At 59.6% G+C, this 57671-nt stretch carries 52 protein-coding genes (1 of these 52 running past the window's edge); 35 read left to right on the top strand and 17 right to left on the bottom strand.

Going from position 1 to position 57671, the window contains the following annotated elements; genetic code table 11:
* From Q674_RS29315 to pilG, 6 genes are all read right to left on the bottom strand, one after another.
* Positions 1-4033: the 5' portion of an Hpt domain-containing protein gene (locus Q674_RS29315; protein WP_023008700.1), read on the bottom strand. 3587 nt of this gene lie to the left of the window's left edge; 4033 of the gene's 7620 nt are visible here — the first part of the coding sequence; it begins with the start codon at positions 4031-4033; its stop codon lies beyond the left edge, outside the window.
* 11 nt (positions 4034-4044) lie between these two features.
* On the bottom strand, positions 4045-4944 hold the full coding sequence (locus Q674_RS29310) for a CheR family methyltransferase (protein ID WP_011787174.1): 900 nt from the start codon (positions 4942-4944) through the stop codon (positions 4045-4047).
* A 27-nt stretch (positions 4945-4971) separates the two neighbouring features.
* Positions 4972-7047, bottom strand: coding sequence for a methyl-accepting chemotaxis protein (locus tag Q674_RS29305; protein WP_011787173.1), 2076 nt, complete (start codon positions 7045-7047; stop codon positions 4972-4974).
* A gap of 93 nt (positions 7048-7140) precedes the next feature.
* The gene (locus Q674_RS29300) at positions 7141-7686 is read right to left on the bottom strand and encodes a chemotaxis protein CheW (protein ID WP_011787172.1); all 546 of its coding nucleotides are present in this window, start codon (positions 7684-7686) and stop codon (positions 7141-7143) included.
* Positions 7687-7706: 20 nt separating this feature from the next.
* Positions 7707-8069 carry a twitching motility response regulator PilH gene (gene pilH, locus Q674_RS29295; RefSeq protein ID WP_011787171.1) on the bottom strand — a complete coding sequence of 121 codons (363 nt, stop codon included), beginning with the start codon at positions 8067-8069 and terminating at the stop codon, positions 7707-7709.
* 33 nt (positions 8070-8102) lie between these two features.
* Positions 8103-8495: a twitching motility response regulator PilG gene (pilG, locus tag Q674_RS29290; protein WP_011787170.1), complete on the bottom strand. Its 393-nt coding sequence runs from the start codon at positions 8493-8495 to the stop codon at positions 8103-8105.
* Between the two features lie 297 nt (positions 8496-8792).
* Between pilG and gshB the strand changes: the two genes are divergently transcribed.
* From gshB to Q674_RS29250, 8 genes are all read left to right on the top strand, one after another.
* Entirely contained in the window at positions 8793-9746 is a 954-nt protein-coding gene (gshB, locus tag Q674_RS29285) for a glutathione synthase (protein ID WP_014422995.1), read from the top strand.
* Between the two features lie 46 nt (positions 9747-9792).
* Positions 9793-10659, top strand: a complete 867-nt coding sequence (locus Q674_RS29280; protein WP_023008698.1) for an energy transducer TonB — start codon at positions 9793-9795, stop codon at positions 10657-10659.
* Positions 10656-11222 (top strand): YqgE/AlgH family protein, encoded by a 567-nt coding sequence (locus Q674_RS29275; protein WP_011787167.1) that lies wholly within the window; start codon positions 10656-10658, stop codon positions 11220-11222. The genes Q674_RS29280 and Q674_RS29275 overlap by 4 nt, the downstream gene beginning before the upstream one ends.
* On the top strand, positions 11215-11646 hold the full coding sequence (gene ruvX, locus Q674_RS29270) for a Holliday junction resolvase RuvX (protein WP_031210066.1): 432 nt from the start codon (positions 11215-11217) through the stop codon (positions 11644-11646). The genes Q674_RS29275 and ruvX overlap by 8 nt, the downstream gene beginning before the upstream one ends.
* A gap of 19 nt (positions 11647-11665) precedes the next feature.
* Entirely contained in the window at positions 11666-12175 is a 510-nt protein-coding gene (pyrR, locus tag Q674_RS29265) for a bifunctional pyr operon transcriptional regulator/uracil phosphoribosyltransferase PyrR (protein WP_011787165.1), read from the top strand.
* A 27-nt stretch (positions 12176-12202) separates the two neighbouring features.
* Positions 12203-13222 (top strand): aspartate carbamoyltransferase catalytic subunit, encoded by a 1020-nt coding sequence (locus Q674_RS29260; RefSeq protein ID WP_022991331.1) that lies wholly within the window; start codon positions 12203-12205, stop codon positions 13220-13222.
* On the top strand, positions 13219-14532 hold the full coding sequence (locus Q674_RS29255; protein WP_014422990.1) for a dihydroorotase: 1314 nt from the start codon (positions 13219-13221) through the stop codon (positions 14530-14532). The genes Q674_RS29260 and Q674_RS29255 overlap by 4 nt, the downstream gene beginning before the upstream one ends.
* Positions 14533-14724: 192 nt before the next feature.
* The gene (locus Q674_RS29250) at positions 14725-15744 is read left to right on the top strand and encodes a putative solute-binding protein (RefSeq protein ID WP_014422989.1); all 1020 of its coding nucleotides are present in this window, start codon (positions 14725-14727) and stop codon (positions 15742-15744) included.
* Positions 15745-15781: 37 nt separating this feature from the next.
* On the opposite strand, the gene Q674_RS29245 is transcribed toward Q674_RS29250, so the two are convergent.
* Positions 15782-16054, bottom strand: coding sequence for an HU family DNA-binding protein (locus tag Q674_RS29245; protein WP_014422988.1), 273 nt, complete (start codon positions 16052-16054; stop codon positions 15782-15784).
* 309 nt (positions 16055-16363) lie between these two features.
* On the opposite strand from Q674_RS29245, the gene Q674_RS29240 reads away from it, so the two are divergent.
* Both Q674_RS29240 and Q674_RS29235 read left to right on the top strand, forming a co-directional pair.
* Complete coding sequence (locus Q674_RS29240; RefSeq protein ID WP_023008696.1) at positions 16364-17368, top strand: hypothetical protein; 1005 nt, start codon at positions 16364-16366, stop codon at positions 17366-17368.
* A gap of 25 nt (positions 17369-17393) precedes the next feature.
* Positions 17394-19460 (top strand): TRAP transporter large permease subunit, encoded by a 2067-nt coding sequence (locus Q674_RS29235; RefSeq protein ID WP_014422985.1) that lies wholly within the window; start codon positions 17394-17396, stop codon positions 19458-19460.
* Positions 19461-19564: 104 nt separating this feature from the next.
* Here Q674_RS29235 and Q674_RS29230 read toward each other — a convergent pair whose 3' ends face one another.
* The 6 genes from Q674_RS29230 to mutM all read right to left on the bottom strand — a co-directional run bounded on the left by Q674_RS29230 (position 19565) and on the right by mutM (position 24770).
* Positions 19565-21100 carry a phosphoenolpyruvate carboxykinase gene (locus tag Q674_RS29230; RefSeq protein WP_011787158.1) on the bottom strand — a complete coding sequence of 512 codons (1536 nt, stop codon included), beginning with the start codon at positions 21098-21100 and terminating at the stop codon, positions 19565-19567.
* Positions 21101-21274: 174 nt separating this feature from the next.
* Positions 21275-22129 carry an Hsp33 family molecular chaperone HslO gene (hslO, locus tag Q674_RS29225; RefSeq protein WP_023008695.1) on the bottom strand — a complete coding sequence of 285 codons (855 nt, stop codon included), beginning with the start codon at positions 22127-22129 and terminating at the stop codon, positions 21275-21277.
* Between the two features lie 87 nt (positions 22130-22216).
* Complete coding sequence (hslR, locus tag Q674_RS29220) at positions 22217-22624, bottom strand: ribosome-associated heat shock protein Hsp15 (RefSeq protein WP_011787156.1); 408 nt, start codon at positions 22622-22624, stop codon at positions 22217-22219.
* 48 nt (positions 22625-22672) lie between these two features.
* Positions 22673-23362, bottom strand: coding sequence for a GMP/IMP nucleotidase (gene yrfG / locus Q674_RS29215; protein ID WP_023008694.1), 690 nt, complete (start codon positions 23360-23362; stop codon positions 22673-22675).
* Positions 23363-23448: 86 nt separating this feature from the next.
* Entirely contained in the window at positions 23449-23781 is a 333-nt protein-coding gene (locus Q674_RS29210; protein WP_011787154.1) for a hypothetical protein, read from the bottom strand.
* A 176-nt stretch (positions 23782-23957) separates the two neighbouring features.
* Positions 23958-24770: a bifunctional DNA-formamidopyrimidine glycosylase/DNA-(apurinic or apyrimidinic site) lyase gene (mutM, locus tag Q674_RS29205; protein ID WP_023008693.1), complete on the bottom strand. Its 813-nt coding sequence runs from the start codon at positions 24768-24770 to the stop codon at positions 23958-23960.
* A 187-nt stretch (positions 24771-24957) separates the two neighbouring features.
* Between mutM and Q674_RS29200 the strand changes: the two genes are divergently transcribed.
* Positions 24958-26136: an acyl-CoA desaturase gene (locus Q674_RS29200; protein ID WP_011787152.1), complete on the top strand. Its 1179-nt coding sequence runs from the start codon at positions 24958-24960 to the stop codon at positions 26134-26136.
* A gap of 37 nt (positions 26137-26173) precedes the next feature.
* Here Q674_RS29200 and rsmD read toward each other — a convergent pair whose 3' ends face one another.
* A complete protein-coding gene (gene rsmD / locus Q674_RS29195; RefSeq protein ID WP_014422982.1) occupies positions 26174-26809 on the bottom strand; it encodes a 16S rRNA (guanine(966)-N(2))-methyltransferase RsmD in 636 nt (211 codons plus the stop codon).
* Positions 26810-27013: 204 nt separating this feature from the next.
* On the opposite strand from rsmD, the gene ftsY reads away from it, so the two are divergent.
* From ftsY to Q674_RS29155, 8 genes are all read left to right on the top strand, one after another.
* Positions 27014-28231: a signal recognition particle-docking protein FtsY gene (ftsY, locus tag Q674_RS29190; RefSeq protein WP_014422981.1), complete on the top strand. Its 1218-nt coding sequence runs from the start codon at positions 27014-27016 to the stop codon at positions 28229-28231.
* 27 nt (positions 28232-28258) lie between these two features.
* Positions 28259-28933 (top strand): cell division ATP-binding protein FtsE, encoded by a 675-nt coding sequence (gene ftsE / locus Q674_RS29185; protein ID WP_014422980.1) that lies wholly within the window; start codon positions 28259-28261, stop codon positions 28931-28933.
* Positions 28923-29927, top strand: a complete 1005-nt coding sequence (gene ftsX, locus Q674_RS29180; protein ID WP_023008692.1) for a permease-like cell division protein FtsX — start codon at positions 28923-28925, stop codon at positions 29925-29927. Before ftsE ends, ftsX begins: the two co-directional genes overlap by 11 nt.
* Positions 29928-30119: 192 nt before the next feature.
* The gene (rpoH, locus tag Q674_RS29175) at positions 30120-30980 is read left to right on the top strand and encodes an RNA polymerase sigma factor RpoH (RefSeq protein WP_014422978.1); all 861 of its coding nucleotides are present in this window, start codon (positions 30120-30122) and stop codon (positions 30978-30980) included.
* Between the two features lie 250 nt (positions 30981-31230).
* Complete coding sequence (locus tag Q674_RS29170; RefSeq protein WP_023008691.1) at positions 31231-32142, top strand: NAD(P)-dependent oxidoreductase; 912 nt, start codon at positions 31231-31233, stop codon at positions 32140-32142.
* 20 nt (positions 32143-32162) lie between these two features.
* Positions 32163-32933, top strand: coding sequence for a hydroxypyruvate isomerase (hyi, locus tag Q674_RS29165; RefSeq protein WP_023008690.1), 771 nt, complete (start codon positions 32163-32165; stop codon positions 32931-32933).
* Between the two features lie 112 nt (positions 32934-33045).
* Positions 33046-33726, top strand: coding sequence for a response regulator transcription factor (locus tag Q674_RS29160; protein WP_011787144.1), 681 nt, complete (start codon positions 33046-33048; stop codon positions 33724-33726).
* Positions 33713-35191 (top strand): sensor histidine kinase, encoded by a 1479-nt coding sequence (locus Q674_RS29155; RefSeq protein WP_014422975.1) that lies wholly within the window; start codon positions 33713-33715, stop codon positions 35189-35191. The genes Q674_RS29160 and Q674_RS29155 overlap by 14 nt, the downstream gene beginning before the upstream one ends.
* Before the next feature lie 2 nt (positions 35192-35193).
* Here Q674_RS29155 and Q674_RS29150 read toward each other — a convergent pair whose 3' ends face one another.
* Complete coding sequence (locus tag Q674_RS29150) at positions 35194-35475, bottom strand: hypothetical protein (protein ID WP_011787142.1); 282 nt, start codon at positions 35473-35475, stop codon at positions 35194-35196.
* A 281-nt stretch (positions 35476-35756) separates the two neighbouring features.
* Between Q674_RS29150 and greB the strand changes: the two genes are divergently transcribed.
* Complete coding sequence (greB, locus tag Q674_RS29145; RefSeq protein WP_014422972.1) at positions 35757-36272, top strand: transcription elongation factor GreB; 516 nt, start codon at positions 35757-35759, stop codon at positions 36270-36272.
* A 116-nt stretch (positions 36273-36388) separates the two neighbouring features.
* Positions 36389-36835 carry a hypothetical protein gene (locus Q674_RS29140; protein WP_031210062.1) on the top strand — a complete coding sequence of 149 codons (447 nt, stop codon included), beginning with the start codon at positions 36389-36391 and terminating at the stop codon, positions 36833-36835.
* Positions 36836-36857: 22 nt separating this feature from the next.
* Here the strand turns inward: Q674_RS29140 and Q674_RS29135 are convergent, their stop codons facing one another.
* Both Q674_RS29135 and Q674_RS29130 read right to left on the bottom strand, forming a co-directional pair.
* A complete protein-coding gene (locus Q674_RS29135) occupies positions 36858-37172 on the bottom strand; it encodes a site-specific integrase (RefSeq protein ID WP_023008688.1) in 315 nt (104 codons plus the stop codon).
* A 124-nt stretch (positions 37173-37296) separates the two neighbouring features.
* Complete coding sequence (locus Q674_RS29130; protein WP_011787138.1) at positions 37297-37557, bottom strand: acyl-CoA-binding protein; 261 nt, start codon at positions 37555-37557, stop codon at positions 37297-37299.
* Positions 37558-37829: 272 nt separating this feature from the next.
* On the opposite strand from Q674_RS29130, the gene tssB reads away from it, so the two are divergent.
* The 14 genes from tssB to tssM all read left to right on the top strand — a co-directional run bounded on the left by tssB (position 37830) and on the right by tssM (position 57567).
* The gene (gene tssB, locus Q674_RS29125) at positions 37830-38327 is read left to right on the top strand and encodes a type VI secretion system contractile sheath small subunit (protein WP_011787137.1); all 498 of its coding nucleotides are present in this window, start codon (positions 37830-37832) and stop codon (positions 38325-38327) included.
* Positions 38328-38388: 61 nt separating this feature from the next.
* The gene (gene tssC, locus Q674_RS29120) at positions 38389-39870 is read left to right on the top strand and encodes a type VI secretion system contractile sheath large subunit (protein ID WP_011787136.1); all 1482 of its coding nucleotides are present in this window, start codon (positions 38389-38391) and stop codon (positions 39868-39870) included.
* A gap of 3 nt (positions 39871-39873) precedes the next feature.
* Complete coding sequence (tssE, locus tag Q674_RS29115; protein WP_011787135.1) at positions 39874-40311, top strand: type VI secretion system baseplate subunit TssE; 438 nt, start codon at positions 39874-39876, stop codon at positions 40309-40311.
* A gap of 298 nt (positions 40312-40609) precedes the next feature.
* The gene (gene tssF, locus Q674_RS29110; RefSeq protein WP_023008686.1) at positions 40610-42382 is read left to right on the top strand and encodes a type VI secretion system baseplate subunit TssF; all 1773 of its coding nucleotides are present in this window, start codon (positions 40610-40612) and stop codon (positions 42380-42382) included.
* Positions 42346-43362, top strand: coding sequence for a type VI secretion system baseplate subunit TssG (tssG, locus tag Q674_RS29105; protein WP_011787133.1), 1017 nt, complete (start codon positions 42346-42348; stop codon positions 43360-43362). The genes tssF and tssG overlap by 37 nt, the downstream gene beginning before the upstream one ends.
* Positions 43363-43379: 17 nt before the next feature.
* A complete protein-coding gene (tagH, locus tag Q674_RS29100) occupies positions 43380-44690 on the top strand; it encodes a type VI secretion system-associated FHA domain protein TagH (protein ID WP_031210061.1) in 1311 nt (436 codons plus the stop codon).
* Positions 44687-45220, top strand: coding sequence for a type VI secretion system lipoprotein TssJ (gene tssJ, locus Q674_RS29095; protein ID WP_011787131.1), 534 nt, complete (start codon positions 44687-44689; stop codon positions 45218-45220). Before tagH ends, tssJ begins: the two co-directional genes overlap by 4 nt.
* Positions 45220-46554 (top strand): type VI secretion system baseplate subunit TssK, encoded by a 1335-nt coding sequence (tssK, locus tag Q674_RS29090; protein ID WP_014422964.1) that lies wholly within the window; start codon positions 45220-45222, stop codon positions 46552-46554. Before tssJ ends, tssK begins: the two co-directional genes overlap by 1 nt.
* Before the next feature lie 3 nt (positions 46555-46557).
* Positions 46558-47379 (top strand): type IVB secretion system protein IcmH/DotU, encoded by an 822-nt coding sequence (gene icmH / locus Q674_RS29085; RefSeq protein WP_023008683.1) that lies wholly within the window; start codon positions 46558-46560, stop codon positions 47377-47379.
* Positions 47345-50032 carry a type VI secretion system ATPase TssH gene (gene tssH / locus Q674_RS29080; RefSeq protein ID WP_081698932.1) on the top strand — a complete coding sequence of 896 codons (2688 nt, stop codon included), beginning with the start codon at positions 47345-47347 and terminating at the stop codon, positions 50030-50032. Before icmH ends, tssH begins: the two co-directional genes overlap by 35 nt.
* A 256-nt stretch (positions 50033-50288) precedes the next feature.
* Entirely contained in the window at positions 50289-51854 is a 1566-nt protein-coding gene (locus tag Q674_RS29075) for a sigma-54 interaction domain-containing protein (protein WP_023008681.1), read from the top strand.
* Positions 51851-52486: a type VI secretion system-associated protein VasI gene (gene vasI / locus Q674_RS29070; RefSeq protein ID WP_022991308.1), complete on the top strand. Its 636-nt coding sequence runs from the start codon at positions 51851-51853 to the stop codon at positions 52484-52486. Before Q674_RS29075 ends, vasI begins: the two co-directional genes overlap by 4 nt.
* Before the next feature lie 11 nt (positions 52487-52497).
* Positions 52498-53946 (top strand): type VI secretion system protein TssA, encoded by a 1449-nt coding sequence (tssA, locus tag Q674_RS29065; protein ID WP_023008680.1) that lies wholly within the window; start codon positions 52498-52500, stop codon positions 53944-53946.
* A 27-nt stretch (positions 53947-53973) separates the two neighbouring features.
* Positions 53974-57567 carry a type VI secretion system membrane subunit TssM gene (gene tssM / locus Q674_RS29060; protein WP_031210059.1) on the top strand — a complete coding sequence of 1198 codons (3594 nt, stop codon included), beginning with the start codon at positions 53974-53976 and terminating at the stop codon, positions 57565-57567.
* Positions 57568-57671: the final 104 nt, after the last annotated feature.

The following is a 57671-nucleotide window of genomic DNA, read 5'->3' as shown; positions in this document are numbered from 1 at the left end:
CTTCAAACAGGTTTTCCAGTTCGTGGGACAGGTCACCCACGGCCGGAATGTCGGCCAGTCGGGCGCCACCCTTGAGGGTGTGCAGGTCACGCTGGAGCAACCGCAGGAGGTCCAGGTTTGAAGTGTCCTCGCTCCAGCTGTGCAGGGCTTCCGCGGTGCTGTCAATCAGGTCGCGGGCTTCCTCCAGGAAGATTGCTGCCAGCTCGTCGTCCATGGCCTGATCGTCTTCAGACGTTTCCGGCAGTGGCGGCGTTTCTGTCAGCTCAGGTTCTTCTGTTGCCTGCTCCAGTTCATCCATTTCCAGGCTGAGGTCGATCTCTTCCAGATCCTCGGTGAACTGCTGCTCGAACTCATCCGGTTCTGCGGGCTCGGCTGCGGTTGCCTGTGCCAGCGCCTCGAGTTCCTGAATCAGTTCCTGGCTGGGTTCAGTAGCCAGCCCGGCCGCCACCTGATCCATCATGTTAATCAACTGCTCATGGCCGGCGCGCAGGGTCTGGAATACATCATCGCCCGGCGGCAGGCCCTGCTCTGAAATCGCGGTGTAGGTGCGGGTCAAAGCGGCGGCCAGTTCGGCAACATCGGGCAGATTGGCGTCCGTCGCACCCTGGGTCAGTTGCTCCAGTTCGGCACGGAGGGTTGCCAGTGCCTCGTCCTGCTGCGGGTTTTCAGACCAGCGATCGAGAATGCTTTCGGCATCCAGAACGATATCCAGGCCTTCACCCAGGAACAGCTGTACCAGCTGTGACGACGATTTCCTGGCGGGTTGTTCGTCGTCTGCCTGGGCATGGCTGGTGAGTGTCTGCTCACACACCTGGTGCAGGCGCTCAAGGTACTCGTCGGTGCCTGCCAGCGGTGCCTGGGGATTCTCCCGAATCTGGGCAAGCCCTTGGGTCAGGAAGCCCGCCGCATCACTGATCAGCGCCAGTACGTCGCGGTCTGCCCGTTTGTTCTGAGCCCGGGATTCTTTAATAAAGCGCTCAAGCGGCGTAATGACTTCCGCAATCGGCGCGATACCGGCGGTGTTGGCACTGCCCTTCAGGGTATGCAACGCCCGAGAGAGATCGTCCGTGTAGGCGGCGGTAGCTTTGTCGCCCGCAGACTCCAGGTACTCCTTGATGGTCTGCAGATGGGTTTCGGTTTCGTTCTCGAAGATATCCAGCAGCACCGGATCCACTTCGTCTTCTCCGGGCAGGGCATCATACTCAATGCTGTCTTCCGGAGTGACGGTACCCGCCGTTGTTTCCTCTGCAGACTCTGTGTCGGTGTCCACCAGCGGCATGGCTGTGGCATCGGGAATTTCGCCATTGGCCAGGGCATTGGCCCGCGCCTCCATGGCAGAGGTGTTCAGGCTCGGCGCCTGGCGTTTCTCAAAATCGGTGACCAGCGCCGGCACCGAATCGGTGACATCCTGAAGCAGCTGGGCAATATCATCATTCATGAACACGCTGCCGTCGATCACCCGGTTCAGCATGTTCTCGACCGACCACGCCAGCTCCCCGATCACGGTAGCGCCAACCATCCGGCCACTGCCTTTCAGGGTATGAAAGGCCCGCCGAACTTCTGCCAGGGCACTGCGGTCATCGTGCTGACGTAGCAGCATGGGCAGGTATTCGCGAATGGTGTCGAGTACCTCGCCAGCTTCCTCAATAAAGATCTCGAGGATTTCGTCATCAATGAGATCGTCACTGTCGTCCGCTTCTTCAACTTCGCTCGTTGGCGCGGTAGCGGGCGTTTCGGGAATTTCGATTTCGTGCTCGGCGGCGCCCTCGTCTGCAGTTTCTGCTTCGCCTGTGGTCTCTTCGGCCGCCTGTCCGGTTTCTGCGCGTCGGGTCGTTGCCAGCGCTTCAGCCTGTTCAATCAGCTCGTTGACGTCGCCACTGGTCTCGCCGTTCCGGAAGTCCTCAATCAGGGAAGGAATACGGGCGTTGACCTGGTCCACCAGGGTGAACATGTCATCGGTCGGTTTGATGGTCTGGTCGATGACCCGATTGAGCAGATTTTCCACCGACCACGCCAGTTCGCCGATGCTGGTGGCGCCGACCAGGCGGCCACTGCCTTTGAGGGTATGGAAAGCCCGGCGAACTTCCGTCAGAGCTTCGCGATCGTCGTGATCCTGGCGCAACCTCGGATAGAACTCGTGGATGGTCTGCAGAACTTCTTCCGCTTCCTCAACAAAAATGCCGAGGATTTCATCATCCAGCAGCTCGGCATCAGAGGTTTTGGCCTCTGGTGCGGTGGTCTCTTCGGCGCTGGCCTCAGGTTCTTCAGCCACGGGTACTTCAGCCGGGGCCTCTTCGGTTTCTTCCGTCAGGCTCCAGGTGGGCTCCTGTCCGACCGGGAAGCCGAGACTGGCGAGGCTGTCTTCGGCCACGCGCAGGATAGCGTCGTTATCGCTGATGCCATCTGCCAGTCTCTCCAGGTAATACTCGATACTGGTGACGGCATCGGCCAGGGTGTCGAGCTGTTTCCAGTCCGGCACCTGTTTGTTGCTGAGCAATACGTCGGTGACATAACGCTCGGCTGAGGCGAGCATATCGGCAACGCGATCCAGTGGCACCAGGCTCAGACCGCCACGGATACTGTGCAGGAGTCCGGGTACGTGTTCGATTTCACGGGCATCCCACTGGGAGGCAATGAAATTGACGATGGCGGATTTAACCTGCTCCAGGGTATTCCGGGATTCGCGGATCAGCGCTTCGCTGGCCTCTCCGAGTTCACGGGAGCCCATGTTGATGGCGGAGGCTTCCTCGGCCGAGCCGGAAGACTGCTCCGGGCGTCGCTCACTGTCGAGACCAGCCAGACTGGCCTCCACGTAAAGCAGGGCACCGGCAATGTCCATCAGGGTGCCATCGTCGACCACTTCGGCCTGCTGGCAGAGTTTTTCTACCAGTTCAATCTGTTCGGTGACGACCTTCCGTGGAATGCCAAGACCAAGAACGGCCAGGGTGTTGGCAACCTGACGCAGGCCGGGCAGTAACTCGTCCAGTTCGCTGTTCTGACGAAATTCGGCCCGCACAAACAGGTCAAGCTGATCTTTCAGTCGAGCCAGTTCTTCGTTGAGGGCACTGACCACGGAGTGGATGGCGTCCCGGCCTGGACCGGATACCCGGTTGCGGGCGGCATCCACGTCGTCTTCCGAGGGCAGGGCGCTATCCAACTGATAGGCCTGACGCAGCGCCTGAACCTGAGGGCGATCGAGATCCCGGGCGCGGGCGACGTAATACAACAGGTGTTTGAACAGCGCTTCCGGAACCGGCTGCTGAAGGATATCCGCATGTTCGTCGGTGAGCCGGCGGATCTCGGAATCCAGTTCCCTGAGCAGGGATTTGACGGCGGTGTTCACCGGGTTGACCCGGGCTTGCAGAGTGTCGACAAAGGCACTGGCCGCTTTCCAGAGTTCGCCCCGGGGCGTTTTCTGGCACAGGCGCACCAACCGCTGGATTACCTTCTGCATGTAATCGAAATGGGCGTCGAGGTCCGCCTCGCGAACCACGCCAGCAAGGGCAAACTGGTACATCTGGCGCAGCTTGCGCAGGTGGCCCAGGACTTTTGGATCGTGCAGGCGTTCAGACACCTTGCCGCTGACCCTCATCTGTGAAGCAGAGAGATCCGGCTTGAACAGGGAGGTGTCGGACAACAGGGAGTCGCCCCGGGCGGCCCGGAGATCGTTGAGCAGCGGCAGCAGAACCATGGGAAAGTCATCGCTGCTGCTGCCAATGTGCTCCAGATACTGTGGCAGCTGCAGAATGGCCTGCATCAGCACGTTGACGGCATCGTCAACGCTGGTCACGGTTTCGTTGAGAATGGCCTGGGTCAGTTTTTCCATCTCTTCGGTGAGCAATGCTGCACCGTAGAGTTCCACCATTTGCAGGGTACCGTGTACCTGGTGAAGGTAATTCAGGCAGAAGCGCAGGCGCGCAGTGTCGTCGCGATTCTCGACATACGCTTCAAGTGCATGCTGGCCCTGGGTCAGCGTGTCCTGTATCTCTCCCCGAACCCAGTCGAGGGCGATGCTGTCATGGTGATTGCCCATAACCACTCCGGTTATTCTTCGTCGGACTGGCGCTTGATCCACGCCAGTACATGTTCCGAGGGAACCCTCTGCAGGCCCGGTGGCTGCCAGTCGGTCAGTTCACCCTGGCCAAGCACCAGTAACCCCCCCGGTGCCAGACGCTCTGCGAGCCGTTTGACGATCTCCCGTCGGCGCCAGCGACGGAAGTAGATCAGCAGGTTCTGGCAGAAGATAATGTTCATCCCGTGCATGGGTGCTTTATCCAGATCCAGAACATTGAGCCTGGTAAAGCACACCCGGTCACGGATGCTGTTCACAATTTCTACGGTATTCCGCTCCGAGGGCCGGAAATACCTGGCTTTCAGGTCTTCTTCCATTCCCAGCAACTTGCGGGCATTAAACCGGCCCTGGCGCGCTTTTTCGATGGCCGGCTGACTGATGTCCGAGCCGGTTACGCCGAAGAGCGGTTGCACGCCCAACTGAGCCATGCCCTCGTTCAGGATCATCGCGAGCGTGTAAGGCTCCTCGCCGGTGGAGCAGCCAACACTCCAGGCCTCCAGGGCCCGCTTCCTGAACTGTTCCCGGGGACGGGTAAGCACATAATCCGCCACCAGCCGGAAGGCGTCCGGGTCCCGGAAAAACCGGGTTTCCTGAACAGTGAGCCGGTCTACCAGTGTGGCCCACTCCCTGACAGCATCCGGGCCGGATACGATTTTCTCGTAATAGGCCTGGTAGCTGCTGCAACCGATTTCGCGCATCCGGATGCCAAGATTGGTTTCCAGAAACGAGCGCCGTTCGGTGGTCAGGGTTATGCCGGTGCGGTGCTCCAGCAAGGTCTGCCACTGGCTGAACTGCGCGTCGTCCATATCCGGAAGACGGCGCAGTGACCAGATGCCTTCGGCGGGTGACAGTTGGTTATGCGTATGCGCCATAGACCGTCATCTGCCCCGGGCCGGTGATCAGCTGACCACCGGTACGTCGCTGTTTTCCTCTTCTTCCTGATTGGCCATTTCCTCATCCGGCAGGGTGAAGCCGGCAACGGAGGACCGCAGCTCGGAGGCCATTTCTGCCAGGTTACCGATAGACTTCGCGGTAGCGTTGGTACCGGAGGAAGTCTGGGAGGTGATTTCCTGGATAACGTTCATGGTGTTGGAAATGTGCGCCGCAGAGGATGACTGCTGACGGGCGGCGTTGGAGATGTTCTGGATCAACTCCGCCAGGGACATGGATACGTTCTCGATTTCCTCGAGGGCGATACCCGCGTCCTGGGCCAGTCGGGCACCACGGACCACCTCGGCGGTGGTGTGTTCCATGGAGATAACGGCTTCGTTGGTATCAGACTGGATCGTCTTAACCAGGGCTTCAATCTGCTTGGTTGCTGCAGAGGAACGTTCCGCCAGGCGCTGAACTTCGTCCGCAACCACCGCGAAGCCCCGACCCGCGTCACCGGCCATGGAGGCCTGGATTGCCGCGTTCAGGGACAGGATGTTGGTCTGGTCGGCAATGTCGTTGATCAGGGATACGATATCGCCGATTTCCTGGGAGGATTCACCCAGACGCTTGATCCGCTTGGACGTTTCCTGGATCTGCTCCCGGATGTTATCCATGCCGCGAATGGTGTTCTGTACCACTTCTGCGCCTTTCTTCGCGATCGCAACCGACCGCTCCGCAACCGCGGAGGATTCGGCGGCGTTCGAGGATACCTGGTCGATGGACACGGCCATCTCGTTAACCGCAGCGGAGGCGCCGGCAATTTCCTGGGCCTGGTGCTCGGATGCATCGGCGAGGTGCATGGCCGTGGCCTGAGTTTCCTGGGCGGCGGAAGCTACTCGTACCGCAGTACCACGAATGGCCTGTACCAGGCCGCGCATCTGGTCGATCGCGTAGTTGATGGAGTCGGCGATGGCACCGGTGAAGTCCTCGGTTACCGTGGCCTCTGTGGTCAGGTCACCATCGGCCAGATCGGCCAGTTCGTCCAGCAGTCGCAGGATCGCGTTCTGGTTCTGTTCGTTCTGCTCCTGGGTGGTAGCCAGACGCTCCTGGGCGTCGCGGTACAGGGCAAGACCGATAAAGACAACAATCGCAACCATGGCGGCCAGGATGGCGAAGGCCAGGGTCGGGCTGATCAGACGGGAACTGGACTGGGTAGCGAAGTTGTCGGCCAGAGTCGACAGTTCGGCCAGCAGGTTCTCGGAGTTCTGGAAGATGTCACTTGCGGCGGTACGAACCTTGAAGAGGTCGGGAGAGGCTTCAAGGATCGCGTCTACGTTCTGGGAAACGAACTGGAACAGCTCGTCAACCGCTTCCAGACCATAGATGGCGTCTTCGTCCGCTACGCGGGAGATGCCCATGGCGGGATTGCCGTTGAGCTGGCCGTCAAGAACCCGGCCGAACAGGCTGGCGTCCCGGCCGAAACGGTCGGCCGCGATAACGGCGTCTTCGTCACCGGACAGTACGTTGTTAACGGAGCGGACAATACGCTCTGCCAGCAGCGACTGACGCTGGGCCAGAGAGATCTGTTCGGCAGGTGCACCGTTATCCAGCAGAATCTGAACGATGTCGTCGTATTCCACCTGCAGCTGGGGAATGGTTTCGTTCAGGGTCCGGGCTACTTCGTGCAGGCCGAGTACTGCATCACGGGTAGAGAGGATGCTGTCGGCGTTTTCACGAACGGTGTTCCAGTGTTCCTGTACGCCACTTTGCTGGGCCAGTTCACTGGGCGGGAGGCCGGTTTCCGGGTTGCCCTCGGTCACGTTGGTCCAGAGCTGCTGGAACTCATCCCGCGAACGACGGAGTTGGTCGAAGGCCTCGGCGGTACCACCTGCGGCCTCGGTCGCGTTCTTCGCGATCTCCTGGGAGAGTACCCGCATTTCCGCGGTGTTGGCGATGTACTGCTGGTCGTGCTGACTGTCCTGGTTAATGATGAACAGTACCACAACGAGCAGGACGGTAAGTGCAATCAGCGCTGCGATCAGGCCGGCAACCAGTTTGTTGCCTCCCTGTCCCATACTGAGTCTTCCGGCTCTGTTTTTCATTTTCTGGCTCCCGGCCTCTTTCTTCTGGAAATGGCAAGTATGTGTAGCGGGTTTCAGACGGTCAGGGTGATGTTCCTGCCAGTACCATCACCCTTACCACTGTGCAACATCAAGAAAACGTTCGTCTTCCACCAGATCGGTGGCTGAGAACACTTTCCAGACCTCCTCATTGCGCTCGTAACCGCCGCTCACAAACGGACGAACGCTGTCGGGCACCCCGTCGGGGGTGGCCCTGAAACTGTCTTTGGCGAAGTACTGCATGCCCAGTACGCTGTCGACGACCAGGCCACTGAATACGTCGCCCTGCTCAACCACCAGAACCCGCCGTTCACGCAGGCTGCGGGAAGAGCGGGGCACATCGAAAAAGGTGGCGAGATCGACCAGGGGTAGCAGGCGGCCGCGAACATTAGCCGCTCCCATCAGGAACGACCGAACCCCCGGAACATGGGTGAACCGGGGCACATGCAGGATTTCGGTAACTTCGCCCATGGGGGCAACATAGCGCTCGCCCGAGAGAATAAAACCGATGCCGTTCCAGAGTTCAACGGCTTCCTGTTGTTCCGGCAGACCGGCGGCCATGGACCGGCTGCGCTGGGCGATATCCGTCAGAACGGCAAAAGGGGCGGCCTGGGCGGACATGCGTACTCCAAGGTTGGGGATCAGGCAATCAGGCTGTTGATTGTTTTGATCAGGTCGTCTTCGTTAACTGGCTTGACCAGATAACCCTTGGCACCCTGGCGGGTTCCCCACACCCGGTCAGTTTCCTGATCCTTGGTGGTTACGATCACTACCGGGATGGAAGCGGTTTCCGGCGCACGGGTCAGCTGGCGGGTCGCCTGAAAGCCGTTCAGGCCGGGCATGACAACATCCATCAGCACCAGATCCGGAGTTTCCGCGCGGGCCTTGGCCACACCATCGGCGCCATTATCTGCGGTCAGCACTTCGTGCTTGTGTTTTTCCAGAATGGTGGAAATTTTCTTAACTTCAGTTGGCGAGTCGTCAACAATCAGAATGCGGGCCATGGTTTCCTCGATGGTTCTGTGTGTCAGCAGGGGTTACTGTTCCGCCTGAGGCATGTATTGGCGGATGGTGTTAAGCAGCTCATCCTTGCTGAACGGTTTGGTCAGATACTGGTCCGAGCCTACGATTCGGCCTTTTGCCTTGTCGAACAGGCCGTCCTTGCTCGAAAGCATGATAACCGGCGTCTTTTTAAAAGAGGAATTGTTCTTGATCAGTGCGCAGGTCTGGTAGCCGTCCAGGCGGGGCATCATGATATCGACAAAAATGATGTCCGGCTGGGAGTCGGCAATCTTGGCCAGAGCGTCAAAGCCGTCTGTGGCAGTGATAACCTCACAGCCAACCTTTTTAAGAAGGGTTTCCGCGGTGCGACGAATGGTCTTGCTGTCGTCAATCACCATGATCTTCAGGTTCTCGAAGTTGTCATCCATTGTCCAACTGCCTTGCGCTCTAGCGACTGTCGTTATTTTCGAACGGGGGTTTTAACACAAACGTTAAGGTTGTTCTATAAACCCCGCTCATTTATAGAGTATCCATGGCTGGATAAAAAGTATTAGTTTGTGACCAAATGTACTTCTGCCGCTGCCATCACGGATTTATCTGCGGATTTCTCCGGATGCATTCGCGGCTCGGGTACAATACCATCTGACCTCTCAGCATAGCACTTAATAACCGGTTCGCTCTGCTGACCGGTTCGTGTTTTCTTACCGACAGTTCCAGGAGACGCTATGACAATCCGGCTGGGGATCGTGATGGATCCCATTCAGGATATTCACTTCAAGAAAGACAGTTCTCTGGCCATGCTGCATGCCGCCCAGAAACGCGGCTGGGAAATCGAGTACATGGAACTGCCGGATCTTTATCTTGCGGGCGGCCAGGCTCGGGCTCACACCCGTGGGCTGACTGTGCACATGGATCCGGACAACTGGTACAGCTTCGGCGCCAGTCAGGATCGTGCGCTGGGTGACCTCGACGTCATTCTGATGCGGCAGGACCCACCGGTGGATCGGGAGTTCCTGATGGCCACCTATATACTGGAATCGGCGGAGCAGCAGGGCGCTCTGGTGGTCAATCCGGCGGCCACCCTGAGGGACTGCAACGAAAAACTGTTTGCCACCCAGTTTGAAGACCTGACACCTCCGCTGATCGTGACCCGCTCTGCCCAGCGTTTCCGGGAATTCTATGCCGAGCATGGTGACATCATCATGAAGCCGGTGGACGGCATGGGTGGCCGCTCGATATTCCGGGTCAAGCAAAACGACGCCAATCTCGGGGTCATCATCGAAACCCTCACCAATTACGGCAGCCATCAGGCCATGGCCCAGAAGTTCATCCCCGAAATCACCGAAGGTGACAAGCGTATTCTGCTGATTGAGGGCGAGCCGGTACCCTATGCCCTTGCACGCATTCCGTCACACGGTGAGAATCGCGGCAACCTGGCCGCCGGAGGTCGTGGTGAGGGCCGGGAGCTGACCGAGCGTGACCGTCAGATCTGTGCCCGGGTAGCGCCGGTGATCAAGGAAAAGGGCCTGATGTTCGTGGGGCTTGATGTCATTGGTGACTATCTCACGGAAATCAACGTCACCAGCCCCACCTGCATTCGTGAGCTGGATGCGGCGTTTGGCATCGACATTGCCGGCATGCTGATGGACGCCATCGAGCGACGTCTGGCCAGAGACTGAAGACCGATCACAGCTTTTGAGCGCACAAGGAGACTCAGGAACCGTCATGGCAACCCAGGTTAGCGATTTCGATCGGTTTTCCTTCACCCTGTTTATGGCATTGGCCGTTCATGCCATGTTGGTGTTGGGGATTACCTTTGCCCCGGAATCGCCCCGGTCTTCGGCTCAGACCATGGAAATTACCCTGTCCCAGTTCGACGATGAGCAGGCGCCGGAGAAAGCCGATTTTCTGGCCCAGACCAGTCAACAGGGCAGTGGCTCGGAAGAGCAGGCCATGGAAATGACCTCGCCCAATCCCTCCGAGATCAGTCAGCCGGAGCTGGCTCAGGTGCAACCCGAGCCACAGACCACCACCCGGCCTCAGCCGCAACAGGAGCGGGCGGTCGTCCAGACCGAGACTCACACCGAGCGCCAGGCGTCAAGGCCCGAGGAGCGAAGCGAGCCCCAGGAAGAGCCCTTGCCTCAGAGCGAGAAAAAGAGCCTGATGGAGCGCAGCCTGGAGATTGCCAGCCTGGAGGCGAGGTTTGACGCACAGCAGCGGGCCTATGCCCGCAAACCCCGGGTAATGCGGGTAACGGCAGCCTCGACCCTGAAGTCCAGCAACGCCTGGTATGTGCAGAACTGGGTGAGCAAGGTGACCCGGGTGGGTAACATCAACTATCCCACCGAAGCCAGGCAGGCAGGCATCTACGGCACCCTGCGCATGCTGGTTTCGCTGAAGAAAGATGGCACAATCAAGGAAGTGGCAATCCTCCAGTCCTCCGGCAGTACGGTGCTGGATGATGCCGCAATCCGAATTGTGCGTATGGCCGCTCCGTTTGCGCCTTTCCCGGAGGAAATGCGTCAGGACGTGGACGAACTGGAAATCATACGCACCTGGTCATTTCAGAGACGGGGGCTTACATCAGGATGACGGCCGAACACGACACCACAGGCAGTCTCAGGCACCACTTCCTGGTGGCTTCGCCCTGGTTGGCTGATCCCCGCTTTCACGGTGGGGTGATCTACCTTTGCGAACACTCGGAAGAGGGCGCGCTGGGGCTGATGATCAATCAGCCGCTGGATATCCACCTGGGTGAGATCCTCGAGCAGCTCGACATGCACGGCGGGGAGCTGGACTTGCCGGTATACACCGGCGGGCCGGTTCAGCCCGAGCGCGGCTTTGTTCTGCACTCGCCGGGCCGGCAGTGGCAGAATACCGCGCGAGTCACCGACGAAGTGTTGTTGACCACCTCCCGGGATATTCTGGAAAGCATTGGCCGGGATGAGGGGCCGGAGTCGTTTCTGGTGGCACTGGGTTACTCTGGCTGGGGCGAAGGTCAGCTGGAGGAAGAGCTGGGCAGCAATGCCTGGTTGACCTGCCCTGCCAGCACCGACATTCTGTTCCGCACGCCGGCAGACCAACGTTACCAGGCGGTACTCCGCCTGATGGGCATTGATCTGAACCAGCTCAGTGATTCGGTGGGTCATGCCTGATCCCGGTAACCGTCGACTACTGGCCTTTGATTTCGGCACCCGGCGTATCGGGGTGGCGTCAGGACAGGAAATGCTCGGAACCGGCCAGCCCCTGGCCATGCTTCCGGCCAGGGACGGGATTCCCGACTGGCAGCAGATCGAGGCGCTGCTGGCGGAATGGCAGCCGGATATTGTCCTGGTTGGCCTGCCTCTGAATATGGATGACACCGAAAATGACATGTGCGCGCGGGCCCGCAAGTTCGGCAAGCGTTTGCACGGCCGCTACCATGTCACGGTCGAAATGGTGGATGAACGACTCACCAGCTACGAAGCCAAGGGCGAGGTGATGGCCGGTGGTGGCAGTCGCGATTTCGGCCGCCACGGCGTCGATGACCGTGCCGCCGTGCTGATACTGGAAACCTGGTGCCGGGAGCAGGCCGGCTGATCTGATAAACGAGGCTGTAATGACCGCATTGCTTGATATAGACCAGCTGCTCGACACTTTGGAATCCGGCCTGCGTCAGATTCTCCAGGCGCGTGGCGTAGATGACCCGGTGCTGATCGGAATCCGGACCGGCGGTGTCTGGCTGGCGGATGTGTTGGGGAAGCGCCTGGGTATTGCCCAGCCTTTCGGAGAGCTGGACATCTCGTTCTACCGGGATGACTTCAGCCGCATTGGTCTGAACCCCCGGGTGATGCCGTCCAGTCTGCCGTTTGATACCGAAGGCCGGGACATCATCCTGATCGACGACGTGATCATGAGTGGCCGGACGATCCGGGCTGCCATGAACGAAATATTCGACTACGGCCGTCCGGCCAGTATCATACTGGCCACGCTGATCGATATGGGCGCCAGGGAACTACCAATCCAGCCGGATGTGGTGGGACGGGCCCTGACGCTGGAAGCCCATCAACGAGTGAAACTGCGTGGCCCCGAGCCACTGCGCATTGAAGTACAGGAATCCGGGCAGTAAACCTTCCCAACTGATAACAGGCGAGCCATGACCGCGAACGACCCTTCCCCGAACCACTTGCAGCTGACCCGGGATGGTCAGTTGCGGCATTTCCTGACGCTGGATGGCCTGGGCCAGCCACTGCTCACGGATATTCTCGACACCGCCGACTCCTTTATTGAGGTGGGAGAGAGAAGTATCAAGAAAGTGCCCCTTCTCAGAGGCCGCACCGTAGTCAACCTGTTCTTTGAATCCAGTACCCGGACCAGGAGTACGTTCGAACTCGCGGCCAAGCGCCTTTCTGCCGACGTCCTGAACCTGGATATTTCTACCTCAGCTACCTCCAAGGGTGAATCCCTGTCCGATACCCTGCTTAATCTGGAGGCCATGGCTTCGGATATGTTCGTAGTGCGTCATTCCCAGAGCGGCGCGCCGCATTTCATAGCCGAGAGTGTGACCCCGGGCGTTGCCATCATCAATGCCGGTGACGGCCGCCACGCCCATCCCACCCAGGCGATGCTGGACATGCTGACCATCCGTCAGCACAAGGGCCGATTCGAAGGCCTGAAAGTTGCCATTGTCGGGGATGTGCTGCACTCCCGGGTGGCGCGCTCGCAGATTCGTGCTTTGAATGTGCTGGGCGCGGAAGAGGTGCGGGTGATTGCTCCCGGCACGCTGCTGCCCAGAGATGTCGAGGATCTTGGCTGTACCGTGGAATACGATATGGCCCGGGGCATGAAAGACCTGGATGTGGTGATCATGCTGAGGCTTCAGAAGGAGCGCATGGAAGGTGCCCTGCTACCCAGTGAACGTGAGTTTTACCGTCTGTACGGGCTGAATCAGGAAAAGCTGGGGCTGGCAAAGCCCGATTGCATCGTTATGCATCCGGGCCCGATCAACCGCGGGGTCGAGATTGAGTCGGCAGTGGCCGATGGGCCCCAGTCGGTCATTCTTAACCAGGTCACCAATGGTATTGCTATCCGGATGGCGGTGATGTCCATGGCCATGGGTGGTCAGATGGCGGAGCGTCAGCAAAGACAGCAGGAACAGCAGGAGGGCCGGGCATGACAGCGTCAGCGAACTGGAATGAGGGCGGCCTGAAACTGACCGGCGGGCAGTTGTTTGAGCCGGGCAAGGGGTTGATCAGTAACCCGGGCTTGTTGGTGCGCAATGGTCGCATAGAGGCGGTTGGAGAGCAGGCCCAGGCAGCCGAGAGCGCCGCAACACTGGACGCCGCCGGGCAGGTGATCGCGCCCGGTTTTATCGACCTGTGCTGTAATCTCCGGGAGCCGGGCAATGGCCAGAAGGGCAATATTGCCTCGGAAACACGAGCCGCCGCCCATGGTGGTTTCACCACGGTCTGTGCCTCGCCGGAAACCTCGCCGGTCAATGATTCCGGTGCCGTGACCAATCTGATTCTCGACAGCGTGGCCTCCCGAGGTGTGGTTCGGGTGCTGCCGATCGGTGCCATCACCCGTGGCCTTGATGGCGATATGCTCAGTGATATGGCCGGCCTGAAAGCAGCCGGTTGCGTGGCGGTCGGCAATGGTTCCCGGGGCGTGCGCAATGCCCGCATTCTGCGCCGGTGTATGGCCTATGCCCAGACCTTCGGACTGACCGTGATGTTCAGTCCGGAAAATACGGCACTGGCGGCCGATGGCTACGCCCATGATGGCCAGGTCACCACGCGTCTGGGGCTACTGGGTATTCCCGAGGTGGCCGAAACGGCCGCGGTTATGGAAATGCTACTGCTGGCAGAAGAGACCGGGGTGCGCCTGCACCTGAGCCAGCTGTCCTGCGCCCGCAGCGTCGAGATGCTGGCCCAGGCCCGGGATCGCGGCGTGAAGGTTACCGCCGATGTTGCCATGCACCAGTTGGTCTTCACCGAGTCGGCCCTGGCCGGCTTCGACAGTCGTTTTCATGTCCGGCCTCCCCTGCGCGGGGAAGCCGACCGTCAGGCGCTGGTGGCCGGTGTGCGGGACGGCGTTATCGATGCAATTGTGAGTCAGCATCAGCCCCATGATTCCGCGGCCAAGCAGGCCCCGCTGCCCGCGACCGAGCCCGGGCTGTCAAGCATCGAGAGCGTGCTGTCCCTGGGTCTGGAGCTGGTACAGAATCATGAGTTGGAGCTGCCGGATTTGCTGCGGGCACTGACCGCCGGGCCGGCGGCTGTGCTGGGCCGGGAAGTGGCTCTGACGGCCGGCTCTGCCGCTGATCTTTGCCTGTTTGACCCGGATGGCCACTGGCAGCCTTCCGCAGCAACGCTGCTGTCGGCTGGGCGGCACGCTCCGGTTCTGGAACGAGCCCTGCCAGGGGAGGTGAAACTCACCCTGGTGGCAGGTCGCACCGCCTGGCAGGCTCCCGGTACCCCACTTTGAAAAATGAGGCAGAGGTGGCTCCGCCTCTGTCGACATCATCACAGAACTCGCCGGTTTTGCTGAAAAACCCTTGATGGCAGGCACCTGAGCCAACGTATTCTATGACCTGACCCTCTACGGTCAGGTCATAGAATACGAGAGCCAGTCACCCGGATGTGACCGGCCCGACAATAAAAACTCAGGAGTCATCCCGTGAAATCAATCCGCTTTTCCCGCCGGCTCGCCATGGCGGCCGTCCTGTGTGCCAGCGTGGTGGCACCCTCCCTGGTTCAGGCCCAGGATGAAATCCTTGAGCGCAGTTTCTGTGTGTTTGACCCGGTTGGTGCCAATGGCCCGCTGTTTGCCATTACCAAGGAGTTCCAGCCGGTGGCCCTCAAGCGAGGCATCAAGCTGGAACTGCGTGCCTACACCGATGAAAAAGTAGCGGCCGAAGACTTCAAGGCCGGTCAGTGCGATGCCGTGTTGCTGACCGGCACCCGTGCCCGGGAATTCAACAAGTTTACCGGCAGTCTCGAAGCCATGGGGGCCGTGCCGGGTGAAGAAGAAATGCGCCTGTTGTACAACACCCTGAGCCAGCCCAAGGCCCGGCCGTTCCTGGTTGACGGTCCCTATGAGGTTGCCGGTGTCTTTCCTGCCGGGGCCATTTACCTGTATACCCGCGACCGGGCCATTGATTCGGTCGAGAAACTCCAGGGCAAACGCATCGCAACGCTGGATTACGACTCGGCCTCCGTGCGCATGGTCCGTCATGTCGGAGCATCGGTGGTTGGCTCCAACTCCGCCAACTTTGCCGGCAAGTTCAATAATGGCAGTGTCGACCTGGCCTATGCACCAGCCGTGGCCTATCAGCCTCTGGAACTCTATAAGGGCGTTAATTCCAAGGGTGGGGTGTTCAAGTATGCCCTGGCGTACATGAACTTCCAGGTCATTATTCATCGGGATCGTTTCCCGGAAGACGCCGGCCAGATGGTTCGGGATGAGTCCATCAAGCGGATTGATCAGGCCTACGAGATCATTGCAGAAGCGGAGTCCGGGATTCCTGCCGACGTCTGGATGCACCCGCCCCGGGAAGACGTGGCCGAGTACGACAAGATGCTGCGCCAGGTTCGTCTCTCACTGTTGGAGGACGGGGTCTACGACGAGCGCGCCATCAAGTTGATGAAGGCGATTCGCTGTCGGGTGGATGGCTCCCGTTCGGAGTGCGCCTCCTGAGGCACTGAGCGGCCCGCATACAGCGGGCCGCAGGTGATCAGCGGATGGCGTCTTTCAGGGCCTTGCCGGCCTTGAAACCCACGGTCTTGCTGGCAGGGATCTGGATGCTTGCGCCGGTTTGCGGATTGCGTCCGCTGCGGGCTTCCCGGCTGCGGATGTTGAAGGTACCGAAACCGATCAGTGTCACGTCTTCTCCCCGCGCGGCAGCCGCCGATACCTGGTCGGTAAAGGCGTTGATTACCTCTCCGGCCTTTTCCCGGGTAAGCCCGGTTTTGTCGGCAATGGCAGCAGCAAGTTCAGGTTTGCGCATCGGATACTCCTGATTATTCGTTCTGATTGTTGTTGGTTATTGCCTCGGCCAGGCCGGAGGCTGAAGCAATCTATAGTGGCTTTGGGCTGAATCTGCAAACCTTCTTCGGTAACGATATGTTCCCGGAGGCGTCATTTGCGGGATCGGTCTCATAAACCCGGGGCGGAGTTCGTCATAATGAACGCCGGTTACAGACTGTAACAAACGGTGCAGTCCGCCCCCATCTTCTGGACAAAACACAAGAACAAAAGGTTGAAAGGTATGAAGGGTTTCCGGAGATCCCCGACAACATCATCTGGGCTTCGCGGCATGATGGCGACATTGACTGCCGGTCTCCTGCTGAGCGGCTGCGGGGCGGTCAATAACATGATCTACAAGACCACGGGGGATGTCATGAAGGGCTTCTCCCGCAACCATACCGTCCCCTACCTCATGGAGTCGGACGATCTGGCCATGGGCTGTTCCATGAGCGAGGCTACCGCGCCGCTGTTGATGTCGTTTGGTCGGGTAACCAGTGAGCCGGATCAACTGGCAGTCATGCTCTACCTGTCTTCGGGCAGCTGTGCGGAAGAGCAGGCCAGGGAGCATGAGCTGGCAGGGTTGGCCGCCATGTACGCCATGGACGCGACCGCCGCGGAAGACGCCTTTATTCGCCAGAAGCGTGCTCATACCCTGGCCGCTCGCCGCTATCTGAAAAGCTGGCAGCATCACAATAGCCACTATGGCAACCCGGATGAAACCGAGTGCCCGGATTTCGACGATGACATGGACGAGTTCATGTACATGGCCGGTTTGCTGTCCGGGCTGCAGGCGCTTAACGCCCAGATCCAGGCCACTTCCTCGGTGGGCGTTCCGTTCAATACCGGCTCCGTGGTGGGCCGTGCTACCCAGTGTCTGGATAACAAGAAATGGTGGGGCGCCCCCATGGGCCTGCGTGCCACGGTCTGGGCCATGATCCCGGGAACCCAGCCGCAGGGTGAAGATGCCTTCGAGCGCCTGGCCATTGCCGCGGAGCAGGGCGAGGAAGCTGGCGTCCGACTGGGCCATGTGTTCCAGGCCATTGCGGCTATGAACAAGAATGATGAAGCCCTGGTGAAGTCGGTTATCCGGGACCATGCTGAATCCCTTGAGGCCAATCCGGCCAGCGAAGAGTGGCGGTTTGTGGATGCCATGGCGACCAACATGCTGGTGGCGATTTCGGATCGGTTGTGGGTGGAAAACACCGGCCACCGAACCCCCATCGGGCAGTTCGGTGCCTTCTGGGACGACCAGCGTGAACCGGTCGAGACCATGGATCTGGATGACCTGTTGTAACCATCATTAAGCCGAGTAAGCCGTTATGCCCCAGGGTGGTTTTCGTCGTAGTGGTCTGGAGTGGTTTTCATCGCTGCCGGCCTGTCTGTTGTTGCTGGCTGTGGTTCTGTTCTCCACCAGCAGTGATATTCATAATCAGATGTTGCGCGCTGGTGAGCAGCTCTGGAGCGGTTATTACAAGCTGCGCATGGACCCGGTACAACCGGAGTGCGACCTCAACCGGGATATTGAGGCAGAGGTCGCTCGGGAGCTGGCTGAGCAAGCGCCGGCAGACGACCCGATGGCAGCACTGCTTGGCACCCATGAAAAAGACCCCCGGGAAGTCCGTCTTGCCATAGAGCGCTCGGTGGCGGATTGCCGGGCCGCTCACGCCAGTTACGAAGACCTGCAGGACAAACTGACTCCCGGTGTGAAAGCCTATCGGGCGGTAGAGCTTTTTGTAGCCGACCTGATCGCGTTCGGGCTCACAGCCCAACGCTATGTTCTGGTGATTCTGGTGATGCTGTGTGCGGTGACCGCCACACTCACCCGCCATCACATTGCCATGCGAGCCATGGAGACCCGGTTGGACTACACCGTCTCCTATACCCTGCAAACCATTGCCAACGCCATGTTGCTGGGCTCGTCGGTGATCTTCCGGCAATCCAGCCTGGCCAGCAGCACCACAGTATCTGGTGAGGAGCTGCTGCTGCACAATTTCTGGATTGTCGGCTTTGCCTGCCTGACACTGGCGAGCCTCTATCGCCTGTTCCGCGTGCCCGACAATCTGGCGCCGGGGGGCAATCTGAACCAGGCGTTTCTGTCGGTTCCGCTCTATACCGTGATGTGTCTGATTTCAGGTACTTACTTCGCGCTGATCGGTCATTCCTCCGGTATCGGGATCTATCTGGGCAAGATGATGGAGCTGGCCGACATGTTCCTGAATGTCGGGCTGTACGTGTGGGTGGGCATGATGCTGAAGCAGACGCGCCTGGCGACACTGGTTTTCAATATTTTCCGGCCCTGGCGTATGCCGCCGGAGATGCTGGCGGTGGTGGCTGTTCTGGTGGCGGCGGTGCCTACCGCCTATACCGGTGCTTCCGGTATTTTTGTGATTGCTGCCGGTGCTGTTATCTACAGTGAGCTCCGAGCGGCGGGCGCGCGCAGACATCTGGCCCTGGCGGCCACGGCCATGTCGGGCTCCCTGGGTGTGGTATTGCGGCCGTGTCTGCTGGTGGTGGTGATTGCCTACCTGAACCGCGAAGTGACGACCGATGAGTTGTTTGGCTGGGGCATCTGGGTATTCGTACTGACCGCCACCATGTTTGCGATGGTGGCTCTCACGGTGAACCGGCAGAGCCAGTTTGACCTTGCCCCGGCGGCCGATGCCTTTCCGGCGTCCATTCAGGCTTTGCGGCCATTGATTCCCTATGTGATCGTGATCGCTGCCGTAGTGCTGTTCTACCGGCTTGCCCTGGATGTGAAGATGGACGAATTTTCGGCGCCCCGGTTGCTGCCGGTGATCATGCTGGCCATTCTGGTATATGAGCATATCAGCCTGAAAAATGGCCGGGGCCGGGCGTCCGGTGAGATCAATCACCAGGGGCTGGAGCGCAGCGTTCGTGGCGCGACCAACGATACCACCGCTGAGATTGGCGCCCTTTTGTTGCTGCTGGGGCTGTCGGTGAGCATTGGTGGTGTGATCGAGCGCTCCCACATCATGGAAACTTTCCCTCAGGCGTTCGACAGTCCCTGGTCTGCCATGCTGCTGATGGTAGTGATCCTGGTGATCCTGGGGATGATCATGGACGCCTTCGGGGCGGTGATTCTGGTAACCGCAACCGTGGCAACCATAGCCTACTCCAGCGGTATTCACCCGGTGCATTTCTGGATGGTGACGCTGGTGGCCTTCGAGCTCGGCTACCTGAGCCCGCCTGTGGCCCTGAACCATCTGCTCACCCGCCAGGTGGTGGGCGAGGCTGAGGTGCTGGCGGCCCAGCAGGAAGGTGGAACCTTCTACCAGCGCCATGAACGCATCATCATGCCACTGATTGCCATGGGTATTTCCCTGGTACTGGTGGCCTTTGTGCCGTTGCTGTTCTACGCCAACTGATCGCTCTGCCGGCGGCCTGTCTGGTTTGTGTTCTCAAACCAAAGGCACAAAAAAAGCGCCGAGCTTTCGCAAGGCGCTTTTTTTATGGCAGTGGGAAAGCGGCTTTAGCCGGCTTTCGGGCCCGCCTCAACAATGGCGTCGGCCACGTCGAACTTCTTGAAGTTCTCCACGAACTGGGCAATCAGCTCCTGGGCCTTGCCATCGTAGTAGTCCGGGCTGACCCAGGTGGTGCGCGGGTTCAGCAGCTCGGTGTCTACGCCCGGAACATGCTTGGGCACGTCCAGGTTCAGGGCATCCAGGTGCTCAGTTTCGACGTCGTCCAGATCACCGTTCTGGATGGCGGCAATGATGGCGCGGGTGGTCGGAATGCTGAAGCGCTTGCCTTCACCGTAGGGGCCGCCGGTCCAGCCGGTGTTGACCAGAAATACCTTGCTGCCGAATTCGTCGATACGCTTCATCAGCAGCTCGGCATAGACGCCGGCCGGGCGCGGGAAGAACGGCGCACCAAAGCAGGTGGAGAAGGTGGACTTCAGCTTGGAGGATGAGCCCATTTCGGTGGAGCCCACCAGCGCGGTGTAGCCACTCAGGAAGTGGTAAGCGGCAGCTTCACGACTCAGGATGGATACCGGAGGCAGAACGCCGGTCATGTCGCAGGTCAGGAAGATGATGTGCGAGGGCTCACCGGCACGGTTCTCGATCACGCGCTTTTCGACGTGCTCGAGCGGATAGGCGCAGCGGGAGTTTTCGGTCAGTGAAACGTCGTTGTAGTCCGGCTCGCGGGTCTCCGGATCAATCATCACGTTCTCGACGATGGCGCCGAAACGGATGGCGTCCCAGATGATCGGTTCGTTCTTCTGGCTCAGGTCGATGCACTTGGCGTAGCAACCGCCTTCAATATTGAATACGGTGCCCGGGCCCCAGCCGTGCTCATCGTCACCGATCAGGAACCGGTGCGGGTCTGCAGACAGGGTGGTTTTGCCGGTGCCGGACAGGCCGAAGAACAGGCATGTCTCGCCGGTTTCACTGACGTTGGCTGAGCAGTGCATGGGCAACACGTCTTTCTCGGGCAGAAGGAAGTTCTGAACCGAGAACATGGCTTTTTTCATTTCGCCTGCGTAGTGCATGCCGGCCAGCAACACCTTGCGCTTGGCGAAGTTGATGATGACGCAGCCGTTGGAGTTGGTGCCATCACGCTCCGGTACACACTCGAAATTAGCGGCGTTGAGAATCTGCCATTCTTGCTTGTCGGCCGGATTGAAGCTATCCGGGCGAATGAACAGGTTGCGGCCGAACAGGTTCTGCCACGCGGTTTCCGTGGTCATTTTTACCGGCAGGTAGTGTTCCGGGTCGGAACCAACGTGAACGTGAGAGACGAAGCGGTCTTTTTCAGCGATGTAGGCTTCAACGCGATCCCACAGGGCATCGAACTTTTCAGCATCGAACGGGCGGTTGATCGGACCCCAGTGAATGTCGTCGGCGGTGCTGGGCTCCTCGACGATAAAGCGGTCCATAGGAGACCGGCCGGTACGCTCACCGGTGGTGACCACCAGAGAACCGTTGGATGCCAGCTGGCCTTCGTTCCTTGCTAATGCCAGCTCGACCAGTCGTGCTGTACTCAGATCATTATAAGTGTTGCTCACTTCGACCTCGCCCTCGGGATGTCTTCGTGATTGCCCAGGCCGTCCCCCCGAAAATTGACGGAAAACTGAACAATCGGGTCAATTCAGGCGCGCTATTATGCCAGAGACGCCTGCAAAAAACGACTGCCCTGAAAGCCGCGCCAGAGGCGGCTTCCGGGCAAGTTCAGTGACTGCTTAGTGTAACGTATGGCCGGTGAAAAGGTGATCAATGTCATTTCTATTAAAGCGATAGTTTGCGTGACAGAACTGGCAGTCCATGTTGATGCTGCCCTGTTCGTCGAGGATGCTGTAGCACTCGTCCTTGCCGATGGCCTCCAGAGCGGCCAGGGTGCGCTCCCGGGAGCAGCTGCATCGGAAGGCAACCGGATCCGGCTCGAACAGACGCACGGTTTCTTCGTGGAACAGCCGGTGCAGAAGAGTTTCACTGTCCAGAGTAAGTAGCTCCTCGGCTTCGATCGTCGCGGCAAGGTGGTTCACCCGGTTCCACAGGTCATCGTCGTCATCGGTATGGCCGGGCAGGCGCTGGAGTAACAGGCCTGCAGCGGTATCCTCGTTGGCAAACAGGAACAGGCTGGTGGCGATCTGCTCGGAGCGCTCGAAGTACTCTTCCAGGCAGCCGGCCAGGGTTTCTGATTCCCGTGGCACCACGCCTTGGTAGCGCTGGCCCTGCTCCGGGGTGATGGTGATGGCCATGCGGCTTTGTCCGAGCAACTCGTGCAGGGTTTCGCCGCTGACCGCATCGGCATCAAAGCGGGCCAGGCCGCGGATGTGGCGGTCATGGCTGCATTCGGCCATCAGCGTGCTCAGGGCACCTTCACCCGCTGCCTGCAGCGAGAGAGTGCCTTTGAACTTCAGGGTGCTGCTCATCAGCACGCTGGCTACCAGGGATTCTCCCAGTAGCTCGCGGACTGAATCAGGGTAGGGGGCCTGGCCGGTGATTTCCTTGAAACTCTCGCCCAGCTGTACCCAGGCACCCCGCACCTGGCTGTGTTCAAAGAGAAAGCGTTGGAACTGGTCGCGGGATGCCATGGTGTCTCCTGGAGCTGATGTATGGATTTACTGGGAGTTACTGAAACGGGGTTGTATACGGGTTGTCAGATACGTGGGATTAAATGATTAGAGACCATTCTGTTCCCGGAAGCGCTGGATATCCCGGCGATCTTTCTTGCTCGGCCTTCGAGCCGGGGGCAGCTGTGCAGCCTGCATGGTCTTGCGTTGCCAGGCCAGGTCTTCCCGCCGTTTCACGCTGTCGTCGGTTTCGTGATAGAGCTTCTGGGCTTCAGGGGCGCCCCGGCGTCGGTCGCTGATGTCGTCGACGATCACGATCTTTTCCTGCCAGCCCAGGCGCAGGGTCACTTTGGCGCCGGTCTCAACGATCTTACCGGGCTTGGTGCGCTGGCTGTTGTAGTGCACCTTGCCGCCTTCAATCGCCTCTTTGGCGAGCGAGCGGGTTTTATAGAATCGCGCTGCCCACAGCCATTTATCGAGCCGGACTTTCTGATCGTCTGCGTTCGCCGCCGTCATATCTCCTCACCTGTCGGGCACATGCCGCAATAACCCATTATAACCCCCTCATGGGGTGGATGGCACTGCTGTATGTGAGCGTAAGGCAGGCAGCACTTCATCGAAGTGATGAATGCCGGGAATGTCCGGGTGGTGGTCTTTGGCTGGCTGCTGGCTATCGGGGGCCAGAATCGCCAGGCACTGGCCAATACCGGCGGCCCGGGCACTCTCAAGCACCGGGAAACTGTCGTCGACCATCAGGGTAGATTGGTGGCGATAGGGGGAGCGGCTGGCAAGGTCCTGCCAGAACACCGGGTCCTCTTTGGGCTTGCCCAGTTCGTGGCTGGAGACGATGCCATCAACATGCTGATCCAGCCCGGTCCGTTGAAGTTTCAGGGCCAGAGGATCCGGATGGCAGTTGGTGACGATGACCGAGCGCAGTCCGGCCTGGCGCAGTGCGGCCAGGAAGTCGGTTACATGGGGGCGGTAGCCAATGCGGTCGCCAACTTCCGCCTTAAGGCCGGTTATGTCCAGGGCAAGGCGTTCGCTCCAGTAATCGGTGCAGTACCAGTTCAGTGAGCCCCGCTCGGCCATAATCATCGGAATCAGGTAGTCCCGGGCCTCGGTTGGGTGCAGGTCAAAGTGTTCGGCATAGCGCCTTGGCAGGTGCTCCAGCCAGAAGTGGTTGTCGAAATGCAGATCCAGCAGTGTCCCGTCCATATCGAGGAACACGGTATCGAGGGTTGACCAGTCCACCATAAACAAAACAGCCTGAAGAATTTTCTTCAGGCTGCCTCAGATCCCGGCCAGTGGCAAGCCGGGATTTTACGGATCGGTAAGCCAAATCAGTTGTCGGACTGCTCCACCGTTTCTGACTTGCGACCGGTGCGGGTGCAGCCCAGGCAGCGCACGAAGGTGGCCTTAGCCGGGCCAACCACCAGCACTTCACCGGCTTCACCGGCATTGCCGCCAAGCGCCGAGAATGGCAGGGATACCAGATACACAGCACTACCAATAATGGTTGTGGCCAGCAGCGCCGGGCGCAGCAACACCGCATCGGCGGTCATGGCCAGCGCAGACGGGCTTTCGTCCACGGCACGGGCATGGCCGAGCGATGAGAATGCCAGCAGGCAGGCTGCGACGGTGGCTACCAGGGTGCGGGAAATCTTGCGGGTCATGTCATTCTCTCCTGAACGTATCAGCCCGGTTGGTCAGGGCTCGCCTGTCTCTGTATTGCGAGCCAGCATGTTCGCGCTGCGTGCGGCGACCGGGTACTAGCACTCCATTAACTATGAATCATATTGCCTCAATTTCAAACGGTTTTTCGTTGAAAAGTGTGAGCCGTTGCGGAATCTCAGCGCTGGCATCGGGGGCAGTAAACCGTCGATCGGTTGTTCATGCGGATCTCTTTCAGCGGGGTGTTGCATTCGGTGCAGGGCGCTCCCGCCTTGCCATAAACCAGTAGCGACTGGGCGAAATACCCCGGTTTGCCGTCGCTGTTGACGAAGTCCCGCAGAGTGGTGCCGCCCATCAGTATGGCGGCGCTGAGGGTTTCCCGGATGGCCTCGGCCAGCTTGTGATAGCGGTCCAGGCTGATGCGGCCGGCTTTCCGTTTCGGGTGAATGCCGGCCTTGAACAGGGCTTCGTTGGCGTAGATATTGCCCACGCCCACCACCACATCATTGTCCATAATGAAGGATTTGACCGGCGTCTGTTTCTGCCGGGACAGGCGAAAAAGCCAGGCGCCGTTGAAATCTTCGGATAAGGGTTCCGGCCCGAGCGCGCTGATCAGTGGATGCCGGTTCCAGTCGGTAGTCCACAGCCAACAGCCGAAGCGTCGCGGGTCATTGAAGCGCAGGCGGCGATGATTGCCGAGGACAAGCTCGACGTGATCGTGAGTCATGGCGGGGCTGTCGTCGGTGATCACTCTGAGACTGCCCGACATGCCCAGATGGACAATCACGGAACCAGTCTCCAGGTGCAGGAACAGGTATTTCGCCCTGCGCTCCACGGCACGGATGGTCTTGCCCTCCAGGTGCTCGGCCAGATCCGCCGGCACCGGCCAGCGCAGGCTGGGGTTGCGGACAATTACCCGCTGGATGGTCTGGCCTTCGCAGTGAGGCGCGATGCCCTGACGGGTGGTTTCAACTTCAGGTAATTCCGGCACAGAGCCTCCACCAACAGACAGATTTTGAGACGAAACAGTGTAATCGGTAACAAAAAAGCCGCCAAACCTGGTTGTCCAGGCTTACACCTGTACGCTAGAGTGGGCCTAACGATCACCCCCTTCGAGTGCCAGCGACATCCCTCAGCAGTATCGCCTTTCGAAGTTAATCGAGTTTCGAGGATTATCTATGTGGTTTAACGGTCTTCTGGACCTTTCTGTGTGGCAGCTGATCGCGGTCACTCTGGTGATGACACACATCACCATCGTCAGCGTTACCCTTTATCTGCATCGTCATTCGGCCCATAACGCGCTGGATCTGCATCCCGTCCTCAAGCACTTTTTCCGCTTCTGGCTCTGGCTGACCACGGCCCAGAACACCAAAGAGTGGACGGCCATCCACCGTAAACACCATGCCAAGTGCGAAACCGAGGAAGATCCTCACAGCCCGGTGGTGCTGGGTATTCGCAAGGTGCTGTTTGAGGGCGCTGAGTTATACGCAGCTTCTGCCACCCCTGAAACCCTTGAGCGCTATGGCCAGCGCACCCCGGAAGACTGGGTCGAGCGCAACCTCTACAGCCGGTACAAGACCCTGGGTATTGCCTTGATGGCAGTGATCAACCTGGCGCTGTTCGGGGTGCACGGTATCTGGATCTGGGCGGTCCAGATGATGTGGATTCCGGTATGGGCTGCCGGCGTGGTCAATGGTATCGGCCATTACCTGGGCTATCGGAATTTCGAATGCGCCGATAACGCCCGCAACATCTCGCCGCTGGGTATCCTGATTGGTGGTGAGGAGCTGCACAATAATCACCACACCTATCCTAATTCGGCCAAGCTGTCTCGTCGCTGGTACGAAGTGGACATCGGTTGGGGTTACATTCGTCTGTTCCAGCTGTTTGGTCTGGCGACGCCGAAAGGCTACCGGCCTATTGCTCATTATGTTCCGGGCAAGCAGGCGGTGGACGTGGAAACCGTTCAGGCTATCGCCAATAACCGCTTTGTGATCATGCGCCAGTATCGCAAGCGAGTAATGGAGCCGGTGCTGCGACAGCAGAAAGCGTTGATGGACGACGAAATTCGTCCCCGTTATCGCAAGCTCAAGCAATTGCTGTCTCGCGAAATCAGCCTGATCAAGCCTCGGGAAAAAGAACATCTCGACACGGTGCTGGAGCGCAACGAAGTGCTCAGGCTGATCTACGAGAAGAGTCATGAACTCCAAGCACTCTGGCGCCAGCGCGGGCTCAAGCCCCAGGACAAGCTGCAGGCGTTGATGGAGTGGTGTCGTGACGCCGAAGCCAGTGGTGTTCGTTACCTGGAAGAGTTTGCCGCGCACCTGCGAGCGTATTCCTTGCGCCCCGCTTCCTGAGACAGGCCTGCCTGTAGGATACGCCGGAAGCCCCCCGTTACTGGGCTTCCGGTTCCTCACCCCGTTCAACCCGGAAAAGACAGTAGCTGACCTGGCCTGCTGATTTCTGTCGGTGCAGATGCCAGCTGGCCGGTACCGCCGGCAAGGCTCTTTCACTCTCGTGTTCGACATAGATCCAGCCACCCGGCTTCACCCATTGCTGGGTGTCCAGCAGCGGTATCAACCGTTCAAGCCAGCCTTGCCGGAATGGCGGGTCCATAAACACGATGTCGTAGCCCCGGCCGTCACCCTTTGCCAGAAACTGTTCCACATCCTGGCAGGCGACATCCCCTTTGTTGGTTCCCAGCAGCCGGAGGTTGTCCCGGAGCGCTTTGGCCAGGGCGGGGGTGTGGTCCACCAGCGTTGCCTGTGCTGCTCCACGGGACAGTGCTTCCAGTCCCAGAGCCCCGGAACCGGCGAACAGATCCAGGCACCGGCTGCCTGCCAGGTGGAAGTTCAGCCAGTTGAACAGGGTTTCCCGGGTGCGGGCCGGGCTGGGCCGCACGCCGCCGGCGTCCGGAAAGCGCAGTTTCCGGCTGCGCCAGTCGCCGCCGATGATTCTCAGTTCGCCGGTTCCGGAGCCTTTGCCTGGTGAGACGACGGGTTTTTTGCGGGCTGGGGGACGTCGTGCCATAGGGGCGAGGCTCCGGGGAAATCATGGATGGCTGATGTTTGCGGCTATGGTACCGGAATCCACGAGACCGGTTAATCCTGCCCCATCACTTGTGCCGGCCAGTCTGTTAGAATGCTTCACTTATTTTGGCGAGCTGAGGTTCTTGTGTCCTCTTCGCGAACCTGCGGCCTGTGCCCGCCCTTTTTTCAGACAGATGGATAGATTATGACGGCAGAGTGGATTTCAGTCGGCCTGTTGGCCCTTCTTGTTCTGTTTTTTGTGCTGGATATCGCCGGCAACCGCAAGCGTGCGCCCCGGCCCAAGCCGGTACCTCAGCGTAAGCCGGAGGTGGTCAGGGGGCCGGCTCCTGTGCCAGCGGAACCGGAGGCCGAAACTGAAGTGCCGCCTGAACCCGCGGCAGAAGCCGCTGAGCCGGAAGCGGCTCAACCGGCTGTTGAGCCGGCTCCCGCGCCGGAACCCGTTCCGGCGGCGGAGCCTGAGGTTGAGCGCGAACCGGAAACCCGAGTCAGTGTCTTCGAACGCATCAAGCAGGGTCTGGGGAAAACCCGGGCCAGCCTGACCGGTGGTCTGGCCGACCTGTTCTCGGTGGGCAAGAAGATTGACGAAGATCTGCTGGAAGAAATCGAAACCACGTTGCTGATGGCCGATGTGGGTGTGACCGCCACCTCTGAGATCATCGACGCCCTGACCGAGAAACTCGAACGCAATCAGCTGAAAGATGGCGAAGCCCTGCGCAAGGCGCTACGGGATGAGTTGCATGGCCTTCTCAAGGACGTGACCCGGCCGCTGGAGATCGATGCTGGTAAACAGCCATACGTTATCCTGATGGTTGGCGTGAACGGTGTCGGCAAAACCACTACCATCGGCAAGCTCACCAAGAAATTCCAGAGCGAGGGTAAGTCGGTCATGCTGGCCGCTGGTGACACCTTCCGGGCGGCGGCGGTTGAGCAATTGCAGGTCTGGGGCGAGCGCAACAACGTTCCGGTGGTGGCCCAGCATACCGGCGCAGACAGTGCATCGGTAATTTTCGACGCCATCCAGTCTGCTCAATCCCGGGGTGTGGATGTGGTGATTGCAGACACCGCCGGTCGCCTGCAGAACAAGGACAACCTGATGAACGAGTTGTCCAAGGTCGTTCGGGTGATGAAGAAGCTGGATGAATCTGCGCCTCATGAGGTGATGTTGGTGCTGGATGCCGGCACCGGTCAGAATGCCCTGAGCCAGGCCCAGGTATTCCAGCAGGCAGTGGGTGTCTCCGGCATTACGCTCACGAAACTGGACGGCACGGCCAAAGGCGGTATTGTGTTTGCGATCGCCCGTCAGCTGCAGTTGCCAATCCGCTATATCGGGGTGGGAGAACAGGCCGAAGACCTGCGCAGCTTCGATGCCGAAACTTTTGTGGATGCGTTGTTCGAAGACTGACGCCGTAAAGACGGAGTAGCTGCCCCGATGATCGAGTTCCGCCAGGTAACCAAACGCTACGACAGTGATCACACCGCACTCAGGGCTGTGAACTTTCACCTGGACCGTGGTGAGCTGGCGTTTCTGACCGGGCATTCCGGCGCGGGCAAGAGTACCCTTCTGAAACTGATCATGGTGATGGAGCGCCCGACAGCGGGTGAGGTGATCGTGGGTGGCCAGAAACTGAATAGCCTGCCCCGCCGACAGATTCCTTACATCCGGCGTCATATCGGTGTGGTGTTCCAGAATCACCAGCTGTTGTTTGACCGCACGGTGTTCGACAACGTGGCCATGCCATTGGAGGTGATGGGGGCCTCGCCGGAAGATACCGGCCGGCGCGTGCGGGCGGCACTGGACAAGGTTGGTTTGCTGAAAAAGGAAAAGATGAACCCCATGCAGTTATCGGGGGGTGAGCAGCAGCGGGTCGGTATTGCCCGTGCGGTGGTAAACAAACCACCCGTACTGCTGGCGGACGAGCCGACCGGTAACCTGGATCCCGAATTGTCTGCAGACATCATGCGGTTGTTTACCCAGTTCAGTCAGGTTGGGGTAACGGTGCTTGTGGCAACCCACGATATTGCTCTGATTAATGAAATGAATCGACGTACGCTGACTCTGAATCAGGGCCAGCTGGTTGCTGGCGGAGGTGTGAGTGGCCACTGACTCTCGCCAGAAGCCGGATAATCGCCGGGGCGCTAACCGTTCGCGATCACTGTTGAGTGATCAGGCCCGGAGTTATCTGGGCCACCACCGGAAAGTAGCCCGGGATTCTATCCAGAGAATGTGGAAAACCCCGGTAGCCAGCGCCATGACCTGGACAGTGATGGGGGTAGCTCTGGCCTTGCCGGTTGCCCTGCTGTTGCTGTTGACCAGCCTGCAGGGTGTGAGTGCAGGCTGGGAGAGCACGGCCAGGATTACCGCCTATCTGGCGATGGAACTGCCGGCGGAGGAAGCCCGGGGTATGGCCGCGGACATTGAAAGCGATGGGCGAGTGGTATCGGTTCAGCTGGTCGAGCGTGATCAGGCCCTGGCCGACTTTCGAGCCAGTTCCGGGCTGGACGAGGCGCTGGATTTCCTGGAAGAGAATCCTTTGCCGCATACGCTGCTGATTACACCCGAAGACAGCGCTCGCTCGGCAGAGGGCGTTCAGGCACTGGTGACGTTTGTCGAGAATATGAACGGTATCGATCAGGTCCAGGTCGACCTGGGCTGGCTGCAACGCCTGAACGCAATGACCGACATCCTTGCCCGCGCCGTCTGGGCGCTGGCTTTGTTGCTGGGGGCTGCGGTTATCCTGGTGATTGGTAACACGGTACGTCTGGCCATCGAGAACCGGCGGGATGAAATCCTCGTGGCAAAACTGGTGGGCGGAACCGATGCTTTCGTTCGTCGCCCGTTTCTTTACACCGGCGCCTGGTTCGGGCTCGGGGGTGGCCTGGTGGCGTGGTTACTGATTCAGGTGTCGCTCTGGTGGTTAAGCGGCCCGATCGAGCGTCTTGCCGGGCTGTATCGCAGTGAGTTTACCTTGCAGGGACCGGGATTCGATGGCGCGCTGGCATTGATAATCGTAGCGATGCTGTTAGGCTGGCTGGGCGCCTGGGTTGCGGTGAGGCGTCATCTGGATGACATAGAGCCGGGCGATATTGCTGGAGGCTGATCCGGATCGCGGGAAAACCGTATTGAAAAAAGAGCCTTTTCTGACGTAGTTTGGTTTATAGAGAAGCAAAGGCGATCTTTCCAGATGTATGATTTTTAACGTTTTACTGGGGAGTTCGGGAACTAATTGAGTTCTTGGCGGTCTCATATTGAGTTGCTATATTTAAAGGCTGTCAGGTTCGGAGGTTAATGCATGGGTACGAGTTTACAGCTGGTTGACAGACTGGTTCCGGGTGCGAATCTCGAGTCGTATATCCAGGCGGCGAGTCGCATTCCTGTTCTCTCCGTTGATGAAGAGCGGGAACTGGCAGAACGGCTGCACTACCATGGCGATGTTGAGGCCGCGCGTCAGTTGGTGCTGTCGCACCTGCGCTTTGTGATTCACATTGCTCGCAGCTATTCCGGCTACGGCCTGGCCCAGGCCGACCTGATCCAGGAAGGCAACGTTGGCCTGATGAAGGCCGTCAAGCGGTTTAATCCTGAGTATGGCGTGCGTCTGGTGTCGTTTGCCGTGCACTGGATCAAGGCGGAGATTCACGAATTCATTCTGCGTAACTGGCGCATTGTGAAAGTGGCTACCACCAAGGCCCAGCGCAAGCTGTTCTTCAATCTGCGCAGCCAGAAGAAGAAGCTGGCATGGCTGAATCACGATGAGCTGAAAGCGGTCGCCAATGATCTGGGTGTCGAGCCCCACGTGGTGCGGGAAATGGAAGGTCGCCTGGCTTCCCAGGACACCGCTTTTGACGGCCCGATGGATGATGACGAAGACAACGCCTACCAGGCGCCGGCTTACTACTTGGAAGATCGCCGTAGCGATCCGGCGGTTCAGCTGGAAAACGCTGACTGGTCTGAGGACTCCAATGGCCGGCTGATGCAGGCGCTGGAGCAGTTGGACGAGCGCAGTCAGGATATTCTGCGTGAACGCTGGTTGTCGGAGAGCAAGTCGACGCTGCATGAGCTGGCCGACAAGTACGGGGTGTCCGCTGAGCGGATCCGCCAGCTTGAGAAAAACGCCATGAAGAAGATCCGGGTGCAGATGGCCGAGGTCGCCTGAGGCTTTATTGCAGCCCGGAAGCTGAAAACGCCACCACCGTTCGCGGTTGGTGGCGTTTTTGTTTGTATAATCCGCCTACTTATATTTATCTGAGCCTTGGGGGCGGAAGCGCTTGGGAGGGCCTTTCCAAAAAACGCTCCTTGCGGCACATCCCTGTGGCGCTTCTGCTCCGCCATCCGTGGCTCCGCAAATTTTTGGAAAGGCCCTCCCAAGCGCTTCGTCATTCCTCGTGCGTGTAGGAAGAACAAATATGACTCATATGAACCTTCGAATTTCTTTTCTCGGCATCGGCCTGATGGGCACTCCGATGACCCGTAACCTGCTGGACGCCGGTTTTTCCATGACGCTCTGGAATCGCACCACCAGCAAATGCGAGCCCTTTGCCAGCGAAGCGACGATCGCCGGGACGCCCGCCGAGGCGGTGGCGGAGGCCGATATCGTGATCACCATGCTGGAAAATGGCCAGGTGGTGGACGATGTGCTGGTAAATCAGGGCGCTCTGGCTGCGGTGAAGGTGGGTGCGCTGGTGATTGATATGAGTTCGGTGCAGCCTTCGCTGGCGCGACAGCATGCCGAGCTGGCCGCAGAGCAGGGGGTGGGTTACGTGGATGCACCGGTGTCCGGTGGCACGGTGGGTGCGGCCGAGGCCCGGCTGAGTATCATGGCGGGCGGTTCTGAAGCCGATATCGAGCGGGCTTTGCCGGTGTTCAGCGCGCTGGGCAAATGCACCCGCATCGGGCCGGTGGGGGCCGGTCAGTTGGCGAAGCTGGCCAATCAGGCGATTGTGGGTATCACCATTGGTGCGGTGTCGGAGGCGTTGTTGCTGGCCGCCAAGGGTGGCGCGGATCCGGCCGCCGTGCGGGAAGCGCTGATGGGCGGGTTTGCCGGCAGCCGGATTCTGGAACTGCATGGCCAGCGGATGATTGACCGGGACTTCGCGCCGGGCGCTCCGGCCCGCATCCAGCTCAAGGATATGCGTATGATTCTGGATGAGGCCCGCTCGGAAAATCTGACCCTGCCGCTGGCCCAGCAGGTGCATAATGAATACCTTGCCCTGGTCGCCAATGGCCACAGCGATGTCGATCACAGCGGCCTGTTGCTGGAGTTGGAGCATCTGAACGGCTCCTTGATGGGTTCCCTGGGCCGAGGCCCCAAGCACTGAATTAACCGGAGAAATCTGCCATGCCCCGTTTTGCTGCCAACCTGAGCATGCTGTTTACCGAAGTGCCGTTTCTGGAACGTTTCGCCCGGGCCCGAAGTGCCGGGTTTCATGGTGTGGAGTATCTGTTTCCCTATGAGTGGTCGGCAGAACAACTGGCGGAGCGGCTTCAGAGCAACGGGCTGGAACAGGTACTGTTCAACCTGCCGCCCGGCGACTGGGCAGCAGGGGAGCGAGGCATTGCCTGTCTGCCGGATCGCATTGAGGAGTTTCGCGCCGGTGTCGAGCAGGGCATTCACTACGCCCGGATGCTGGGCTGCAAGCACCTGAACTGTCTGGCAGGTTTGAAGCCCGAATCCGTTGCCGAGGAAGAGGCCTGGCAGACCCTGGTGGCGAATGTGCAGTACGCAGCCGACCGCTTAGCCGAAGCAGGTTTGACCCTGTGCCTGGAAGCCATCAATTCGCGGGTGGATATGCCGGGCTTCATGCTCGATACCAGTGGCAAGGTGATGGCGCTGATTGAGGCGCTGGAGGCAGACAACGTGCGCCTGCAGTACGATCTCTATCACATGCAGATCATGGAAGGGGATCTGATTCGTGGCATCGAATGCCTGTTGCCCTGGATTGGCCACATTCAGTTCGCCGACAACCCTGGCCGGCATCAGCCGGGAACCGGGGAGATTAACTTTTCGAATGTTTTCTCGGCGATAGACAGACTGGGTTATGGCGGCTGGGTGAGCGCAGAGTACAGGCCTACCGGGGCGACAGAGCCGTCTCTGGGCTGGTTTTCTTAGGCAAACTGACCGTCGCCATAGGCGACACCCTCTTACAAGATCGTAACTGGCCGGTTCCCGGAGTTCTTCGTACCCTTGTTGTTAATGTTTTCCGCTATCAGGAGGAGCACCGGTGAAAGCGCTGGTAATCGAAGACGATCGGGATGTAGCAAATTATCTGCTAAAGGGACTGAGGGAATCCGACTTCGTGGTGGATCATGCGGCCGACGGCAAGGAAGGCATGATGATGGCGGCCAGTGAAGAATACGACATCATGATTGTCGACCGGATGTTGCCGGGTATGGATGGCCTTTCCATTATCAAGACGGTACGGGCCACGGGCAACCAGACGCCGGTGCTGATTCTCAGTGCTCTGGGCGATGTCGATGACCGTGTCGAAGGGCTGCGTGGCGGTGGCGATGACTACCTGACCAAGCCGTTTTCTTTCACCGAGCTGTTGGCGCGCATCGAGTCACTGATCCGGCGTAACCGTCAGGCGGCCGAGACCGAGACCGTACTGAAAGTGGCGGATCTGGAGATGGACCTGCTGGCTCGCACCGTAAAACGAGCCGGCCAGAATATTGATGTCCAGCCCCGGGAGTTCAGGCTGCTGGAATACCTGATGCGTAATGCCGGGCAGGTGGTTACCCGTACCATGCTGCTGGAGAAAGTGTGGGATTATCACTTTGACCCCCAGACCAACGTGATCGACGTGCATATCAGCCGTCTGCGCGCCAAGATCGACAAGGAATTCGATACACCCCTGCTGCAGACAGTGCGGGGGGCGGGATACATGTTACGTGAAACTGCTTAGTCAGCTCAGAACATCGTCTTTCCAGCTTGCCCTGCTGTATATGGTGGTGTTTGCCACCTCGGTGTTTCTGCTGTTGGCATTTATCTACTGGCGTACAGCCGGGTTCATGACTGCCCAGACCGACGAGACCATTGAAGCGGAAATCGCCGGCCTGGCGGAGCAGTATCGCAGTCGTGGTGTAAATGGTCTGATCACCATCATCCGGGAACGGGTGGCCAGGGATCCGAATGCCAAGTCCATTTACCTGTTGACCACAGACGACTTTCTGAAACTGGCTGGGAATATTGAAACCTGGCCAGAGGGCAGCCGCTCGTCTGACAGCGGCTGGATCAATTTTACCCTGAATCCCTCCGTTGGCTGGCAGGGCCCCGAGCGCCTGGCCCGGGCCCGGATCTTTGAGGTCCAGGGTGGTTTGCGCTTGCTGGTGGGGCGCGATGTGGATGACCTCACCAACCTCAAGCGGGTGATTGAAACTGCCATCAACTGGGGTATGGGAATCACCCTTGCCCTGGCGCTCCTGGGTGGCTTCCTGATGAGCCGAAGCACCACTCGCCGCATTGAAGTGATCAACAACACCTCTCGCCGGATCATGAATGGGCACCTGTCCCTCCGGATTCCGACCCGTGGGACCGACGACGATTTTGATCAACTGGCCGAAAACCTGAACCAGATGCTGGACCGGATCGTGTATCTGATGGAAGGCATACGCCATGTTTCCGACAGCATCGCCCATGATCTTCGCACTCCACTGACGCGACTGCGTAACCAGCTCGAAAACACGCTGATTACGGTCGACAATGACGAGGCGCGCGAGCATGTCGGGCAGGCTGTGGCGGAGGCTGACCAGCTGCTGGCCACCTTCAATGCCTTGCTGCGCATCGCCCGGCTGGAGACCCGGGGCAACTCGGCCGACATGAAAGTGGTGGCGCTGGATGAACTGGTCAGCGATGCCTGTGAACTCTACGAGGCCCTTTCCGAGGACAAGGATCAGAGTTTCTCTCAGGAACTTGAGCAAAATGTCCGGATTGAGGGAGACCGGGATCTCCTGTTCCAGATGATCAGTAACCTGATCGACAACGCCATCAAATACACGCCGGAGCATGGTGCCATCAAGGTGGTCGTTCGCCGGGACGGCGGCGGAGCGGTGTTTGAGGTTCAGGATTCCGGTATCGGTATTCCGGATGATGAGAAAGACCAGGTTTTCCAGCGCTTCTACCGGGTTGGCAAGAGCCGCTCGTTACCGGGCAATGGTCTGGGTCTCAGCCTGGTGTCGGCGGTGGCGGAGATTCATCAGGGCCAGATTCTGCTGAGTGATACCCATCCTGGTGAAGACATGCCGGGCCTGACCGTGACGGTCCGTATGCCAGCGTACACCGCCGTAAAAAAGCGGATCAAGGCCACACAGTCTGAGAATGGTGGTTCAACGGAGGAGGGTCGCTCCTCCGCAGAACCCGGCACGGCCTGAGATTACTGGCTGGCGCGAAAGCGGTTGATACGGCTCAGGACAGGGCCAAGTACCGCGTCGGCCCGCGACTCGACCTGCTGGCTGATATGATCAAACTGCGAGCGACGACGATCCACCTTGGCCTGAATACTGTCCCATTCGCCTTCCAGGTGCTTCTGTTCGGCCATCAGAAAGGCCGCAATATTGTGGCGATTGACGCGGCTGGTGATGCCCAGTTGGTCCAGCCGGAAACCCAGGCTATCCACCCCTTCAAGTGCCAGATTCATCAGTTTCTTGGTATCCATTAGCATATCTCCATGCAGAAAAGATCAAGTGTCATTGTCGGCCACGCTAATCCTTGGCGCTAGAGTGTTCAACCTAGATTGCGGAACGGATGCCTTGCCAAAAGGTAATCGCATGGCCACAGGCAGGTAATGGTCAATGTGCAGAATAGAGGGTGTAGATGCGGAAGCGGGCGGATGATCTGCTTGCTTCCCCCTCCAGCACAGCGCTAGCCTTATACCCCGTGATTCACGGGGTTTTTTTTGCCCTTCCGAAATGCATTGCTTCTTGAACCAGGACACCCATGGCCAACCAGACGCCTTCAGGCAACAACCGGCCGCGCTATATCACCCCCGAAGGTGAACAGGCGCTCCGGGATGAGCTGCAATTCCTATGGAAAGTGAAGCGACCAGAGGTTACCCAGGCAGTACGTGAAGCAGCTGCCCTGGGGGACCGGTCCGAGAACGCCGAGTACATCTATGGCAAAAAGCAGCTTCGGGAAATCGACCGTCGCGTACGCTTCCTCAGCAAGCGGCTGGATGAGGTCTCGGTGGTGGATCGCCTGCCAGAGGACCGGAGCCGGGTATTCTTTGGTGCCTGGGTGACCATCGAGGATGAGGACGGCAGTGAGCAGGAGTATCGAATCGTGGGTGCCGATGAATTCGATCTCGAAAAAGGCTATCTCAGTATCAATTCTCCGCTGGCCCGCGCGCTCATTGGCAAGCATCTGGATGACGAGGTATCGGTGAGAACCCCTGAGGGCTGGAAGCAGGTGGTGATTACCGATATCCGCTACCAAATGGCCTCGAACGACAAGTGAGTGCTGTCACAAAACTGGCTTTTGCCTGGGCAAAGCGTCATTTTTGGCGATAGACTGATCAAATATTGTCACCCGTCAGGGCAAATGGATGATCGGCTAGGGTTGGGATGAACGCCATGAACGTCAGGAAACAGACAGAGGAAAAACGAGCCGGGGCAGCGTTGCTGGCGTTGCCGTTGATGCTGCTGACGGTCTTGCCTGCCTACGCCCAGAGTGACGATGACGCCGCGTTTGAGTACGAAGAGCGCTCCACTATCGACACCATTCCGTTTCGCTCAGTCGCGGAAGAGGAGCTGGCCAATACTGTGATTGAGGGTGGGCTGGCAGCGCCGGCGGCCGGGGTACCGGTGCAGCAGGCAACGGATGATGATTTCTATCTGGACCCGCTGGCCCTGCAGCCGAGAGACCCGCGAACCGATCTGGGCCGTTCCGAGATTCCCGTCGAGATCCGTTTCAGTAATCCCAAAGTGATACCGGGCCAGAGCCACGGCAACAATTACGTGATCCGGCCACCCGAGAACCGCACCTACGATACCCTGAATACCAATCTCACTGGCCGTTAATCATCGGCCCTGCTGCCCGGGCTCAGGCAGCGGCTGAATCTGCAGCAGCAGTGGGCCTGCCGAGCACATCTTCGTAGAAAAAGCTCAGAGCCTGACTGGCCTGATTCAGTCGGGCCCGGGATACCCGGATCTTTTCACTCAGATAGGTCAGGAACAGTTTCTGATCCTCTTCGGCCAGGTTGTCCGGATCCTTAAGATCATGAAACAGCACAAACCGGCTGATCCAGTGCAGATAGGTTTGCTCGGCGCGTTGATTCAGTTCGCGTTTGCGGATGGCGGCCTGTACCTGGCCAATCATGCCTGGGCGCGATTGCTCCAGAGCCTCGGTAATGTCCATGGTGTTTACTCGTTCAAAAGCTTGTTTTTGTTATGTTGCGCGCATCATATGACAAACGTTTGAACGGCGCAAAATTTTGGCGGGTGCGGTGCCCCGCGGCCGGAGTGGCGGCGGGGCAGGGGCGTTACTTCAGGGATTCGAGTTTGTCGATGTACTGCTGCATGGCGTCATCGCTGGACATGCCCTTGAGTTTCTCCCAGGCGTCGTACTTGGCCCGGCCAACAAAATCCATCATGCCCGGACGCTTGCCGCTGACATCGCCTTCGGTGGCCTGCTTGTAAAGGGCATAGAATTCCAGTTTCAACTCGTTGGAAGGTTTGAAGTCGCCTTCCGCGGTCTGGATGTAGTTTACCGCTTCTTCGAATTTCGCTTTCAGGTCACTCATGTTGTGTCTCCGTGGTGTTGGTGGTTTTTTTCCATTCAAGTATGCCGGCAGTATAGCGACGGGGCTGGTTGGCGTCATTGACCGAAATAGCGGTTTTCCGGTCGCCCTGGCAATCTGGCAAAAGTTTGCCCAAGCACACATTTTGAGCCATCGCTGGCCAATTTTTGCTTGAGAACCCTGGGTGACCTGTGTACAGTTTTACGCGTTGTCTGCCAGGAGGGCAGACACCAAGGATCGATACAATTGCAAATGACTTGCACAGGGAGCACGCCATGTCTGCCAAAGACGGTTCCGTTGCGCCGAAAGAGCGCATCAATATCAAGTATGTCCCCGCCACAGGCGATCAGCAGGCCGAAACCGAACTACCACTGAAGATGTTCGTGGTTGGTGATTTCAAGGGTCACGCTGAAGAAACCCCCATTGAAGACCGTAAGGCCATTTCCGTCGACAAGAACAACTTCCGTTCTGTCATGAAGGAAGCGGGTCTGACGCTTTCCACCAGTGTTTCCAACAAGCTCGAAGACGGTGCCGACGACCTCCCCGTGAATCTCGAATTCCAGGGGCTCGAAGACTTTTCTCCGGACAGCATTGCCCGCCAGGTCCCTGAGCTCAAGAAGCTGATTGAGCTGCGTGAAGCCCTGGTTGCCCTCAAGGGCCCGTTGGGCAACGTGCCTTCGTTCCGTTCCAAGCTGCAGGAGCTGCTGGACAACGACGACGCCCGGGAAAAGCTGTTGGCTGAACTTGAGCTGGCCACCGACGGCGGCGAGTAATCGCAACACCGGAACCCGGTAACCTACACCGATTATCAATCACGTACTGAAGGGATGTGGTATGTCTGATACTGCTGTGCAGCAATCTGCTGCCTCCGAATCCGTAGCAGAAGGCTCTCTGCTTGACCAGGTCATGGCCAACAGCCGTATGGCGCCGGCCGATGAAGGCTACGATGTTGCCCGTAAAGGGGTGGCCACGTTTATTGCCAACCTGCTGAAGAGCGATGAAAAAGGCCAGCCGGTCAACAAGGCGCTGGTCGACCAGATGGTGGTCGAGCTGGATCGCAAAATCAGCGCCCAGATGGATGAGATTCTGCACGCGCCCAAGCTGCAGGAACTGGAATCGTCTTGGCGTGGCCTGAAACTGATGGTGGATCGCACCGATTTCCGCGAGAACATCAAGGTGGATATCCTCCATGCCACCAAGACCGAACTGCTGGAAGATTTCGAATTTGCTCCGGACGTGACCCAGACCGGCTTCTACAAGCACATTTATGCCGCCGAGTATGGTCAGTTCGGTGGTGAGCCGGTGGGCGCGATTGTCGGCAACTACGCCTTCAGCCCATCAACGCCGGACATGAAGCTGCTGCAGTACGTGTCGTCGGTTGGCGCCATGTCCCACGCGCCGTTCCTGTCCTCGGTTGCACCGTCGTTCTTCGGCGTCGACAGCTACCAGGAACTGCCGGCTATCAAAGAGCTGAGCGCCGTTTTCGAAGGGCCGAAATACGCCAAGTGGCGTTCCCTGCGGGAATCTGAGGATGCCCGTTACCTGGGCCTGACCGCACCGCGCTTCCTGCTGCGGGTGCCTTACGATCCGACTGAAAACCCGGTGCGCAGCTTCAACTACAAGGAAGATGTCTCCGGTGACCACGAGCATTACCTGTGGGGCAATACCTCCTACCTGCTGGCCACACGCCTGACCGAGAGCTTTGCCAAGTACCGTTGGTGCCCGAACATCATTGGTCCACAGAGTGGCGGTGCGGTGGAAGATCTGCCGGTGCACACCTTCGAGTCCTTCGGTCAGCTGGAAGCCAAGATTCCGACTGAGGTACTGATTACCGACCGTCGCGAATACGAGCTGGCGGAAGAAGGTTTCATCGCCCTGACCATGCGTAAAGGCAGCGATAACGCCGCGTTCTTCTCCGCCAACTCGGTGCAGAAGCCCAAGCAGTTCCCGAACACCAAGGAAGGCAAAGAAGCGGAAACCAACTACAAGTTGGGTACCCAGTTGCCGTACATGATGATCGTGAACCGCCTGGCCCACTACATCAAGGTGCTGCAGCGAGAGCAGATCGGCTCCTGGAAAGAGCGTCAGGATCTGGAGCGGGAACTGAACACCTGGATTCGCCAGTACGTGGCCGACCAGGAAAACCCGCCTGCAGACGTCCGCAGTCGCCGCCCCTTGCGTGCCGCGAAAGTGGAAGTCTCCGATGTAGAAGGCGATCCGGGCTGGTACCAGGTCTCCCTGGCAGTGCGTCCGCACTTCAAATACATGGGCGCCAACTTTGAACTCTCGCTGGTTGGCCGACTGGACAAGGATTAATCCGTGTTCGGCGGCACCGGCACTGACGGCGTTCGCAACACCGGCAGCCTGTTTGAACGGCTTGAACAGGCTGCCGCTCCTGCGGGCCAGAGCATGGGGGAGTTCACTCATGTGGTGGAATCCATCAAGCGCCACCTGGTGCGACTGCTGAACGCCCACCCGGGCAACAGCAGCAGCGCACCGGATCTTGGCTTGCTGGATTTCAACGACGCCACGCTGGGCACTCATGACCTGAGCATCCAGATTCGCGGGGCCATCCGTCAGTGCATTGAGAAGTTTGAGCCGCGGGTTAAGCGGGTGGATGTGGTGGCTATGCCACCGGGCCCGGACCCGTTGCAGTTGAAGTTCCAGGTGACGGTCTACCTGAACGTTGCAGGAAGCGATGATCGGACGACGATAGACCTGGTTTTGGATGATAAGCGGTACTACCGGGTTGTTTAGACTTGGTGGCTGGAGGAGATGGGGACACTTTTCTTCTGGGAAAAAATAACTCGCTTTGCTCAGACATCTTTTTTCCCGCCAGAAAAGTGTCCCCATCCCCTCCGGCAAACCTGAGTGGAATGCGGCCGAAGTTTTTGAAGGCAGGTATGAGAGTCAGGGTGTGGGTAGTCTTTCCAAAAGTGTGCGGAGCCATGGATGGCGGAGCCCAAGCGTCTCATGGACGGGCTAGAAGCGTCTTTTGGAAAGACTACCCACATCCTGGCTCGGAGCCAGACCGAGCAGTCAAGGTGCAGTAAACATGAAGTTAAACAGGTTCTACAGGGATGAGTTGAGCTTTCTGCGGTTGCAAGGCAGGGAATTTGCCGAAGCCCACCCGCAGCTCACCCGCTTTCTATCCGAACAGAGCACCGACCCGGACGTAGAACGGCTGCTGGAAGGCTTCGCCTTCCTGACCGGCAAACTGCGGGAAAAAGTTGAGGACGAGTTTCCGGAGCTGACTCATTCGCTGCTGAACATGCTCTGGCCCAATTATCTGCGGCCAGTGCCCAGCTGCACCATCATGCGCTTTGATCCACAGCTGCATGCCATCAGTGAACGTCAGGTTGTTGATCGTCATACCGAGATCAAGAGCCGCCCCTTGGGCGACGCCAGCCGCCAGACCCAATGCCGGTTCCGCACCTGCCGGTCGGTGGATATTTTTCCGATCAGTGTGGCCGAGGCTAATGCCGAGCACTCACGGGAAGTTTCCTCCGTGACCGTAGACCTGGCGCTGCATACGGACCAGCCACTGAATGGCATTGGCCTGGAAAATCTGCGCTTTTACCTGGGCGGCGACAACCACACGGCAGAGACTCTGTATCTGTGGCTGAACCATTACCTCAGCCGTATGGAACTGGTGGTGGGCGACCGTGTGGTCAGCCTGCCTTCATCCCTGTTGCAGCCGGTTGGCTTTGCGGCAGATGAGGCGATCCTGCCTTACCCCAAGAATGCTTATGCCGGCTACCGGATTATCCAGGAGTACCTGAGTTTCCCGGAGGCCTTCCGGTTTGTTGATATCACCGGCCTGAAATCCCGGTTGCCAGCGGTGCAGGCTGATGAGATCAGTCTGCGTTTCCACTTCAGCCGGATTCTGCCCCCGGACACCCGGGTAACCCGCGACTCCATGCAGTTGTACTGCACTCCAGCGGTTAATCTGTTCAGCCACGAAGGCGAGCCGGTAGACCTGAACGGTCGCCAGACTGAATACCGTATTTCACCCTCCAGCCGCTGCCCGGAACACTACGAGGTGTTCAGTATCGAGCAGGTTGAGGGCTGGCTGGAAGGTCGTTCCGGTAGAGGCGAGCCGCGCATCTACACGGCGTTCGAGAGTTTCCAGCATGAAGTGGAGCGAGATCGCGGCCGTACCGCCCTGTACTACCGGGTACGTACCCGGGAGAGCGTGCGTGGTGATGGTTTTGATCACTACATTTCCTTTGTTCGCGGTGATGAAACCGAATGTCTGAATCGTCAGGAAGCGGTCTCGCTCACGCTCACCTGCACCAATCGCCAGTTGCCACAACAACTGGCGGTCGGGGAAGTGTGCATGGCCACCGAGAGCACACCGGCCTTTGCCGCGTTCAGCAATATCACGCGCCCGACGGCGACCCTGCGGCCGACCCTGGATGGCAGCCTGTTGTGGACGCTGATCTCCAACCTGTCATTGAACTACCTGTCGATGCTGGATGTGGATGCCCTGCGCACCGTGCTGCGAGTGTATGACTTCCGGGCCCTCGTCGACCGACAGGCTGAGCGGGTGTCCCAGAAGCGGCTGGCGGGTATCACGGGCATCACCACCAAGCCGGTTGACCGCATGATTCGCGGGCTGCCGGTGCGCGGTATCCGCTCAGAGCTGCAGCTGGATCAGCATGGGTTTGCCAGTGAAGGTGACCTCTACCTGTTCGGCACGGTGTTGAGCCAGTTTTTTGCGCTTTACGCGAGTATCAATGCGTTTCACCAACTGGAAGTGGTGAATACAGACAATCAGGAACGGTACACATGGACGTTACAGCAAGGTCAGCAGCCGCTGATGTAGCCGGGCTGGAACCCGTTCTCGGCAACGCGCGGCGATACAGTTTTTTTCAGCTGGTGGATCTGATTCACCGGCACCATGGAGACGACCTGGAGCGTGGCGGTCACGATGAGCCCCGCCAGGAACGCATCCGATTCTCGGCCTCGGCCGGCCTGGGGTTTCCTGGCAGCGATGTGGTGTCGGCGCTGTCGCCGGAGCATGAGCACGCCCCCTATCAGATGGAAGTCAGCTTTCTGGGGCTTCACGGCTCCCAGTCGCCACTGCCCGGTTATTACCTGGAAGATCTAGCCTGGGAAGCGGGGCAGAATCTCGGTGTTCGTCGGCATTTTCTCGATTTCTTTAATCACCGGCTGGTGACCCTGTTCCATCGGGCCTGGCGCAAATACCGGTACTACATCCGATTCCAGCCCGGGGCCAGCGACGGTTTTTCGGAACTGGTGTTTGCCCTGACCGGTTTGGGCGACAGTCGGCTGCGGGAAGCGACACCGGTGAACTGGTCCAAGATGCTGGCCTATGCCGGCTTGATGGCGGGCCGGAGCCGGTCACCGGAAGTGGTCAGCGGTATCATCGGCCACTGCTTTGACCTGGACGACGTCAGCATCGAACAGTGGGTACTGCGCAAAGTGGACATCGCCCGGGATCAGCAAACCTCGCTGGGCAGGGCCAACGCCACCCTGGGCGAAGACACGCTGGTGGGTTCGCGCATCCGGGATCGCAGCGGCAAGTTCATTCTCCGGCTGCGCAATCTGACTCGGCAGCGGTTTGCGGATTTTCTGCCCAATGGCCGGGATCACCAGCGCCTGGTCAAACTGGTGGAGTTCGCTACCCGGGAGCAGCTGGCCTATGACCTGGAGCTGCAAATGCGGCCCAAGGATATTCGCCCCATGCAACTGGGCGAGGATGTTCGCCTGGGCTGGAATTCCTTCGTAACACCGGATCGGGCCCGTGAGCGTCCGGCGGTGCGGATACAGATCAGACGTTAGGGCAGGGAGCCGGAGACGTGGCACAACAAGCAGCAGAACTGACATTAGTGATCACCAACCCGACGGAAACCGGTGGTGGCGCCAGCATTGAACATAGCTTCGGAACCCGTGGCGGTTCCATCGGCACCGCGGCCAGCGATAGCTGGCAGCTTTCGCCTCACCGTACCGGCGCTGTCGCCGGCCATGCCGAGGTGCGTTACCTGGACGGTGGCTTCTGCCTGATTGATCGCAGTGGCCGGACCTACATCAACAGCAGCAGTCAGCCTGTGGGACGGGGCCGTCGTGCCCGACTGAGCCACGGCGACACCGTGACCATAGGCCGCTACCAGATACGGGCCGAACTCTCCGGCGTCCCGGCGGCTGTCGGTGAAACCGAACACGACGCACGCGAAGATCATGGTCTGGTGGATGCGCCCGAGAATGGTTTACGGCATGCCGCCAACGAACAGAGCCGGCCTGAAGGTCGCGAGCCTCTGGAGGGTTTGCAGCCGGCAGCCGGCGATCCGGTCAGCTGTGATCCGCTGGCGCCCTGGCAGCAAAAACCGGCGCGCCCGGACGAGGAGGCTCCCGAGCTGCTGGCCAGCGACCAAGCCTGGTTTGCCCGTTCGGCTGAGGTTAGCGATGAGTACCGGGAGAACCGGGATGTGGCCATGGGTCTGCCGGTCACCCCACAACGCGAGCATAAGGAACGACAGGGAATGTCCGAAACGACACGAAACATGCGGGAGGTCAGCCGCCAGCACATCAGTGGTGCACCACTGCTCCGGGGGCTGGATGCGGATATTGATTTTGCCGACAGCGACGAAATGCGGCTGTTTCTGGAGGAAGCCGGCCAGACCCTGAAGGCAACGGTGGAAGGATTGCTGGCGCTGCATCAGGGCGAAGACAGCCGTCACCAGGCGCTGCGCACCCGCTTGCAGCCCATCGAGGACAACCCGCTGCGGCTGGCCAACGACTATCCGGACACCATTCAGACCCTGTTTGCCGCCCAGCGCAGCCCGGTGCATCTGTCGGCCCCCGCCGCTGTCCGTGAGAGTCTGGAAAGCCTGAATCACCACCAGCAGGCCACCCGGGAAGCCATTCGCGAGGCGCTGGAAGCCATTCTGCACGCCTTCTCACCGGAAGCCTTGTTGCGCCGGTTTCACGGCTATCGCCGTGGTTTGCAGGACAACGAAGACGAGGGCCGCTGGGCCTGGGATATGTACCAACACTATTACCGTGAACTGAAATCCAGTCGTCAGCAGGGTTTTGAACGCCTGTTCCAGGAAGTGTTCGACCAGGCTTATGACCAACACTTGCGCCAATTACAGAGGGAGAAACTGTTGTGAAGTACTGCAAATGGAGCTTGCTGGTTGTTGCTTTGATTCTCGCGGGGTGTAGCACCCCTTACAACGCGGTGACCAAGACCGCCAAGGTGCTCTGGGATCCTGATATTCCTGTTGGCTACCCGGAAGATCTGCCCAGCCGGGTGGATCTGACCATGCTGGCGGAACCGAACGTGAACCCGAACGAATCCCTGGCGCCCACCCCCATTGCGTTTCAGGTGATTGAACTGCGGGACAGCTCGCTGCTGATGGCGGGCGATTTCGACCAGCTGTTGAACGACCTGGAGGACTCTCTGGGCCAGAACTACGTGGACCATAGCGATTACAGCCTCGTGCCCGGCCAGTTCAAATTTGTCGAGCCCTTTGAGGTCAGCACCGACACCCGCTACATCGCCGTGATCGCCTTCTACGCCTACCCGAACCTGTCCCAGTGGAAAAAAGTGGTGAAGGTCGACCCGATTGGCGGACGGTATCACCTGCTGGTGAACCTGCGCGAACGTGAAGTGCAACTCAGACGGTCGGATGAAAGCTAATGGCAGTCACGAATCGAGTGGTCTGGAGTGATGGGTTGTTCATCAAACCTCAGCACTTCCAGCAACAGCAACGCTATCTGGAACACCAGATCAACGAACGGGCTCTGGCCGTCTCGGACTATCTGTTCGGGTTCAGTGATCTGGAGCTCAATGCCGAATACCTGAGCTTTGGTCGGGTCGGACTGGTGCGGGCCTCTGGACTGTTTCCGGACGGAACCCGGTTCAACCTGCCCCAGGACGATGTGATGCCGGAGCCGCTGGAGATCACCGATGCCTCGGTGGCCAACCAGGTGGTCTATCTGGCTTTACCTCTGGGCAGCGATAGCCTGGCCGAAGTCGAATGGCCGGAAGCACCCGTGGCCGGCCGGTTCCAGGCGCAGCCGGTGGAAGTGCGGGATCTGCATTCCATTGACGGCGATGCTCACACTATCGATGTGGGGCGGGTGGCTCCGCGCCTGATGCTGGAGCGGGAAGACCGCAGTGCCTATGCAGCACTGGCCATTGGCCGGATTCTGGAAAAGCGCCCCGATGGCAGCCTGGTAATGGACCCGAACTTCCTGCCGACCATGCTCAGCGTGCGCTCGGCGCCAAGGCTTCAGCGCTTTGTCGGTGAGATGGCGGGTTTGATGCAGGAACGGGCCCGTAACATTGCCGAACGGGTGGGCGCGCCCGGGCAGGGTGGTGTCGCCGATGTCTCGGATTTCATGCTGCTGCAAATGCTGAACCGGGCGCATCCGCGTTTCATGCACCTGGCACGGCTGCGTCAGCTGCACCCGGAGCGTCTGTACGAAGCGCTTCTGGAGCTGTGTGGCGAGCTGGTCACCTTTACCGATGAAAGCCGTTTGCCGAGGGAATTCACCCCTTACGATCACGATCTGCCGGAAGGCTGTTTCAGCCCGCTGATGCAGATTCTGCGGCAGGCGTTGAGCACGGTCCTGGAACCCCGGGCGCTGTCGATTGCCCTGCAGCAGCGCCAGTATGGACTCACCGTCGCACCGGTTCAGGATGGCCAGTTGATGAACGACGCCGAGTTCATTCTGGCGGTCAAAGCCGATATGCCACTGGACGACCTGCGCAAACAGTTTGTTCAACAGTGCAAGGTGGCCTCTGTGGAGAAGATTCGGGATCTCATCAGCCTCCAGCTGCCGGGTATCCCACTGTCGGCACTTCCGGTGGCCCCGCGTCAGTTGCCCTACCACGCCGGTTTTGTGTATTTCCGATTGGACGATCAAAGCCAGGCCTGGCAGATGCTGGACAACGCCAGTGGATTTGCCTTCCACGTGGCGGGCAGCTTCCCGGGGCTGGAGATGCAATTCTGGGCAATCAGGAGCTAAATCATGGCAGATGCACCGGTAATGGACAGACCAGACAACACCAGGGATTCGGGTGATCGTGCATTCAGCGACCTTTTGTTTGCCGATAGCGGCGCCGGCCAGTCGCCGGTTGAATCCGATGACAGCAGCTTCCAGCTTCGTGGCCTGGAAGATAACCGGCTGATTGACGCCGCCACCCCGCTGCTGGGACTGGTTATTCGGGTGCGGCGACTGGCGGATTTCCGCGAGGTGGAAACCCTGTACCAGCAGGTAGTGGATGAAGTCGCCGCCGTTGACCGGGAACTGGTGGAGCAGGGCTATGAGCGCCCGACGGTGGTGGCCTACCGCTACGTGCTTTGCGCCTTTATCGACGAGGCTGTGCTGGGTACCGACTGGGGCGCCCACAGCGTCTGGTCACAGCATTCGCTACTCAGCCGATTCCATAACGAAACCTGGGGTGGCGAAAAGGTGTTTGCCATCCTGGCCCGCATGGAAAAAGAGCCGACTCGTTACCGGGACATGCTCGAGTTCATCTATCTGTGCCTGTGTCTGGGTTTTGAGGGTCGCTACAAGGTCATGGAAAACGGTCGGGACGAATACGAACAGGTGGTTCGTGGCCTCTATGACCAGCTTCGCGAACTGCGTGGCGACCGCGACAGCCGGCCGCTGGCCGATGCCACGGAAAACCTGATGCCGGCCCGCAACCGCCTGCGCAGCGGCCTGCCCTTGTGGGGTATTGGTGGCCTGTTTGTGGCGGCCATGGCCGGGATCTATTCGCTCTATAACATGGCGCTGAACGAACGCATCAGGGATGTGCTCAGCGTTCTGGAACAACTACCGAAATAAGGACATCACTGTGATTCGGGTAGAACTGCCGGCGCTGATCGGGCGCCTTAACGACATTTCACGCCAGGCTCTGGAAGCCTCCGCGGCCCTGTGCATCAGCCGTCAGGGCGCCGAGATTACCCCGGCGCACCTGCTGTTCAAACTGCTGGAAACGCCGTTCTCGGATGTGCGCCAGATCCTCGAACACACCGGCATCAACCACCAGCAACTGCAACCCGTGGTGGGTGACAGCCTGAACGGCGAACCTCAGACCGCCGAACCGTATCCGTCGTTCTCGCCGCTGCTGGTAGAACTGATGCAGGACGCCTGGCTGCTGGCCTCGACCGAACTCGGCCATACCGAATTGCGTTCCGGCGCGGTGTTCCTGGCCCTGCTGATGAATGCCGATCGCTACTTGATGCCTCGGGTGGCGCAGGCGCTGGTGGACATCAACCGGGAACAGCTGCGCAAGCAGTTTGATCGGGTAACCAAGGGTTCTGTGGAGCGTCCGCAGCTGATGGAAAGCGGTGGGGCCAGGCCAGCGGTTGAAGCCGATATGGACCCGCTCAAACGTTACGCCACCGACTTCACCAAGCTGGCCCGGGAAGACAAACTGGACCCCGTGGTGTGTCGCGATGCCGAGATCGATCAGATGATCGATATCCTCTGCCGTCGCCGCAAGAACAACCCCATTGTGGTGGGCGACGCAGGCGTGGGCAAAAGCGCCGTGGTGGAGGGCCTGGCCCTGCGCATTGTTAACGGCGACGTGCCGGACCGCCTGAAGAACGTCGAACTCTGGACCCTGGACATGGGTGCCCTGCAGGCCGGCGCCTCGGTGAAGGGCGAGTTTGAAAAACGCCTGAAGGGCGTGATCGAAGCCGTGAAAGGTTCGGCGACCCCGATCATCCTGTTCATCGACGAAGCTCACACCCTGATCGGCGCGGGTAACAGCGAAGGTGGCTCCGACGCAGCCAACCTGCTGAAGCCAGCCCTGGCCCGTGGCGAACTGCGCACCATCGCTGCCACTACCTGGCGCGAGTACAAGAAATACTTCGAAAAAGACCCGGCTCTCAGCCGCCGGTTCCAACCGGTGGCACTGGACGAGCCAACGCCGGGCGAAGCAGTCCACATCCTCCGTGGCCTGCGCACGGTCTATGAAAAAGCCCATCAGGTACTGATCGCCGACAGCGCCCTTAAAGCCGCCGCAGAAATGTCCGCCCGTTATCTGGCCGGTCGCCAGCTGCCGGACAAGGCCATCGATGTTCTCGATACCGCCTGCGCCCGGGTCAGCCTGAACCTGAGTACACCGCCACGCCGTCTCAGCCATGTGCGCAGTGAACTGCACCAGCTGGCCATGGAACAGGAGCTCCTGAGCCGGGAACACACGCTTGGCCAGAACGTGGATGCCGAGCGCGAACAGGCCCTGGAACAGAAGATTGCCGACCTGACCGCCGAATCCGGAGCACTGGAACAAAGCTGGAATGACCAGAGGGAGCTTGTTGCCCGTCTGGTCGAGATCCGTGAACAGCTGTTGGTGGGGGATGTCGAGCGCGAAACCGCAGATGACGTTGCTGTTGAGTTGGCCGAGAGCGATCGCGAAGAACGCCCGGACCTGAAAAGCGAAGCCTCCGCCATCGAACAGGAACTGGCTGAACTCCAGGCCGACGAACCGTTGGTACACGCCCGGGTGGATGCCCGCCAGGTGGCCGAAGTCATCGCCGACTGGACCGGCATCCCGGTTAATCGCATGACCACCGACGAGCTGGAAAAAATCACCCACCTGCCGGCATACCTGCAGGCCCACATCAAAGGCCAGGACACGGCCATCGACTGCCTGCATCAGCACCTGCTCACCGCCCGCGCCGACTTGCGCCGGCCAGGTCGCCCCATGGGCGCCTTCCTGCTGGTAGGCCCCAGTGGTGTGGGCAAAACCGAAACCGTGGTGCAACTGGCTGAACTGCTTTACGGCGGCCGCCAGTTCCTCACCACCATCAACATGTCTGAATACCAGGAGAAACACACTGTCTCCCGCCTGATCGGCTCGCCCCCAGGCTACGTCGGATTCGGAGAAGGCGGCATCCTCACCGAAGCCATCCGCCAGAAGCCTTATTCCGTGGTGCTGCTCGACGAAGTCGAAAAAGCCCACCCGGAAGTGCTTAACCTGTTCTACCAGGCTTTCGACAAAGGCGAACTGGCCGACGGTGAAGGCCGGTTGATCGACTGCAAGAACGTGGTCTTCTTCCTGACCTCCAACCTCGGCTTCCAGACCATCGTCAACCACGCCGAAGAGCCGGAGAAGATCGAAGAGGCCCTGTACCCGGAACTGGCCAACTTCTTCAAGCCGGCATTGCTGGCGCGGATGGAAGTGGTGCCCTACCTGCCGCTGGGTGAAGACACTCTCAACCGCATCGTCGGCGACAAACTCCAGCGCCTGGCTGACCAGATTCAAACTCGTTACCACACCGAGGTGGAACTGGAAGACGGCCTGGTCGAAGCCATCCGCAGCCGCGCCACCAGAAGTGAAAACGGCGCGCGGATGCTGGAGTCGATCATCGAAGGCGAACTGCTGCCACCGGTGTCGCTGGCGTTGCTGGAAAAACTGGCGGCCAGGGAGCCGGTGACGAAGGTGAAACTGGGTGTGGAAGAAAACAGATTTACAGGAACCGTCGCTTAGCCTGGAGGCCTCCTGAATCGTAGTGCACCGTGGGGTTGAGCTTTCCAAAACCCTGCGGAGCCATGGATGGCGGAGCGGAGCCTACAGGGATGTATTCACGGCGTGTTTTGGAAAGCTCAACCCCACGGTGTGCGGGCGGCGAGCGATGAGGGAGCGTACAAGGATGTATTCACAGCGTGTTTTGGAAAGCCACCCCGCAGGATGCGCGGGCGACGATCTCCTAAGTAATTATTCTGGGAATGAAAGCATGGGAAGGATGCAGAAGGAACTGCACACCGGCATCGATCTGGCGGTGGCACTGATCAAACAGGACACATTGCCAGCGCTGTTGAACACCGCCACCCGCCAACTCGAAAGCGCCTTCGGGCTCAGCAAGTGCTGGGCGCTGGAACTCGACCTCAGCGGCCGGACCCTGCACTGCAGCAAACTGGACGAAGCGGGCGAGTTTGATTGTAACGACTTCAGCCACCCCTTTGCCCACGTGCTGCAGACAGGCCAGCCGCGGGAACTCACCCGTGCTGCCAGCTATCGCCTGGATCATGCCGGCTTCCAGACGCTCCTGGAACTTAGTGGCCGCCCAAGAAGCTTCTGGCTGGAGCCATTAAAGGGCGAAGATGGCCGCACCCTCGGCATGCTCGTGTTGTGCGGCGACCATCCTGACTGGCAGGGCATCGTTACGCAGCCACTGTACAGCGGCCTGAAGCAACTGCTGGTGCATCAATGGATCAGCCAGCTGCAAACCCGTGACCAGGTGTGGCAACGGCGGCTGCTCAAGCGCTCCCTGGACCACCTGCACGATGCCGAAAGCCTGCGCCAGCGCTGCAGCCAGTTAGCCTATACCCTGGTTGGCAATTCCGAAGCCATGACCCACCTCCGGGCCCAGGTGGTGCGAGCGGCTGGCAGCCAGCTGTCTGTGCTGATTCAGGGCGAAACCGGTTGTGGCAAAGATGTAGTGGCCCGGGGCATCCACGATATGTCCGACCGTGCCAGTGGGCCTCTGGTGGTGGTCAACTGTGCCGCCATCCCGGACACCTTGCTGGAGAGTGAACTGTTTGGTCACACCAAGGGTGCCTTCTCCGGTGCCGACCAGGCCAAAGAAGGCCTGCTGGCCCAGGCCAACGGCGGCACCCTGTTTCTGGATGAGATTGGCGATATGCCCATGGCACTGCAATCCAAATTGTTGCGGGTGCTGGAAAGCCGACAGTTCCGGCCATTGGGCGCCAGGGAAGAGCAACATTCGGATTTCCGCCTGGTGGCGGCCACCCATCAGCCGCTTCAGGAGGGCATTGAGGATGGCCGGTTCAGGCGTGACCTGTTCTACCGCCTCAGCCAGTTTCCCCTGCGCGTTCTGCCACTGCGGGAACGCAGTGAAGATCTGGAAGCGCTCAGCCGTCACTTCATCCGGCTCTACACCGAGCGCGAGGGCAGTGGCCCGCTGGGCATCAGCAGCCATGCCCTGAGTGCGCTGGCCGACTACCACTTCCCGGGCAATGTCCGGGAACTGCGCAACATCATCGAACTGGCCTGTCTGCAGACCCCGGCCGGTGACGACATTCAGCCGGAAGTCCTGCGCCTGGACGATCTGTTTGCCGACTCCCCGGAGTCGACCATGGCCTTCGTGGAAGCCAAAACCATCCCGGGCGTACCTCCGGCCGATGATATCCGCGACCTGAAAGCCGCCGCCCAGGCCTTTGAGGCCGCCATCATCCGCGAACGTCTGCGCCAGTATGGCGGCAATCGCGCCCAGGCCGCGGAAAGCCTGGGCCTGCCAAAACGCACACTGGCCCATAAATGTCTGAAGTATCAGGTAACCGACGTATGACCCTGAAAGACCTGCACCGATTGCCCTTGATGGTCCTGTTGCTGGTGAGTACCAGCAGTTGGGCCGATACCCGCCTGGCGGAAGCCCGGGCCTGCACTGAACAACCGAACCGGCTGGAACGTCTGGCCTGTTTTGATGAGGTGTTCGGTACGCCGTTGGCGCAGTACGAGGCCGGCCAGCATCCGGCATTGGTGAACCAGTCGGAGCGCTGGCGCCGGGTGTTTGCACAGGCCAGCGGGAACGATGCCGGCGGGGTGGTCTATCGCGACACCGGCAGCGCGGCGGGTCATCTGGTGACGGTGACCGCGCTCGGGGTAAAACCTCCACGCCCGGTGCTGTCGCTGCAGTGCCACAACAACATCACCGAGCTGGCCATCATGCTGCCGGAGCCACTGGATCGCGAGCGAGTGGACGTAACTCTGGGGCCCCATCGGGCACACTGGCGGGTTCGGGATGAAGGTTTGGTGGTCAGCGCCGGTCGCGGCCTGCCCGCTATCCGCACCGTACTGGATGTGGTCAACCAGCCGGATGTGCGCCTGCAGGCGGGGGTTCGGGAGCTTGATGGCCTGCTGTTTGACCTCAACGGCTTTGCTGAGGCGATCAAGCCTTTGCGCCAGGCCTGTGGCTGGTAAGGAGTGATGGCATGCAGGTGATTGAACAGCATCCTTACGTGGATCAGGTACTGAACCCGATCCCGGGTGACACCGGGGTAGGCGAAAGCCTGGCTGAAGACAGCACGCTGGAGTTTCTCGAAGACGAGATCATGAAAGTGGGCTCGCTGGCCCACAACGACATCGACTGGCACAAGGTTGAAAGCGAAGCACTGAAACTGCTGGCGGATCGCAGCAAGGACATCAAGGTTCTGGGTTTTGTCATGCTCAGCCTGCAACGTGGCGGCGATGGTGAACGGTTTGCCTTGTCGCTGTACCTGCTGCATCGGGTGCTGGACGACTGGTGGGAAAACGCGTGGCCCTATCCCGGTGCCAAGGGGCAGCGGGCTCGCAAGATGCTGTTTACGCAGATGCTGCAGCGGGCCCTTAAAGCGGTTGAGAGCCTGAACTTTGATGCCAGCGTAGGAGATGGTCGTCAGTTCTGTCTGGATCTGGTTGAGAAACTGGATACCCAGGCCAAAGACCGGGATTTACCTGACGACGCCCTGTTCGACCTGAAGCGGGCCGTGGAAAAGCTGCCCAAGCCGGACCAGGCCACCGCGCCCCGGACGGCGTCTGAAAACACCCCGACAAACAAACAGGAGAGCACGGCCAGCTCATCGCCCTCCAGCTCGGCCAGTTCCAACACTACGGCCGCGTCGCTGGGCAATCTGACACTGGACCCGAGTAACGAGCGTGCGACCCGGCAGAGTCTGCTCAAGGTCGCCGAGCTGCTGACCAGCAGCGAACCGGACAACGCCCTGGGCTACCGGATGCGTCGGTATGCCATTTGGCAGAGTATCACCAGCCTGCCGCCAACCCGGGATGGCAAGCGCACAGATCTGGCAGCCGTCAGCGCAGACCGGGTGGCCGAGTACAAGGAAGCTCTGGAGAAAACACCGGACCTGGAACTGTGGCAGCGCATTGAACAAAGCCTGTCGGTCAGCCCGTTCTGGCTCGATGGCCACTGGCTCAGCGCCCGGGCGGCCATGGCCCTTGGCAATACCGATTGCGCGGAGGCCATCCGGGAAGCCCTGAAAGCGTTTGTCGACCGCCTGCCGCAACTGGCCGAGCTCACCTTCAACGATGGCACACCGTTTCTCAGTGACGATGGTGCTGATTGGTTGCACACAGCCCCGGCGGCTGGCAAAGGAACGGGCGCAGGTGCCAACCCCTGGGAGCAGGCATTCGACGGTGCGCTTGAGCTGGTGCGGCAGAACAAACTGGCTCCGGCCATGGAACTGCTGGAGCAGGGTCTGGCCGATGCCCGGGAGCCGCGCGAGCGCTTCTACTGGCGCCTGTCCACGGCCCGGCTGCTCAAGGAAACCGGCCTGAAAGCCCTGGCCGCCGAACAGATTCAGGATCTGAAAAACCAGATCCAGGGGCGGGTTCTCGATGACTGGGAACCGGCTCTTATAAAACAACTGGAACGACTGGCGTAACGCCCGCAAGACGCAACGAACGCAGGAATGGAAACCATGTGGAGAAAAGCATTACTCATTGGTCGTTGGCTTCTGCCCTACATCCGCAGCGCCGCCCCCGTCACCCTGGCTCTGGGGGTGATCGCCCTGCTGGTAGCCACCTGGTGGCTGGGGCCACGCCTGGAAATCAACGGCGACTACCCGTTGATGGCCTGGCAGATGCGTGCTCTGGTCACCCTCGGTGTGGTCCTGATGGTGGTGATGGTCTGGGGCACCATGCTGGCCCGTCGCCTGGGCAAAGTGAACAAAGCCAAGGCCGAGGAGCAGCGGGAGCAGGAAGACCCGATTCTGCCCATGGAGCGTCGCCAACAGCGGCTGCTGGACCGCCAGCTGCAGGCGTTGAAAAGCAATCTGCCGGGTCGCAAGGGCCTGTACCGTCTGCCCTGGTATCTGGTGATGGGCCTGGAAGATGCCGGTAAGACCAGCCTGATTCAGCGTGCCGGGCAAACCTATACCCTGACCAACGTCACCCGTAACAACCGTGGCGACCGTAACCCGTTCAGTTTTGACTGGTGGATTGGCGACAACGGTGTCCTGATCGACCCGGATGGCGAACTGTTGAGCCAGAACCAGGGTGAGGGCGCCACCGGCGAAATCCAGAGCCGGCTGTGGAACCACTTTATCGCCTGGCTGGAACGCAGCCGGCCCCAGCGGCCGCTCAATGGCGTTATCCTGGCTGTGGATCTTGCGCGCCTGAGCGCCGCCAACGAACAACAGCGTGAAGCCCACGCCATTCTGCTGCGCACCCGCCTGCGGGAGCTGATGGAACAGCTTGGGTCACGGCTGCCGGTGTATGTGACCTTCACCAAGATGGATCTGATGTACGGATTTGCGCCGTTTGTCCGTACTCTCAGCAAGGCGGAGAAGGACAAGGCCCTGGGGTTCACCTTCAGGCTGGACGGCCAGCAGGATCAGGACCAGTGGCTGGAACAGTTTGCCGAGCGTTACGCCGATATGGTGGATGAGCTCACCGAACGCCTGCCGGACGTGCTGGCCAACACCCGTGATAACGAAGAACGGGCGGCGGCTTATTCGTTCACCCGCCAGTTGGCGGGCCTGAAGCCGGCCATGGAGCAGTTCCTGACGGATTTGCTGTCAGCGGATGCCTTCTCCACGCCGGCACTGGTACGCGGCACCTACTTCACCTCGGTGTTGCAGGAAGGTGTGCCCGAGGACGCCTTTGTCTCCGCTGCTGCCCGGAACTACCAGATGTCGGACCCGATTCAGCCGGCCCAGCGTGGTGGCCAGTCTGCAAGTCTGTTCACCAAGGGGCTGTTCCCCGAAATCATCTATCCGGAGGCGGGCCTGGCCGGGGATAACCGGCGGGTGGTGCGCCAGCGTCATCGTCGGGTGGCCGTTGCCGCCGTGGTGGCCCTGGCCGCCGGTGCGGGCATGACCGCGGGCTGGCAGCATTATTTTCTCCAGAATGCCGAAGCGGCTGCCCAGGTGGAAAACCGGGTGAAAAGCTATCTGAACGACTGGCAGCCGGTTGGCTACGAGCCGGACACCACCGGCCGTAATCTGCTGCAACCGCTGGATGAGCTGCGGGATGCCACGCTGGCCTTCGGCGATTACCGCAAGGAGTGGCCGCTGGTGACAGACATGGGGCTGTACCAGGGGCACAAGGTGGGCCCGGAAGTGGATAAGGCCTACCTGAACATGTTGGCCTATCAATACCTGCCTGCGCTGATGTTTGGCGTGATGGAGGAAATGGGCCAGGCCCCGGATAACAGCACTGAGCGGCTCGAACACCTGCGCGTGCTGCGGATGCTTTACGATGCTAGCGGCCGCCGTACCGACATCGTGTCCGGATACATGCGTGAATACTGGCAGGCCCGTTTCCCCGGCCAGCGCGATGTGCAGAATCGCCTGTATGGACACCTGCAATACGCCATGGCCCACACCGATCTGTCGGACCTGGCTGCCAACGGCGACCCAACCGCCACTATGGCTCTGGCGCCCTTCCGCAGCAGTGTTGAATGGGCACAGCACGAACTTGGTCGTATCAGCACCTCAGACCGCGTATACCGCGAGCTGGAGAACGAGGCCAGCCGTGATTTCCCGACCCCACTGGAACTGGCCCGCAGCTCCGGCCCGGCGTTCTCGACCGTGTTCACCCGCCTGGACAGTTACGGCGAACCGCTTGCCGAGGATGTGCCGTCTGCTGAGGATCCACTCTCGATACCAGCGTTGTTGACCCGGGAGGGACTGGAAAAATGGTTCCTGCGGGAATCCGGATCGGTCACCGAACTGGCCTTGATTGACGCCTGGGTGCTGGGCCGAAGGGATGATGTTGATTTCAGCAAGGCCGATGAAGCCGAACTGCTGGCCAGCCTGCAAACGCTGTACGCCGAGCACTATGCCGAGGCCTGGCGCACAGCGCTGAGCCGGCTGGATATCCATCGGTTTGAGGATCTCAACCACGGCGTTCGTATTCTCGACAGCCTGACCAGCGGCCATCAGCCACTGGCCCGATTGCTGGCGCAGGTGCGGGAAAACACTCGCCTGATTCCGGTAGGTGAAGGCGAAGCGGAAGCCGCACGCAAGTTGCTTGAGCAATCTCCCCATTACCGCATGCTGCAGGACATAGAGCGCCAGTTCAGCGACCTGAACCAGCTTACCCGCAAACAGGGTGAGGAGCCGTCTGGGCTGGAGGAAGTCATGCTGGTGGTGGGTGAGCTGCATGAATACATGCGAAACATCCAGGAATCCCCGGATACCGGCAAAGCCGCCCTCAGTGCCGCTCGTGCCCGCATGGGCCTGCAGGGCGCCGACCCTATCTTCACCCTGCAGCGCATGGCCGGCCATCAGCCGGAACCCCTGAACCGGATACTGAACCGCCTGGCCACCGAAAGCTGGCGCGTGGTTCTGGACAGTGCGGTGGCCCAGTTGGAGCGTGACTGGTATCGCGAGGTTTACCAGCCTTTCCAGCAGAACCTGGCCCGGCATTATCCGTTTACCCAGGGGGCAGGGCGTGATGCTGCGCTGCAGGACTTCGAGCGCTTCTTCGCGCCGGACGGTATTCTGGAGACTTTCTACAACGACAACCTGAAGCTGTTCCTGGAAGACCATCCGGAACATGTGGGTGATGCCCGCCGGGCCAGCCTGGTGCGACGGGACGTGGTTGCTGCGCTGGACCGTGCCCGGCAGATTCGCCAGGCGTTTTTCACCCGCAGCGGTACGCTGGATGTGGAATTCGCGCTGGAACCCCTGAACCTCAGCAACAACAAACGTCGCTCGGTGGTGAATATCGATGGCCAGCTGGTGGAGTTCTCCCATGGCCCCAGCCAGAGCATTCCGCTGGTATGGCCGAACACCTTGCGGGACACCGTGGAGAGCCGGGTAACGCTGGTGCCGATCCAGGTTAACCGATCGCCCCGGAGCATTTCCGAAAGTGGTCCCTGGGCACTGTTCCGGTTGTTGGGTAAGGCGGACATCACCGGTGTCAGCAGCAATGCGGTGGACGTGAAGTTCACGGTGGATGACGGGGAAATGCGTTATCGCCTGCACGCGGCCAGCAATACCAACCCGTTCACAGAGCAATTGCTCTCAGGGTACCGCATACCCCGCAGCTTGTATTAAACTGTGTTCCGTCGCCCGGGTATGTGTGCCCGGGTTGGCGGGAGCCGGCACCCGGATGGCGCAGGCTGAAAACGGATACATTCAATCTTCAGGGATCGAAGTCA

Origin of the sequence: Marinobacter sp. EVN1 (assembly GCF_000475375.1) — a bacterium.
Lineage (GTDB): Bacteria > Pseudomonadota > Gammaproteobacteria > Pseudomonadales > Oleiphilaceae > Marinobacter > Marinobacter nauticus.
The sequence above is the reverse complement of the archived record's forward strand: the minus strand, read 5'-3'. Positions and strand labels throughout refer to the sequence as shown.

Bases quoted from the DNA above. Each gene is read 5' to 3' on its own strand.
- hyi (WP_023008690.1), top strand. From the start codon at position 32,163: ATGCCCCGTTTTGCTGCCAACCTGAGCATGCTGTTTACCGAAGTGCCG.
- Q674_RS29170 (WP_023008691.1), top strand. From the start codon at position 31,231: ATGACTCATATGAACCTTCGAATTTCTTTTCTCGGCATCGGCCTGATG.
- Q674_RS29305 (WP_011787173.1), bottom strand. From the start codon at position 7,047: ATGAAAAACAGAGCCGGAAGACTCAGTATGGGACAGGGAGGCAACAAA.
- greB (WP_014422972.1), top strand. From the start codon at position 35,757: ATGGCCAACCAGACGCCTTCAGGCAACAACCGGCCGCGCTATATCACC.
- yrfG (WP_023008694.1), bottom strand. From the start codon at position 23,362: ATGGTGGACTGGTCAACCCTCGATACCGTGTTCCTCGATATGGACGGG.
- tssG (WP_011787133.1), top strand. From the start codon at position 42,346: ATGGACGTTACAGCAAGGTCAGCAGCCGCTGATGTAGCCGGGCTGGAA.
- Q674_RS29275 (WP_011787167.1), top strand. From the start codon at position 10,656: ATGACGGCCGAACACGACACCACAGGCAGTCTCAGGCACCACTTCCTG.
- rsmD (WP_014422982.1), bottom strand. From the start codon at position 26,809: ATGGCACGACGTCCCCCAGCCCGCAAAAAACCCGTCGTCTCACCAGGC.
- Q674_RS29255 (WP_014422990.1), top strand. From the start codon at position 13,219: ATGACAGCGTCAGCGAACTGGAATGAGGGCGGCCTGAAACTGACCGGC.
- pilH (WP_011787171.1), bottom strand. From the start codon at position 8,069: ATGGCCCGCATTCTGATTGTTGACGACTCGCCAACTGAAGTTAAGAAA.
- Q674_RS29280 (WP_023008698.1), top strand. From the start codon at position 9,793: ATGGCAACCCAGGTTAGCGATTTCGATCGGTTTTCCTTCACCCTGTTT.
- icmH (WP_023008683.1), top strand. From the start codon at position 46,558: ATGGCAGATGCACCGGTAATGGACAGACCAGACAACACCAGGGATTCG.
- Q674_RS29130 (WP_011787138.1), bottom strand. From the start codon at position 37,557: ATGAGTGACCTGAAAGCGAAATTCGAAGAAGCGGTAAACTACATCCAG.
- hslO (WP_023008695.1), bottom strand. From the start codon at position 22,129: ATGGCATCCCGCGACCAGTTCCAACGCTTTCTCTTTGAACACAGCCAG.
- vasI (WP_022991308.1), top strand. From the start codon at position 51,851: ATGACCCTGAAAGACCTGCACCGATTGCCCTTGATGGTCCTGTTGCTG.
- Q674_RS29300 (WP_011787172.1), bottom strand. From the start codon at position 7,686: ATGTCCGCCCAGGCCGCCCCTTTTGCCGTTCTGACGGATATCGCCCAG.
- ftsE (WP_014422980.1), top strand. From the start codon at position 28,259: ATGATCGAGTTCCGCCAGGTAACCAAACGCTACGACAGTGATCACACC.
- Q674_RS29150 (WP_011787142.1), bottom strand. From the start codon at position 35,475: ATGGATACCAAGAAACTGATGAATCTGGCACTTGAAGGGGTGGATAGC.
- ftsY (WP_014422981.1), top strand. From the start codon at position 27,014: ATGACGGCAGAGTGGATTTCAGTCGGCCTGTTGGCCCTTCTTGTTCTG.
- rpoH (WP_014422978.1), top strand. From the start codon at position 30,120: ATGGGTACGAGTTTACAGCTGGTTGACAGACTGGTTCCGGGTGCGAAT.
- Q674_RS29140 (WP_031210062.1), top strand. From the start codon at position 36,389: ATGAACGTCAGGAAACAGACAGAGGAAAAACGAGCCGGGGCAGCGTTG.
- Q674_RS29240 (WP_023008696.1), top strand. From the start codon at position 16,364: ATGATGGCGACATTGACTGCCGGTCTCCTGCTGAGCGGCTGCGGGGCG.
- Q674_RS29075 (WP_023008681.1), top strand. From the start codon at position 50,289: ATGCAGAAGGAACTGCACACCGGCATCGATCTGGCGGTGGCACTGATC.
- Q674_RS29135 (WP_023008688.1), bottom strand. From the start codon at position 37,172: ATGGACATTACCGAGGCTCTGGAGCAATCGCGCCCAGGCATGATTGGC.
- Q674_RS29210 (WP_011787154.1), bottom strand. From the start codon at position 23,781: ATGACCCGCAAGATTTCCCGCACCCTGGTAGCCACCGTCGCAGCCTGC.
- gshB (WP_014422995.1), top strand. From the start codon at position 8,793: ATGACAATCCGGCTGGGGATCGTGATGGATCCCATTCAGGATATTCAC.
- Q674_RS29200 (WP_011787152.1), top strand. From the start codon at position 24,958: ATGTGGTTTAACGGTCTTCTGGACCTTTCTGTGTGGCAGCTGATCGCG.
- tssM (WP_031210059.1), top strand. From the start codon at position 53,974: ATGGAAACCATGTGGAGAAAAGCATTACTCATTGGTCGTTGGCTTCTG.
- Q674_RS29245 (WP_014422988.1), bottom strand. From the start codon at position 16,054: ATGCGCAAACCTGAACTTGCTGCTGCCATTGCCGACAAAACCGGGCTT.
- Q674_RS29310 (WP_011787174.1), bottom strand. From the start codon at position 4,944: ATGGCGCATACGCATAACCAACTGTCACCCGCCGAAGGCATCTGGTCA.
- tssC (WP_011787136.1), top strand. From the start codon at position 38,389: ATGTCTGATACTGCTGTGCAGCAATCTGCTGCCTCCGAATCCGTAGCA.
- tssF (WP_023008686.1), top strand. From the start codon at position 40,610: ATGAAGTTAAACAGGTTCTACAGGGATGAGTTGAGCTTTCTGCGGTTG.
- tssH (WP_081698932.1), top strand. From the start codon at position 47,345: ATGTGCTCAGCGTTCTGGAACAACTACCGAAATAAGGACATCACTGTG.
- tssA (WP_023008680.1), top strand. From the start codon at position 52,498: ATGCAGGTGATTGAACAGCATCCTTACGTGGATCAGGTACTGAACCCG.
- pilG (WP_011787170.1), bottom strand. From the start codon at position 8,495: ATGGATGACAACTTCGAGAACCTGAAGATCATGGTGATTGACGACAGC.
- tssB (WP_011787137.1), top strand. From the start codon at position 37,830: ATGTCTGCCAAAGACGGTTCCGTTGCGCCGAAAGAGCGCATCAATATC.
- Q674_RS29260 (WP_022991331.1), top strand. From the start codon at position 12,203: ATGACCGCGAACGACCCTTCCCCGAACCACTTGCAGCTGACCCGGGAT.
- tssK (WP_014422964.1), top strand. From the start codon at position 45,220: ATGGCAGTCACGAATCGAGTGGTCTGGAGTGATGGGTTGTTCATCAAA.
- ruvX (WP_031210066.1), top strand. From the start codon at position 11,215: ATGCCTGATCCCGGTAACCGTCGACTACTGGCCTTTGATTTCGGCACC.
- hslR (WP_011787156.1), bottom strand. From the start codon at position 22,624: ATGACGGCGGCGAACGCAGACGATCAGAAAGTCCGGCTCGATAAATGG.
- Q674_RS29235 (WP_014422985.1), top strand. From the start codon at position 17,394: ATGCCCCAGGGTGGTTTTCGTCGTAGTGGTCTGGAGTGGTTTTCATCG.
- pyrR (WP_011787165.1), top strand. From the start codon at position 11,666: ATGACCGCATTGCTTGATATAGACCAGCTGCTCGACACTTTGGAATCC.